Origin of the sequence: Pseudotabrizicola sp. 4114 (genome assembly GCF_031457365.1) — a bacterium.
Lineage (GTDB): Bacteria > Pseudomonadota > Alphaproteobacteria > Rhodobacterales > Rhodobacteraceae > Pseudotabrizicola.
Map to the genome: position 1 here is coordinate 1 of NZ_JAVDWP010000016.1, position 57,269 is coordinate 57,269.

The window sequence follows — 57,269 nt, forward strand, 5'->3', positions numbered from 1 at the left end:
CAAATTAAACCACCCCAAAGAAAGACCGAATACATAGAAGCAGGGTCAGCGGTGCATCGACAAATCACTTGCAGGGGAAGGCAGTTCATACATACCCCCCGAAAATCGGACAGTGACGGAAGCTACGATCTGACGTCTGCTGGTCTCCGGGAGTGACGGATAGTGTCCGCTATGGATAGTGGACACTCCGGGGCAGATTTTGGTTCGCAGAACGAAGCGACTTTGGACGGATGAGGAGAAGCGATCGATCTGCTTTCAGACGACTGCGCCGGGTGTGTCGGTTGCCCAAGTTGCTCGACGCTACGCTGTCAACGCGAACATGGTTTTCAAGTGGCTGTGCGATCCACGCTATGAGCCTTCCAATGAGGTGAGCCCGGCCAACGCTTACACCTCTCTGCCGGTCGAGATTATCGATCATCACCAGAACACAATCATGCCGCCGGTGTCCGAGCCTGTGCCATCGGCTGCCCAGTCTGGAGGCATATCATACCGCGCTTCTTCGCAATGCGGGCTATCAGACCCACATCAGGGCACTGACATGACGCCTTCAGTGTGGCTCTGATGATGTGTCCGCCTCCCCGGTCGGCATTGGTGTGCCAAGGTGGGTCTGTAAGGATCAACAAAGCCTTCGGCCGTTTGTATGCAGTCTATCGTCTTGTTATCATATCACACTAGGGAGGAGGTTCTTTTGTATCCCGGAGTCGTTTCCGGGAAGCCCGGATCAAGTTGGGGAAAAAGTGGCGTCGCCTTTGCCCAGTCCAGAAAATAGGTGGCCAGACCCCGGTCGATGTGAAGTCGCAGGCCATCGCCGTGTCGGCAAATGGCGCAGGTCACTCCGGCAAAGGAGAGGGCCGCGCAGGGGCTTTGGATCTTCGGATCGACAGCACTTCCCCGGGCAAAAAGCTCCATGTGACGGGGGCCGTCGATGCAGATCACTGCAAGAGCGCCCGACATCGGCGAAAGAGCAAACCCATCCTGCCAGCCTTGCCCGGCATGGGGCAAATCCCGCCCGGCGATCAGGATGCGGTTCCGCGCCAGACGCAAGGTATAGCTTTCACCATCTGCCAACCCCAGCAATCCCGCTGCTTCCCGAACACCAAAATGTCCGAGGGCTGCGGCGATATCGCCACTCGCCATGATCTGCGGCACGGTGGGCAGTAAGGTCACAGCGATGCCGTCACCGCGCAACGTTGTGCCAACCGGATGAGGGGGCGACCAGAACGGCGCGCGATCAAGCATGAAGACGGTCTCCGTCCGGATCAAAGGTGCAGGGGTGCGTGATACGGGCCATGCGTGTTTTCCCAAGGTGCTGAAGCATGATGATCTCGCCATGCCGCTCTGCGCCCCGCTTGATCAGCGCAAGTGCAACCGGACTTTCAGTCGAAACAGCCGGATAGCTGGAGGTGATATACCCGATGGAGTGCAGCGCCGGACCGTTTTGGTCGATGCCATGCGCGCCGACCGGCAGGGGCCCGGCACCATCGGCGGGCTGAAGCCCGACCAGACAGTTCCGGTCCGGCCGCTGCGCTTCGTCTTGCAGCAAAGACCGTTTACCAAGGAACTCGGCTTTCTTGTTCCTGAGCGGGCCGATGACGCCAAGATCCATCGGCCGGGTCATGCCATCACTGTCCTTGCCAATCACAATGAACCCCTTCTCGGCGCGCAGGATCATAACGGCCTCGATGCCGATAGGCCCACCGCCAGCTGCACGGGCGGCGTCTCGCAGTGCGTCCCACAGATCTGCGGCCAGATCCTGCCGGATCGAGATTTCATAAGAACGATCGCCTGTGAAGCTGACCCGCGTCAGGCGCAGGGGAATGCCACCCCAGGCTCCCCAGCGGGTTGTCATATGCGGGAAGGATAGATCGTCCAGCACGGCATCGACACCTGCCGCCTTTATGACATCGACCGCCAGCGGGCCACTGACGGCAATGGTCGCGGTTTCGGCCGTTGCGTTGTGGATATGAATGCGTTTGTCTGGAAAGCGGTCCTGCCGCCATTCCTCCAGCAGTGCATGAACGCCCGGCACATGCGAAGAGGAGCAGGAGACGATGAACCGGTTGTCATCCAACCGCACCAGAACACCGTCATCATAGACGATTCCGTTCTCGCTCAGGATAAACCCATAGCGGCAGCCGCCTGCTTTCAGGGTCGACACCGTATTGTAATAGATGAAATCCAGAAACCCGGCGGCATCCGGGCCGATGACTTCGATCTTGCCAAGCGGAGAGGCATCGTAAAGACCAACGGTCCTCCGCGCCATTCCCGCTTCTGCAACAATCGCGGCATCGTTCTGCCCGTAATGAGCCGGTCGCAGCCAGCCGCCGTATTCGCCAAAGATGGCACCCTCGGCGCGGTGCTGCACTTCCAGCGCCAGCCTGCGCACCGGGTTCATCAATTCGGCCCCGCGGGGGCCGCCAAAGCTGGTGATCGGAACCGGCACAAACGGGGGGCGGTAGGTCGTGGTGCCAACCTCGGGGATCGTGCGCCCGGTGATCTGCCCCATAAGTGCCAAGCCGTTCAGGTTTGATGTCTTGCCCTGATCGGTGGCCATCCCAAGTGTGGTGTACCGCTTCAGATGCTCGACCGAAATAAAATTTTCCCGGGCGGCAAGGCCGATGTCTTTGGTGGTCACGTCATGCTGATAGTCGACCCAGATGCGGCCTTTCTGGCCGGGGTCTGGCCAGGCGGGGGTGATCGCATAAGGTACGCCTGCGGTGATCGGAACGATTGCCTGCAGCTTCAGCGCCACAGGCAACGCGTGGAAGGCTTCGGCCAGCGCGAACTGGCCTGCTGCCCCGCCAACGACTGTCACACCCTCCACCGAGCTGCCGGGCACGAAGGCAAGCATCGCGTCGTCCCAACGCAGCTTGCCCTTTGCCTGCGCATAAAGGTGGATCGTCGGAGTGAACCCGCCGGACACCAGCACGCAATCTGCATCGATCCGCGTGCCATCGTCCAGAACGACGCCCGCCACTTCCCTGCGTCCCAAAGCGCCCTCTATGCGCCGCCCGGCGTGCAGGGCTATACCCGGTAACGGTTCCGCCTCGGCGCGCAGAGTGACGAGGGTCACCTTGGCCCCCGCAGCCGCCATGGCCTGCGCAACTTCGGCCCCGGTATTGTTGTTGGTCGCCACCACGATCCTCTGACCAGGCAGGACCGCGTAGCGGCGCAGATAGGTAAGCCCCGCCTGAGCCGACATGATCCCCGGCAGATCGTTCTTCGCGAAGGGCAACGGACGGTCGATGGCACCGGTGGCAAGCACACTCTGGTCAGGGCGCACACGCCAAAGCGTGTCGGGGCGACCACAGACGTGTTTCTGGTTGAGCCCAATCAAGCCGTGGTCATAGATGCCAAACGCCGTCGTGCGCGAAAGGATCTGCACACCGAGGTCGCGCAGCCGTTCGCTGGCCTGAGCCAGCCAGCCGGCAGCGGTCAGGTCGTCAATAACCGCCGTGCGATGCAGCAGGCTGCCACCGATGCGGCTGCCCTCATCCACCAGCAGAACCGACTGCCCGGCCTCGGCCAGCATAATGGCCGCGGCAATGCCGACCGGGCCGGCGCCGACCACGACTACATCGCAGAAATGATTGATCTGATCGCCAATGGGCCCGGATTTGGTGGTGTCCAGACGCCCAAGGCCTGCCATTTCGCGAATGCGCGGCTCGAACAGGTGCCAGTTCGGCCACATGAACGTCTTGTAGTAGAAGGCCGAGGGGATAAAGCGTGAGAAGGCGTCGATGAACCCCATCCGGTCGCCTGTCGCTGTCGGACTGGTGTTGGTGGATTGCAGCCTCAGGCCGTTTGCTGCGGCCTCGGTCGTGACGCGCTGGTTGACCCGGAACTGGTCGCCATCCGTGACATCAGCGTAGATGTTCGGCTCCTCAACCCCGGCACCGAACAGCCCGCGCGCCCGGCGATATTTGAAGCTGCGACCGAGCACTCGCTCCCCTGACGCCAACAGCGCCGAGGCAAGTGTGTCGCCATCGAACCCGTGAATCTCTCTGCCATCGAAGGAAAAGCGCAGCGGTCGTGATCTGTCGATCTCGCCCCCATGAGGCAGGCGGCGGGCGGTCATGGAGTCACCTTGGGTGGCAGGATCGGCTGGCCGGGTCCGGCGGCCATTGTCACCGTATTGCGGTCCATCACGAACAATTCGCCACAGGTCATGTGCAGCCACACCTCCTGAGTGTCGCCCTTGGGGTTGTTTCGGAAATGCAGGTATTCGGCCCAGACCGGGGCCGCGACCGTGGCAAAGCCTTCGGGTCGTTCGTTTCCGGCATCGCCGCCGAAGTGGAACTCATATTCCGGGCGGGAGCCGCAGAAAGGGCAGGAGAAAGTTTGCATATGTGCCTCAATGCGCGATGCCGGAGCCTGCGGCCTCGTCGATCAGACGGCCGCGTGCAAAGCGATCCAGATCGAAGGGGCGCGAAATGTCGTGATGCTGGCCCGTGGCCAGCAGATGCGCGAGCAAGGTGCCGCCCGCTGGTATGGCCTTGAACCCGCCTGTGCCCCAGCCGCAGTTCAGGAACAGGCCGGGGAGGGGGCTTTCACCGATGATGGGCGAGCTGTCGGGCACCACATCCACGATGCCGGCCCATTGCCGCATCAACTTCAGCTGCCGGAAGGCTGGGAACATCTCCAGAAGGCCGGAAAGCACCGTTTCCAGCACCGGCAGATTGCCACGCTGGCCATAGGATGGCATGCGGTCCAGACCGCCGCCGATGACGATTTCGCCCTTGTCCGACTGGCTGGCATAGGTTCCCGTGCCGGGTGACACGACGACAGTATTCAGAACCGGCTTTACCGGCTCTGACACGCAGGCCTGCAGGGCATAAGACAGGATTGGCAGGCGAAACCCCGCCTTCGCTGCCATGACCGAGGAATGCCCCGCGACCGCCAGCCCCACCCGGTCCGCACGTATGTCACCCCGATTGGTCCGGATACCCCGACACCGCCCGCCTTCGACAATGAAATCCGTGACCTCGCATTGCTGGATGATATCGACGCCAAGCTTCGACGCCGCACGCGCATACCCCCAGGCCACGGCATCATGGCGGGCCGTTCCGGCACGGCCCTGCCAGATACCGCCAAGCGCCGGATAGCGTGACCGTTGCCCGAAGTTATAGATTGGCAACACGCGGCGAACATCTTCAGGGCCGTAGAGTTCCGCATCGGTGCCGTTGATCTGCATTGCGTTGACCACACGCGCCGACATTTCCATCTCGGCGGGGGTATGCGCAAGACTGATCATGCCGCGCTGTGACAGCATGATGTTGTAGTTCAGCTCGCGCGAGAGGGTCTCGTACAGTTTCAAAGACAGATCGTAGAGCCGGACGCTTTCGGGGAAAAAGTAGTTTGAACGCACGATTGTCGTGTTGCGACCCGTGTTCCCACCGCCAAGCCAACCCTTTTCAATCACGGCGATATTTCGGATGCCGTGGTTTTTGGCCAGATAATAGGCCGTAGCAAGCCCATGCCCGCCGCCACCGACGACGACAATATCATAACGCGATTTCGGCTCGGGAGAGGTCCAGGCCTTGGCCCAGCCCTTTTGGCCATTGAAACCTTCTTTCAGCAAGGAAAGGGCGGAGTACGTCGTTGTCATGGAGGGCTTTGCATTAGGATGGGCGTTGGTTTGGATATGCACCCCCGCGTGTCCGCGGGGGCGGGATCAGTTCAGGCGCGGATGGCGAGGCCTGCAGGATCATAAGGCGAGGCTGCGATGACCTTGGCGGGCACCTCCTCCCCCACGATGTGCAGGCTGACCCTGGTCTCCGCCTCGGCAACGCTGCGGTCGATCATCGCAAGGGCAAGGCTTTTGCCAACCGTATGGCCGAACCCGCCCGAGGTGACGAAACCGACCAATGCCCCCTCGTGCCACACCGGCTCATATCCGGTGGCGTCAGCATTGGTGGCCTCTACTTCCAGCGTTACGATAACCTTTTTCGAGGGGGCGGCGCGTTCGGCCAATGCCGATTCGCGACCGATGAAGTCGCCCTTGTCCCATGCGATGAAGCGGTCCATGCCGGTTTCGCCCGGTGTGTAGCCTTGTGTGAACTCACGCGACCAAATGCCGAAGCTTTTCTCCAACCTCAGCGACAAGACCGCGTTGAAGCCAGTCTCGCGCAGACCAAGCTCCGCCCCGGCCTCCAGCAGCAGCTTGCGCAAAGTCGCGTGCTCAAGCGCCCCACAGTTGATCTCATACCCCAACTCGCCCGTTACCGACATGCGCGCAACCTTGGCGCGGATCAGTCCGATATCTACCGTCTGGCAGGCAAGGAACGGCATTGCCGCATGCGACAGATCCTGATGCGTCAGCTTTTGCAGAATGGCCCGGGCATTGGGGCCGAAGACCGCGAAACCGCTGACAGCATCGGAAATATCGCGGACGGAGACGCCATTCTCCGCATGATCCTCAAACCAACGCATGTGCCATTGCCTCAGGTAGTAGGACCCCATGATCCAGAACAGGCCATCGCCCCAGTTCAGAATCGTGAGGTCGCCCTTCAGCTTGCCAGACTCGCCCAGCATTGGCGCAAGGGCCGCACGGCCCGGCTTGGGCAGCCTGCCAGCAAAGATCCGGTCCAGCCATGCGGCGGCACCCGCGCCCGAAACTTCGTAGCGCGAGAAAGCGGTGATATCCAGCAGGCCGGCACTTTCACGTGCGGCGCGACATTCCTCACCGATCAGATCAAAAGCATTGGAGCGGCGCAGCGAGGGTTCTTCCTCAAACCCGTCGGGTGCAAAGTACAACGGCTGCTCCAGCCCCCATCCTTGACCCCAGCGGCAGCCGGCGGCCGTCATGCCCTCGAACGCGCCGGGGGTTTTCAGGACGCGGCCAGCAGGAAGCTGTTCGTTCGGATAGCTCATCACGAAACGGCGGGAATAGAACTGGCCAGTGGTTTGCCGAATGAATTCACGGTTTGACATGAAGTCGCCGTAGCGGGCGATATCCATACCGAAGATATCGGCCTCCGGCTCACCGTGGATCATCCATTCCGCCAACGACTTGCCCACGCCGCCGCCCTGGAGGAAGCCCGCCATCACGCCGCAAGCAACCCAATAGTTGCGCACACCGCGCACCGGGCCGACCAGCGGGTTGCCATCGGGTGAAAAGGTAAAGGCGCCATTCACCCAGCGCTTGACCCCGGCAGTTTCCAGGCAGGGGAAGCGCTGGAAGCCCATGCCAAGCTCGGCTGCGATCCGGTCGGTATCTTCCTGGATAAGCTCGATGCCGAAATCCCAGGGCGCACCATCCATGTTCCAGTGTTTGAATTCGCGCTCGTAAATTCCCATCAGCAGGCCCTTTTGTTCCTGCCGGGTGTAGGTGAACCCTTCCAGATCGACGATCAGCGGGATTTCCCGGCCCAACTCGACCAGTTCGGGGATTGAGTCCGTGACCAGATAGTGATGCTCCATCGGTGTCACGGGAAGGTCGATCCCCGCCATGCGCCCGACCTGTTTCGCCCAGAGACCCCCGGCGTTCACCACATGCTCCGCGATGATGGTGCCTTTGTCTGTGACGACATCCCACGATCCGTCCGCCCGCTGGTGCAGATCTTCGACCTTGGTGTGTTCGACAATATCGGCACCCCAGTTCTTTGCGGCACGGGCATAGGCATGGACCACTGCCGAAGGGTCTATATGCCCCTCACGGTCGCTCCACAGGCCACCAAGGATACCTTCGGTGTTGAGGATCGGGCAGCGGCGTTTGATTTCCTCTGGGCCAATGAGTTCCACATCATTGATCCCGAGCGACTGGAAGGTGCGGTATGACGATTGCAGCCATTCCCAACGGGCCGGGGCCGAGGCGACCGAAATGCCGCCCGTCATGTGCATGCCGATGTTGATGCCAGCCTCCGCGCCGACCTCGGTCAGAAGATCAATGGTGTAGGATTGAAGCGCCGCGATGTTCGGATCGGCATTCAACGCATGAAAACCGCCCGCAGCGTGCCAGCTGGAGCCGGCCGTCAGCACGTCGCGTTCCAGAATGGCAATATCCGTCCAGCCGAATTTGGCCAGATGATAGGCGACTGAGGCGCCGACCACGCCACCGCCGATGATCACCACGCGATACTGATTCTTCATGATGGCACTCCTGTTTCAGGAATCAATCACACAAGAGTACATATATGTCTAGTAAGAGCGCGCGACTTTCACGCGAAATATGTCACAACGCTTCTGGCGCTGGGGGATCGACCTCGCCGGATCAACGGCAGATCGCATAGGGAAACCTTAAGGAACTATCAGATGTCTGATGGTTTTTCGCAGGTCTCTCTGCGAAGGGCTCACCCAATCGCGTTTCCCATCATGCCCAATCGTTTTGCTTTATTGACACAAGTAAGTTCACTTATGTACTTGATGCATGATCAGCCGCCCCCGATTTGCATCTGGCCGCGCCCATCAGACAAGGCGAAGGGCCTTAGATCCTTCCCCAACGGAGCCACCGCATGACCCGATATTGCCTCACCGTCAGCTGCACCAGCCGCCGCGGCATTGTTGCCGCCATTGCAACCTACCTTGCCGACAACGGCTGCAACATTGTTGACAGCTCGCAGTTCGACGACAGTCAGACCGGGCATTTCTTCATGCGGGTCAGCTTCCTCTCCGAAGACGGCAGATCGCTGGCCGATTTGGCCAAAGGTTTCGCCGCGACCGCCACCACCTTCGGCATGGCCTCCCAATTCCATGATGAATCCGTCAAGATGAAGGTGATCTTGATGGTCAGCCGCTTCGGGCATTGTTTGAACGATCTGCTGTACCGTTGCCGTATCGGTGCGCTGCCGGTCAATATCGTGGCCGTCATCTCGAACCACATGGATTATCAGAAGGTTGTCGTGAACCACGATATCCCGTTCCATTGCATCAAGGTTACGAGGGAAAACAAACCGGAAGCAGAAGCCGCGCAGATGAGGATTGTGCGCGAGACCGGGGCCGATCTCATCGTGCTCGCCCGCTATATGCAGGTGCTGTCCGAAGAAATGTGCGCGGAAATGTCGGGGCGGATCATCAACATCCATCATTCCTTCTTGCCGTCATTCAAGGGCGCCAATCCCTACAAGCAGGCTTACGAGCGTGGCGTGAAGCTGATCGGTGCCACCGCCCATTATGTAACGGCCGACCTCGACGAAGGCCCGATCATCGAACAGGATACGGTTCGCGTCACCCATGCGCAAAGCGCAGACGATTACGTGTCGCTGGGTCGCGATGTGGAGGCCTCGGTGTTGTCCCGGGCGATCCATGCGCATGCGCATCACCGCGTTTTCCTCAACGGCAAGAAGACGATCGTTTTTGCCGCTTCGCCAGGCTCTCACTCGTCCGAAAGCATGGGATGACGTAAAGCGATACCTGCATCAGGCCCGCAGTCGGAATCGTGACCCTGCAACGGGCCCGACAGCGGAACTCAGACAGCAAATCCTTGACAAAGACAGAACTGTACATAATCTCGGGCAAATAATTCTCAATACGGAGTCAGACATGCAGGGCAGCCATCGTCAGAAATCCGAGGAGCTCATGGCACGAAGCCTGGTCTGGGATGCCCATTCCGGCTTCATGCCGCATCCGAAGGCGGACCTTAATAACCTCAGCATATGGCGGGATGCAGGAGTCAACTATCTGTCGATCGACGTCGGCTTTGACGTGCTGAAGTGGGAGGATTGCATCCGCACCATCGCCGCCTTCCGCAAGTGGATTGCTGACCATTCGGATGAGTACATTATTGTCCATAATGTGCATGACATTCACCAGGCACATCGCGACGGCAAGCTCGCCATCACCTTCGATCTGGAAGGCGCCAACGTGCTTGATGGCCGGGTAGAGATGGTCGAACTGTATCACAGCCTCGGCTGCCGTCAGATGCTGCTTGCCTATAACCGCAACAACCTTGCCGCCGGTGGCTGCCATGATGAGGACAGCGGCCTGACCTATTTCGGGCGCGAGGTGGTGGATGAGCTGAACCGTCTTGGCATGTTCGTCGACCTGACGCATTGCGGCCTGAAGACCACGATGGATATTCTGGAACATACGACGCGTCCCGTGATCTATTCACACTCCAACCCCCGCGCCCTCTGGGATCATGAGCGCAACATAGCGGATGAGCAGATCAAGGCTTGCGCCGAAACCGGCGGGCTGATCTCGGTTGTGGGGATCGGGCGCTTCATGGGGAATGACACGTCTTCGGCACGGCTTGCCGACGGGATCTGCCATATCGCCGATCTGGTCGGGACAGATCATGTCGGCATCGGCCTTGACTATGCCTTCAAGGTTGATGTCCCCGAAGCGCATGACATTCTGGCGCGGCACCCCGAATACTGGCCGCTGTCGCAAGGCTACGGTGGAGCCCCGTCAACCTATGTCGCACCCGGACAACTGGTCGAAGTGACCGAGGCACTGTTGACCCGCGGCATGTCCGAACGGGATGTGACGGGCATTCTTGGCGGCAACTTCCTGCGCCTTGCAGCCGAAATCTGGCGCTGAACCTTAACCCGCAAAGCGAAGCACCGTACATGACCAGCGATCACAACCCGGAAGATTTCGTCACCCATTCCGCGCATTGGGGTGTGTTCACCGCCGGGTGGCGGAATGGTCAGCTGGAAGTGCGGCCGCATCCCGGCGATCCCGATCCGAACCGGATCATAGAGAACGCAACGACGGGTCTGCGCCACACGGCGCGCATCGAGCGGCCAACGGTGCGCAAGGGCTGGCTCGACAATGGCCCCGGCCCGTCCTCGCGGCGCGGGAAGGAGCCTTTTGTGCCCGTCAGCTGGGAGGTTGCAACCGCCCTGGTCGCCGAAGAGGTGGGCCGCATCCGCGACACGCGCGGGCCGGGGGCGATTTTCGGAGGGTCTTACGGATGGGCCAGCGCGGGGCGGTTTCATCATGCGCAAAGCCAGGTTCACCGCTTTCTGAACATCACGGCCGGCGGTTATGTGCGGTCGGTCAACAGTTACAGCGCAGGCGCATCGACGGTGATCCTGCCGCATGTGCTGGCCGACATTCATACCATCGTGATGGACAGTATCTCGTGGCAGCAGATCGCGGACCATACCGAGGTTGTGCTCGCCTTCGGTGGCATGGCGCTGAAGAACAGTGCCGTCGCGGGCGGCGGGATCAGCCGCCATGTGGAGCGTGGTGCGATGCAGGCCGCCCAGGCGCGCGGTTGCCGCTTTCACCTGATCAGCCCGATCCGCGATGACCTGCCGGTCGAAGCCGGTGCCGCATGGCTGCCGATACGCCCCAATACCGACTGCGCACTGATGTTGGGCCTGATGGCCGAAATCGTTGCCAGCGGCAACCATGACCGCGCGTTTCTGGACCGCTTCACGGTCGGCTGGGACAAGTTCGAGGCCTATCTGACCGGCGTCAGAGATGGCGTTGCCAAAGATGCCGATTGGGCGGCGGCCCGCACCGGCGTTCCGGCGGATGTGATCCGGCGTCTCGCAGGCAGCTTGCCGGGCAAGCGTGTGGTGGTTGGCGTAGCGCATTCGCTGCAACGGGCCGATCATGGCGAGCAGCCGGTCTGGATGGGCATCGTGCTGGCGGCGATGCTGGGCCAGATCGGTCTGCCGGGCGGCGGATATTGCGATGCAGTCGGCTCACTGGGGTATTATGGGCGGCAGCGCAATGCGGTGCGCCTGCCCACACTTCCGCAGGGTGAGAACGGCGTCCGGGATTTCATTCCGGTGGCGCGGATTTCGGACATGCTGCTGAACCCCGGCGGTGCCTATCGCTACAACGGTCAGACCCGGCAGTATCCCGATATCCGGCTGGCGTTCTGGGCGGGTGGCAACCCGTTCCATCACCATCAGGATCTAAACCGCCTGCGCCGCGCCTTTGGCCAGTTGGATACCTTCATCGTCAACGACTATGCATGGACAGGAACGGCGCGGCATGCCGACATCGTTCTGCCCTGCACCATGTCTCTGGAGCGCGAGGATATCGGCGCAAGCTCGCACGATCCGCTGCTGGTGGCGATGAAGCCGGTGATCGGGCCGTATGGCGAGGCGCGTGACGACTACCGGATTTTCGCGGATATTTCCGAAATGATGGGCTTCGGGGACGCCTTCACCGAAGGCCGCACGGCGCGGGAGTGGCTGGAGCATCTGTATGATGTGACCCGCACCGACCTCGCGGCAAAGGGGCTTCCGACCCCGGAGTTTGCCGATTTCTGGCGCATGGGCACGCTTGATCTGCCGCAAAAGGATGATGATGGCGGCACAATTTCGGCCTTTCGCGCCAACCCCGGTACGGCACCACTGAAGACGCCAAGTGGCAAGGTCGAGATTTTTTCGAAAACCATCGCGGCGTTTGATGAGGCTGATTGCCTTGGCCACCCCGCATGGTTCGCGCCGGACCTAGGGCAAGGCCCCGATACGCCGCTGATCCTGATCGCCAACCAGCCGGCGCGGCGTCTGCACAGTCAGCTGGATTATGGCCGCTACAGCGCCGAAGGCAAGATCAACGGGCGCGAGGTTGCGACCATGCACCCCGATGATGCTGCCGCGCGTGGCGTTGCCGAGGGCGATATGATCCGTCTGCACAATGCGCGCGGTGCCTGTCTGGCTGCGGTCACGCTGTCGGACGGCATCATTCCCGGAGCGATCCGTTTGCCGACAGGGGCGTGGTTTGACCCAGATGATATCGAGGCGGACACCGCGACCTGCATGCATGGCAACCCGAATGTCCTGACGCGGGATGTCGGCACATCCTCGCTGGCCCAGGGCTGCACCGGGCAATTGACCAGTGTGCAGGTGGAACGTCACGACGTTCCGGTGCCGCCCATACGGGCCTATAACCCGCCGGAGACAACCTCTGGCTAGCGCTTACGTGCGGTTTTTGGTGGTCGCCATCGGTGAGACCGCCGCAAGGCGCGTGACTTCAGAGCAGGACTGCTCCGGCCCCCGAAGGGACTATGATTCCAAGGACTGGAGCCACCCGAAAAACGCGGTCTGTTGGCGTCCGCCATATGGAAAACCGTCAGATTGCACAATTTTTAAGCTGTCCCCCAGCCCTACCTCATCTTGACACGCCAAAACAAAGGACAGGAATGTACTTACTTCGGTTAAATTTCACCGCAGCAGATAATAAATTTGACATGAAAATATTGTGTACATTAATGTCCTTTTAAGCAAACAGATTGTAACAGGGACGGCACAGATGAAAACACTGTTAGGCGCGCTGCTTATCTCGGCCGCGATGGGTAATCCGGTTCTCGCGGAAACAATTCGCTGGGCGCGGATGGCTGACGCACTGTCCCTTGATCCCCATGCTACCAATCAGGGCATTACCGCAGGCTTCCTGCACCATGTTTACGAGACATTGGTGGACACGGACGCCGAGGGCAATCTTGTGCCCCGTCTTGCCACCGAATGGATGGTCAAGGACACAAGCCCGGACACATGGGTCTTCAAACTGCGCCCCGACGTGACCTTCCACGATGGCGCGGCTTTCACAGCCGAAGATGTGGTGTTCTCGATCAACCGGGCACGGTCAGAGGGATCTCTGATGCGCAGCCTGCATGGCGCTGTGGTCGATGTCGTGGCGGTGGATGATCTGACGGTTGAGGTCAAGATGGCCGCTCCGTCGCCGATTTATCCGCGCAACCTGACCAACACCTTCATGATGGATCTGACCTGGGCCGAGGCAAACAATGTCGTCAAGGTACAGGATTTCACCGCCGGTGAAGACAATTACGCCGTGCGCAATACCAACGGCACCGGCCCCTATGTTCTGACGTCGCGTGAGCCTGAAGTACGCTCCATGCTGACGCTGAACGAAAAACACTGGGCCGAAACCAGTCCCGGGATCACCGATATCGAATATCTGACCATCGCCGATCCGGCCACGCGGACGGCGGCGCTGCTGTCGGGAGAGGTTGATCTGATCCTCGACATGCCGGTGCAGGATATCGAGCGTATCTCGGCGGCGGACGGCGTGAAGGTCGTGACCGGGCCGGAAAACCGGGTGATCTATTTCAGCTACCGCATCGGGCAGTACCTGCACAACGAAGGTGCGGGAGAAATGTCGCCCTTCACCGACCTGAAGGTGCGCGAAGCCGTTGACCTCGCGGTTGACCGTGATGCGATCAGACAGATCATCATGCGTGGCCAGTCCATCCCGACCGACGTGGTGGCGCCGCCTTTCGTGAACGGCTGGACCGAAGAAATCGCGACCTATTCGAAACCCGATGTGGAACGCGCCAAGGCACTGCTGGCCGAGGCGGGCTATCCTGACGGATTCAGCATCACGCTGGACACGCCGAACAACCGCTATGTGAACGACGAAGCGATCAGCCAGGCCGTTGTCGGCATGCTGGCCCGTGTGGGCATCCGCGTGAGCCTGCAATCGCGCCCGATGGCGCAGCATTCGCAGTATTTTCAATCGGGTGAGAGCGATTTCTTCCTGATGGGATGGGGCGTGCCGACCTTCGATTCCGCCTATACGTTCAGCGGCTTGATGCACACACGCACCGACACGGCCGGTCTTTACAACCCGGTCGGCTACTCCAACCCCGAGCTCGACGCGATGATCGACGGCATCGAAACCGAGATGGACATTGAAAAGCGCAACGCGATGATCGCCGAAGCCTGGGCAATCATCGAGGTCGATCGCCCGGTGCTGGCGATCCACACGCAGTCGCTGGCTTACGGCATGCGCGAGAACGTGAATGTCGCGATCCATCCGGGCGACATGCCGCGGATGTATCAGGCCACGATCGACTGATCCAATCAAGGCCGCGTTGCGCCAGGGTTTCAACGCGGCCACCGTCGATCTTTTTCGGGGAAAGCAGCCATGCTCATTTTTGTACTGCGAAGGCTGATCCAGTCGGTTTTCGTCATGCTCGCGGTATCTCTGCTGGCCTTCGTGCTGTTCCAGTTCGCCGGCGATCCTATCGAGGCGATGGTGGGGCAGGATGCCACCATGGCCGACCGCGCGGCGCTGCGCGACCGGCTTGGGCTGGATGATCCGGTGGTGTTCCAGTTCGCCCGTTTCATCGGCAACGCGGTGCAGGGCGAGTTCGGCCTGTCCTACCGCCTGCAACAGCCCGTTCTGGGTCTGATCATGCAGCGTTTGCCCGCCACGGTCGAGCTTGCGGTGACATCGACCATCATCGCACTGGTGCTGGGCACGGCGCTGGGGGTGCTGACGGCACTGAAAAACCGCTCGTGGATCACTGGCATCATCATGGCCGTGTCACTTGTGGGCATCTCGCTGCCGACCTTCCTGATCGGGATCGGGCTGATTTATGTCTTCGCGGTGGAACTGCACTGGTTGCCATCATTCGGGCGCGGGCAGGTGGTCGAGCTTGGCGGCTGGTCCACCGGGTTTCTGACCTCTTCTGGCCTGCGGTCGCTGATCCTGCCATCCTTCACACTTGCGCTGTTCCAGACCGCACTGCTCATGCGCCTGATCCGGGCCGAAATGCTGGAGGTGTTGCGGCAGGATTACATCCGCTTTGCCCGCGCCCGCGGCCTGTCAGAGCGAGTGATCAACTTCCGCCATGCGTTGAAAAACACGCTGGTGCCGGTGATCACCGTGGCGGGTCTGATGCTGGGGTCGATCATCGCATTTTCGGTGGTGACGGAAAGCGTGTTCCAGTGGCCCGGCGTCGGATCGCTGTTCATCGCCTCGGTGCAGGCGGTCGATGTGCCGGTGATGTCGGTCTACCTGATGTTCATCGCGCTGCTGTTCGTGACGATCAACTTCGTGGTCGATATCCTTTATTTCATCGTTGACCCCCGGCTTCGCGCTGACAGTCAGAAAAGGGCCTGATGATGGCGCTGATATCCCCCCCTGAGAAAACCACATCCTCCCGCCGGTTTCGGGATTCTGACCTGTGGTACTCCTTCCGCCGTTCACCCACGGCGCTGATTGCGGCGGCCATGATCGTGCTGATCGTCGGTGCCGCCCTGCTGGCACCGCTGATTGCACCGCATGACCCGTTCGACCTGGCCACGGTCAACCTGATGGATGCGCAGACACCGCCGATGTCGGTCTCGTTGATGGGCAATTACTTTGCGCTTGGTAGTGATATTCAGGGGCGTGACGTGCTGTCGACCATCCTTTACGGCAGCCGGACGTCGCTGTTCGTCGCCGTGATGGCCACCGGATTTGCGCTGATCGTCGGGCTGACGCTGGGGATCGTTGCGGGCTATTTCGGCGGGGCTTGGGACAGCGCAATCATGCGGATCGTCGATGTGCAGCTCTCCTTCCCGGCGATCCTGATTGCGCTGCTGGTCTTTGGCGTGACGCGCGGTTTCCTTCCTGCCGCAACACAGGATGCGGCGGCGGTCTGGGTGCTGATCTTCAGCATCGGCCTGTCGAACTGGGCGCAATTCGCACGGACCGTGCGCGGCGCCACGCTGGTGGAGCGGCAGAAGGACTATGTCAGCGCCGCCCATATGATGGGGACCGGGCGGTTTCGCATCCTGTTCGGGCATATCCTGCCGAACGTGATCAGCCCGGTGATGGTGATCGCAACCCTTGGCCTTGCCGTCGCCGTGATCGAGGAGGCGACGCTGTCCTACCTCGGCGTCGGGGTGCCGCCCACGCAGGCCTCGCTCGGAACGCTGATCCGTATCGGGCAGCAGTTCCTGTTCTCTGGTGAGTGGTGGATCCTGTTCTTCCCCGCGCTTGTCCTTGTTTTGCTGACGCTGTCGGTCAACCTGCTTGGCGACTGGCTGCGCGACGCCCTGAACCCGAGGCTCAAATGACCGCCACTTCTGACGCATTGGTTTCGGTTCGCAATCTGACGGTGGATTTTCCCGGTCGTCACGGGAATTTCCGGGCGCTGGATGACGTGTCTTTCGACATCATGCCCGGAGAAATTCTGGGCGTGGTCGGGGAATCCGGTGCCGGGAAGTCCATGGCGGGCTCGGCTATCATCGGGTTGCTGGCCTCGCCGGGGCGGATCACCTCGGGTGAAATCTGGTTTCAGGGCCAGCGGATCGATAACCTGCCGCCCGAGGCGATGAACCTCATTCGCGGCAAGCGGATCGGGATGGTGTTTCAGGATCCGCTGACCAGCCTGAACCCGCTGTTCACCATCGGGGATCAGTTAATCGAGACGATCTGCCGCCATCTGCCGCTTGACCGGGTCAAAGCGCGGCTCCGGGCAATTGCCTTGCTGGAGGAAGCGGGAATTGAGAATGCGGCGGGCCGGCTTGCGGCCTATCCGCACCAGTTTTCCGGCGGCATGCGGCAGCGGGTGGTGATCGCCCTCGCGCTGGCTGCCGAACCTGCGCTGATTATCGCAGACGAGCCGACCTCGGCGCTGGATGTCTCGGTTCAGGCACAGATTCTGACGGTGCTGAAGGAGCTTTGCCCCAAGCGCGGTGCCTCAGTGATGATGATCACACATGACATGGGGGCCATCGCCGAAACCGCGCAGCGCATGATCGTGATGAACAAGGGTCACCTCGTCGAGGCTGGCCCCGTATCCGAGGTGATGTGGAAGCCGAAGGAAGACTATACCGCGCGGCTGATCGGGGCGATTCCCTCGATCCGCGACAAGACCCGCGACCGACCGGAGCCTCCGGTGGCCGAGCCGTTGGTGCGGGTCGAAGGTCTGTGCCGCAGCTTTGATCTGACCGGATCGTTGCTTGAGCGCGTGCTCAGCCGTGACCGCAAGGTCAATAAGGCGGTGCAGGATGTTTCGTTCCAGATCAAGCGGGGCGGCACTTTCGGGCTGGTCGGCGAATCTGGGTCCGGCAAATCCACCTGCGCGCGGATGATCGTCAATCTGATCCGTCCCACCTCTGGCCGGATAATGATCGACGGTAAGGACGTCTGGGAGAAGGGTCAGCCGCGCCGCAAGGGCGCGACGCAAATGATTTTCCAGGACCCTTACGCCAGCCTCAACCCGCGCTGGCGCATTGGCACCATCATTGCTGAACCCCTCGCAGCGCTGTCGCAGAACAGCAGCGAGATTGAGGATCGCGTGGCCGAATTGCTGCGACAGGTCCGCCTCGACCCGGCCGCGATACGCAAATTCCCGCATGAGTTCTCGGGCGGTCAGCGGCAACGGATCGCCATTGCCCGCGCACTGGCCAGCCAGCCCGAGTTCATCGTCTGCGACGAGCCAACCTCGGCACTGGATGTGTCAGTGCAGGCGCAGGTGCTGGAGTTGATGGCGCAGTTGCAGGATGAATTTGGCCTGACCTATCTGTTGATCAGCCATGATTTGGCCGTGGTCCGCAAAATGTGCGACCATGTCGGCGTGATGAGCAAAGGCCGCATGGTCGAACAGGGGCAAGTGGATGCGATTTTTGACGCGCCCCAAGCCGCCTATACCCGCATGTTGCTGGAAGCCGTGCCGGATGTGGCCAGGTTCCGGCCCGCGGCCTGACGCCAGATGAAGATGACCCGGCTTGCCCCCATTGCTGCGTTCCTCGGCGCATTGGACGACGTGCTTCTGAGAAGGGGCGACTATGAAGGGCGCCATATCGCTCAAAAGGTGCTGGGTGCTTTCCAGAACCATGTCGGCGAGGCATCGGCCACGCCCGGCAAAACCGATCTGTCCGCGCTGTCATACCTGCCGCCGGGACTGGCCACGGCGCGGGCCAACGCCGACCTTTGTGCTGTGGCCGATGCCATCGCGGCACTTGCCCCACAACTGCACTGGCGGCAGAGTAAAAGCACCGACGACACCGCGAGCGCCGGCTTTCTTGAGGGTCATGTGAATACCCTGGTCCTCGGTGCCGCCGGTTTGGAAATCCAGCATCGCTTTGCCATCGGCCTCAGCCTCGTGGCACCGCAGGTCGCCTACCCGATGCACAGCCACCCGCCGGAAGAGCTGTATCTGTTGCTGTCCCCCGGCGATTTTCGCCATGATGGCGATGGCTGGCTTGCACTTGGTACCGGAGAGACATTCTATAACACTCCCGGCATCTTGCACAGCATGCGGGCGGGGCAAATGCCGCTTGTGGCGATTTGGCTGATGGGTGACACTGCATGAAACCCCGCAATCTGCCACAGACCGGAGCCGTCATGGATCAAAATCAGGTGGACCACGCCCGCACGACCGATCCATCAGGTCTGGCCCCTGACGCGCAGGCGCCCCGCACCACGCGTGAAGACTGGCTAAGGTTGGCGCTGGAGTATCTGGTGGATGACGGGATCGACCGGGTGAAGATCCAGATCATCGCCAGCCGTCTTGGGGTATCGCGTTCAGGTTTCTACTGGTTTTTCAAAAGCAGTCAGGATCTGCATGATCAGATGCTGGAGTACTGGCTGCACCGCAATACGGGCCCGATCATCGAACGGGCGATGCGACCCTGTGCGACGATCAGCCTTGGCATCCTGGCGGTGTTTGAATGCTGGGTTGACGGCACACTGTTCGACTCGCGACTCGATATTGCCGTGCGGCTATGGGGGCGGCGGTCCAAGAAAGTCAGCGCCATTGTCGCCCATGCCGACCACCAGCGGCTTGAGGCGCTGAGCCACATGTTTCTGCGCCATGGCTATGCCGAGGAAGATGCCAAGATCCGGGCGCGAGTGCTGTATTTTACGCAGATCGGCCATTTCACTCTGGATTTCCCCGAGGATATGAAAACCCGGATAAGCCACGTACCGACCTATATCCATGCGTTCTGCGGGCGCGATGCGACGCATGAGGAGTTTGAGATGTTCAAGGCCTTCGCACGCAAACACCACGCCGAGGTTTGATAACGGGCAAGGCTTGCCGGGTGTTCGGCCCGGGCCGATACTGTCGGCAGAAGGCGGCGCTGCCATGACCGCATCTTCGCTGAAAAGCGCCACCACCTTCAGCCTATCATCGGGAAAACGCCACTTTTCTTGACAACCCCATACACAAAACTGCTGTCGATCGACGCGATGCCCCCAATCGGATGCAGGTGCTTTCGCACGAAGGTTTCGTAATCAGACAGGTCAGCAACGATGACCTTAAGCAGGTAATCTGAAACGCCCGTCATCATGTAGCACTCAAGCACGGCGTCGATCTTGCTCATCGCCTGTTCAAACTGTTTGACGTTGGCTTCCGTATGCCGGTCAAGACTGACACGGACGAAAACGGTAACTGGCAGACCATACATGTCAGAATCTATTTCAACGCCATAGCCTTTGATGACACCGCTCTGCTCAAGCAGCCTGATCCGACGCAGGCAGGGTGTCGGAGACAGATTAACCGCTGCGGCGAGGTCTTGATTTGTCATCCGTCCGTTGCGTTGAAGGGTGCGGATAATCTGGCGATCCTTCTCATCTATTTTCTGATTTTTTGACATTTTATGCTAATACACCCAACATTCCTAGCATACATAGCAATTTCAGGCCGCACTTTCCAATCTATTCTGCTCTGACACGACAGGAGCAGCAGATGCGTAACAGTCCCCCAAGCTTTTCAACCCTGGCCATCCACCACGGTTATGATCCGATGGCGAATGAGGGCGCGTTGACACCGCCTCTGCATCTGACCTCGACCTACGCGTTCGAGACTGCCGAAGCCGGCGGTGAGATGTTTGCGGGCGAACGTGCGGGCCATATCTATTCGCGCATCTCGAACCCGACCTGCGATCTGCTGGAACGGCGGATTGCTATGCTGGAAGGTGCGGAAGCCGGTCTTGCGCTTGCGTCAGGCATGGGCGCGATCACAGCCGCGATGTGGACGCTGCTTGCCCCCGGGGATGAGGTTATTCTGGACAAGACCCTGTATGGCTGCACCTTTTCTTTCATGCGCCACGGGCTGGCCAAATTCGGGGTGATCGTCACCCATGCCGATCTGACCGATCCGGACGCCCTGAGTGCGGCCATAAGCGCCAGAACCAAGGTGGTGTATTTTGAGACGCCCGCCAATCCCAACATGCGTTTGGTGGATGTTCGCGCGATCTCTGACATCGCGCACCATCACGGGGCGTTTGTAGTGGTGGATAACACCTATGCCACGCCCTACCTGACCCGGCCGATCACGCACGGTGCCGACATCGTTGTTCATTCGGCGACCAAATATCTTGGCGGGCATGGCGATCTTGTGGCGGGGCTGCTTGTGGGGTCCGCCGAACTGGTCAGTCAGATCCGCCTGTTCGGGATGAAGGATATGACGGGGGCGGTAATGGCCCCATTTAACGCGATGCTGATCCTGCGTGGCCTCAAAACGCTTGAACTGCGCATGGATCGTCACTGCAAAAGCGCCATGACCGTCGCTGCATTTCTGGAGCAGTCATACGCGGTGGAGAAGGTCTGGTATCCCGGTCTCGCCAGTTTTGAACAGCACGCGATGGCCAAACGACAGATGTCGCAGTTCGGCGGCATGATCGCATTCGAACTGGCAGGCGGCATGGATGCAGGGCGTGCCATGATGAACAAGCTGCAACTTGTGACCCGCGCGGTATCGCTTGGGGATGCTGAAACGCTGATCCAGCACCCTGCCAGTATGACCCATTCGACCTATACCCCGGAAGAACGTGCAGCCCATGGCATCAGCGAGGGGCTGGTGCGGCTGTCCATCGGTCTTGAAGGCATTGAAGATGTCATCGCAGATCTGGCACAGGCGCTGCCGGTGCCTCCTGTCCGCAACGCTGCCTAAGGAGGACACTATGTCAGAGCATCTGAAGTCCGTTGAACAGCGGCTGCTTTGGTTGTCCCATTGGATGATCCACAACGCAAATCATATCAGACCAAAGGCTGACGGGATCAAAGTCGGCGGCCACCAAGCATCGTCAGCCTCGATGGTATCGATCATGGCAGCGCTGTATTTCGAAACCCTGCGCCCCGAAGACCGGGTTGCAGTGAAGCCGCATGCGGCACCAATTTTCCATGCAATCCAATATCTTATGGGAAACCAGACCCGCCGGAATATGGAAAACTTTCGTGGATATAGTGGCGCGCAAAGCTATCCGTCGCGCACCAAGGACGTGGATGATGTGGATTTCTCAACAGGTTCGGTGGGCCTTGGGGCAGGGATAACCGCCTTTGCATCCATCGTGCAGGACTACATTCAGGCCAAATCCTGGGGCGGCAATCAACCGCAGGGCCGGATGATCGCGCTGGTCGGCGACGCCGAGCTTGACGAGGGCAATGTCTACGAGGCCCTGCAGGAAGGCTGGAAAAATGGCCTGCGAAACTGCTGGTGGATCATTGATTACAACCGCCAGTCTTTGGACGGCGTGGTTCGTGAAGGGTTGTTCAGGCGGATCGAGCAGATATTTGACGCCTTCGGCTGGGATATTGTCCGTGTCAAACATGGCCGGCTGCAACGCGCAGCCTTTCAGGAACCGGGCGGCGATAAGCTTCGCCAGTGGATCGACGCGTGCCCGAACCAGCTTTATTCTGCCCTGACGTTTATGGGGGGCGCTGTGTGGCGACAGCGTCTGATGGATGCGTTGGGCGATCAGGGTGATGTCACCGCATTGATTTCCCGGCGCAATGACGCTGAACTGGCGGCCCTGATGGAAAACCTCGGCGGCAATTGTGTGCATACGATGGCCGAAACCTTTGCGGCCATCGACCATGATCGCCCGGTCTGCTTTCTGGCTTACACCATAAAGGGATGGGGCACGCCGATTGCTGGCCATAAGGACAACCACGGCGGTCTGATGAACAAGACCCAGATGGCGGACTGGCAAAAATTTATGCGCGTGCCCGTCGGTGAGGAATGGGACAGGCTCTCGACCATCGTCGACACTGCCGGATTTGAGGCTTATCTCGCCCGCACGCCATTTTTCGCCAAAGGCCCACGGCGGTTCAGGGATGACGTGATCCCGGTGCCCCGGATCGCTCTGGCCTCGGATCGGGAAATCTCAACCCAGATGGCCTTTGGTAAAATTCTGGATGATCTGTCAAAGGGCGACAGCCTGCTGGCCGCGCGTATCGTCACGACATCACCTGATGTCACCGGCACGACCAGCCTTGGGCCGTGGGTCAACCGGCGCAAACTGTTTGCGCGGTCGCATCAGGCCGATACCTTCAAAGAGGAAAATATCCCCTCGACCGCAAAATGGGAATTCGCGCCAGAGGGTCAGCATATCGAACTCGGCATTGCGGAAATGAACCTGTTCCTGCTGTTGGCAGCAGCCGGGCTTTCGCATTCAGTGTTTGGCAAGCGGCTGATCCCGATCGGCACTGTCTATGATCCGTTTGTGTCGCGCGGTCTCGATGCCCTGAACTACGCCTGCTATCAGGATGCGCGTTTCATTATTGTCGGCACGCCGTCCGGCGTTACGCTTGCACCCGAGGGCGGCGCGCATCAATCCATCAGCTCACCGCTGATCGGGATGTCGCAAGATGGTCTGGCGGCATTTGAGCCTGCCTTTGTGGATGAGCTGGCCGTCATCATGGAATGGGCCTTCGCCTATATGCAAAAAGACGGTGAAGGCGACCCCGATGAGCGTACCTGGCTGCGGGATGAAACCGGGGGTTCAGTCTATTTGCGCCTGACCACGAACCCGATTGAACAGCCAGGACGGCGTGCCGACGACGCCTTTCGTCAAGGCGCGATAGACGGCGCATACTGGCTGCGCAAGCCAGGTCCAAACTGCGAGGTTGTCATTGCCTATCAAGGGGCTGTTGCGCCCGAAGCAATCAAGGCCGCCGGCCTCATAGCACAAGGCAGGCGCGATATCGGCGTTCTGGCCATCACCTCGGCAGATCGGCTCAACGCTGGCTGGACCGCGGCCCAACGCGCACGCTCGAACGGGATTGTGGGCGCGCAGTCGCATATCGAGGCCTTGCTCGCCCCTCTGCCGCGCAATTGCGTGCTGGTGACGGTAATTGATGGCCATCCCGCTACGTTGTCATGGCTCGGGGGCGTTCAAGGCCACAAGACCATTTCACACGGAGTCGAGCATTTCGGCCAGACCGGCACCATTGCCGATCTCTACCGGCATTTCGCTATTGATGCCAAAGCCCTGGTTCAATCGGCGAGTGAGTTGACACTCGGCCGGAAATGCTCTGCTCCATGAAACTGGGCAAGCACCTGTGCCTTCGTTTCTGAGGGGACGTCTGCGCGCTTTGAGGCGCCGAACCTCGTCATCATCCTCCGCCCTCCCGGTGCAGCCGGTTTTTAATTGGCCGCGATCATCGGCTTTCCGTGCTGGACTTCAACATCATGTCGGCCACGTTTTGCGCGATCATCATCGTCGGCGCATTCGTATTTCCCGCAATGATTGTCGGCATGATGGAGGCGTCAACGACCCGCAGGCCATTCACCCCCCGCACGCGAGCCTGCGGATCGACAACAGAGGCCGCGTCCTGACCCATGCGGCACGTGCCGACCGGGTGGTAGATGGACTCGGCCCGGGCCCTGATATCCGCCGTCAGGTCTGTGTCCGTTGTCAGGGCCTCGCCCGGCGCGAGCTCGGTCTTGAGGAGGTTGGCCAGGGCAGGTGCGGCCAAAACGCGACGGGCGATCCGCAGGCCCTTCAGCAGGACGGCGATGTCGTCAGGATGGGTCAGATAGTTCGCCTCGATCACCGCGTGGGCGAGTGGATCGTTGCTGTTCAACCGGATGCGGCCACGACTTTTCGGAAAGAGGTCGCAGACATGAAGGGTCACACCATACCCCCAGGTGATCTGCCTGCCGTGGTCCCGCAGCAAGGCCGGCAGGAAGTGGAATTGCAGGTTCGGGCGAACCTGCGACGGATCGGATTTTACGAACCCCCCGGCCTCGGCCACATTCGATGTCAACTCGCCCGTCTGGCTGGTCACGAAGTGCCAGGCGGCCTTGACCGCACGGGGAAGAAAGCTGGGGGCCATTCCCATTGGTTCGCGTCCCCGGGTAGATGACATGACCGTGATATCGAGGTGATCCGTCAGGTTCTCACCAACCTCCACCGCAGGGTGCAACAGCGGAATACCGTGACGCGCCAGCTCTGCCGCCGGGCCGATGCCTGACAGCATCAGGATCTGCGGTGAGTTGATGGCACCGCCCGACAGGATCACTTCACCCCCCGCATTCAACTGCAGCACGCGACCCTGTATCTGCACCCCGGCAGCGCGTCGTTCCTTAAAAATCACGCGTTCAACCTGTGCCCCGGTTTCGATCATCAGGTTGGGGCGATCCCGCGCCGGGCCGAGAAACGCGCGGGCCGCGCTGAAGCGTCTGCCGTCCCGCTGTGTGACCTGATAGATGCCGACTCCGTCCTGGCACTCGCCATTGAAATCGGGGTTCTCGGGAAAATGACACTCGACTCCGGCCTGTACAAAAGCGCGGCTCATGGGGTTCACGTGCCGCAAATTGCTGACCGACAGCGGGCCGGTCGTATTGTGGTGCGCATCCGACAGGGCCGTGTTGCCTTCCATTCGCAGAAACAGGGCGCGCACGCGGTCCCAACTCCACGCCGGACCGGCGGCAGCCGCCCAGCCGTCGTAGTCTGCAGGATGGCCGCGGGCATAGATCATGGCGTTGACCGAACTGGATCCGCCAAGTGTCCTGCCGCGCGGCCAATAGAGGCGCCGGCCATTCAGCGCAGCCTGTGGTGCTGTCTCATAGCCCCAGTTCAGCTTTTTGTTGTGGGCAAGCAACGCCAGTCCCAAGGGCAGGTGGATCAACGGGTTCCGGTCGCGCGTGCCTGCTTCGACAAGGCAGACCCGCGTGCCGGGGTCCGCTGACAGCCTGTTGGCGAGGACGCAACCGGCCGAACCGGCACCGACGATGATATAGTCGAACATATCTACCCCAGAATACCTTTGAAAAGGCCGATCAGTCGCTTCACCCGCGGCGTGTACGGCGGGAAAATCATCGGCAGCGGCGAATAGCGATTGATCATCACGGCGCGTTCATGGCTGAAGGTACGAAACCCGGCATGTCCATGCGCCGCGCCGATGCCAGAGGTATTCACGCCCCCGAACGGCAGCCCCGTATGCGTGAACTGGGCCATCGTCAGATTGACACCCACGCTGCCAGAGCTTGTGGCCGCGATGATCGCATTGATCCGCGCCCGCGATGTGTCAAATACATACAGCGCGAGAGGTTTTGTGCGGGCGTTGATCTGATGCGTCACTGCGTCGATGTCGTCATAAACGATGACTGGCAGGATGGGACCAAAGATCTCGTCGTGATCAATGTCCATCTCCGGCGTGATCGCCTCGATCAGCGTCGGGGACATATTGCAATCGTGCACCGCGCCCCCCAGCGTCACCCGGGCCCCCTTTGCAAGGGCATCGCGCAGCAGTCCTGACAGTCGCCGGGCCTGACGATCATTCACGATCCGAGCCAGGTCCGGGCTGGCAGCTCCGTCGCCGTAGGCCCTGCGGATACGTTCGCGCAGGGCTGCCAGAAACGCGTCCTTGACCGAGGCGTGAACAAAGACATGGTCCGGTGCGATGCAGGTCTGGCCGGCATTGGCAAACTTGCCGAATGCAATCCAGGCCGCTGCCTGCCGGATGTCTGCATCCGGCCCGACAATTGTGGGCGACTTGCCACCCAGTTCCAGCGTAACCGACGCCAGCGTCTTTGCCGCCGCGGCCATGACGATCCTCCCGACCGCAGGGCTGCCGGTGAAGAAGATGTGGTCGAATGGCAAAGCCAGCAGCGCCGTCGATGCCGCGACGCCGCCTTCGATGACGGTCACAAGTAATCGGGAGCAATCAGTAGTTCACCTGCTCGAAACCGTAATTGCCCTCGTGATCGCGCCATTCGACAAAGACGGCGCGTTGGTTGAGGCGCGGACAACTGGCTGAATCGTAGGCGTGCGATCCTCTCCAGCCCTGTAAGCCGTCAAATGCGGTCGGTACCGCTCCGACATCGGATCGTTGCCAGATGAAGTCGCCTTGCACGCCATAGCTGCCAAGCTGAACGCTCTGCGCCTGATGGCAGACGTCATTGTTTCCACCCCGCCAGTATTGGGTTGCCCGCTCGATGTGGAACACCCGGATCGAGCGGACGAAATCGAAGGCCGGGTCGGAAATGTCGACATCGGCCTGAGCATCGACAAGGATCGGCGAGGCCGGGACTACCGGCAGCGACAGTGCTGCCGGAGGCAAATCAGCTCGGAATACGATGTCGTAAAGGCGCTCAGTCGGCCGTTGCTCGCCGCGTAAACCCACCCGCATCGGACAATTCCAGATCTGTAGCGGCGGCTCGATCGGCCAGGGCGTGATGCGGCGGATGAAGACCGCGTGGGAATGACCGCATTCTGCAGACACGGGCCAGCCACCGGCAAGGCACAGAAGGATGGCGCAGTCCACCGGGTAGGCTGCTGCAGGAGTGGTGGTCGCGGTTGAGAGTCCAAGACCAAGGAACAGGGCAGGGAGGAGAGGTTTCACGGGAGGTCCCTTTCGGCTGGGGGGATGTTGAGGAAGGCTGAATAGGCCTTGGTGGCCGAGTGGGCTTCAGACAAAGCGCGGCTGCGCTCGGCGTCGAGACAGGCGATATGCTCGCTCAGATCTGCGAAATATGCCTCGAACTCGGCCGCTATCTCCGCGCGGTACTCGGTGAGCACCGCCGCTGGCAGCTCGGTGACCGGCACTTCTGGCGACGGACAGCGAATCACCTCTGGTTGTGCGAAGGATGCGGAACTCACCGCGACCCCAACGCAGATTGCGGGCAGAAGCCGGGCTTGCCGACGCAGTGGGTTCACCTTGCGCGACCAGGAAGCAGCGCTTGGTGGCGGATGATAACTCAATGTTTCTTGGGATTTTCTCAACTTTGCGGCCTCACATTCCGGTGCCATTGTTCCGACCAGGGGAGCCTCTGACCGCTGGCCTCGGCTGAACATCCGATCCCTCAACCGTTAGCGATTTCGGCACTCTTTGTCGTGTTTGTCATTTTTGTGTTGAATGTGCTATACTTTTTGATAGGCATCGTCTCAACAAAGAATCTGCGATACACCGTTCCCAGTTGATGATCCGAGGGGACCCCATGAATACCAAACGGCGTGCATTGCCTGTCTTGCTGGAACGCGATTTCCGCAAGCTTGCCGCAACTCCAGGAGCGACTGTTGAGATCGAGTGTGTTTCTGAGCCCAACCCCGAAAGCCGCTTCACGGGGGAATGGCTGTTTTACGTTGTCAGCCCAGCCGGCGAGCGCTTCCTGCTGGTTACGGCCTTGGCGCGGGAACGCATCGTCAACTCGCCGATCGGCATGTTCGGGCTCGCCTTCGGCAAGCTCAACCTCGACCATCTCGACGTGCCTGCTGTCGCTGGCGCTGTATGCACTGGCATGCGGAGTCGTCCGGGCGGAAGTGATCCGCTGGAATGAGCCTGCAGGGCAGGGGGGTGGAGTTCGGCTTGCGTCTCTCGACGCATCCGTCCTGCGCTATGATCGGCAGGGGCAACTGATTGTCCCCGTTCGCCCCGAACAGGTTGACGAAGAGAGCCGGGAGAGGGCGGGGGCTGAGGCTGCTGCCGATACGTCTTTCAGCACCAAAGCTGTTGCAGCCCCACCGGAGGTCCTGCCTCTCATCCGGCTGATTGCCACCCGGTATCAGGACCACCCGGCTTTGACGCGGCTGGAGCTTTCGCCCGCTGAGTGGGCGGCCTTCTTCCAGGCGATGATCAAGGTCGAAAGCAATTACACCCAAGGGGCTATCAGTCATGCTGGTGCCATTGGCCTCGCGCAACTGATGCCTGGCACAGCTGATTACCTCAACGTGGATCCTGCGGACCCCATTGAGAACCTCGACGGCGGTGCACGCTATCTTCTGGAACAGATGGCGACCTTTGGCAGCCTCGAGCTTGCCCTTGCCGCCTACAACGCCGGGCCTGAAGCGGTACGCAGGTACGATGGAGTGCCACCCTACGCCGAGACCAAATCCCACATCGTGAAGGTGTTGGCGGTCTATGACCGCATCCTCACCGAGCTCTGAACCAGGAAGGACATCTCCAATCATGCGGAACGAACACGTGGCTCTTCTGGGCCTGACCCTTTGCACACTATTGCTGGCCCAATCCGAGCCCGCAATGGCGCAGGTGGTCTTCACCAAGGCGGAGACGGTTGCGACCGGCATCCTCGCCTCTTTCCGGGGCACACTGGCAACCGCCTTCTTCGGCATCGCCTTCGTGGTGACCGGCTTCCTCGCGGCCTTCAACCGGATCAGCTGGGCCTGGGTGGCGCTGGTCGTGGTCGGGGCCTTCCTGGTCTTTGCCGGTCCCGCCATCGTCGCCAACCTGCGCTCGTCCTTCAGCTGAGGCAGGGTACGAGTCATGGAGAAAAGCGCGGTCATCCTCGGGCTCTCGCGGCAAGCCAGGTTTCTCGGCCTCCCGATGCCTTATGCCATGGCACTGGGGGCGATGACCGTGATGCCCTTCATCCTCTTCAAACCGGTCTGGTGGTTCCTGACCGCCCCGATCTGGTACGGGCTTGCGCGCCTGGCAACCAAGCTGAACCCGAACGGGCATCATGTCTTTGCGGTGATGATGCGGGTGACGCCGATGGCCATCCTTCGGAAAGGGCGGCGTCATGTTTCTTGAGAGGGAAGGTCTGCGGGGCAGGGCACGGGCGCTGATCCCGGCTGACCCGAAGATCTATACGCATCTGCCTTATGTCATCGACCTTGATGACGAGGTGGTGCGCACCCGTGACAACGGGTTGATGATCTCGCTCGAAGTGACCGGCATCGACGGGATCACATCCGGATCTTCGGCGATCACGGCCTTGCGGGCCGGGTTCGCGCATCTTCTCGACACGCTGGATGAGCGCTTCACCTTCTATCTGCACCGGATGATGCGCCCGGCCCAAGCCCAACTGAATCCGATCCACGGTCAAAGCTTTGCCGCCGATATCGACCGGGCCTGGACCGCCGAGCTTCAGCGCCGCAATCTGCAGGAATCCGTGCTGATCCTGACGGTCGTCCGGCGGCAGGGTGCTCCGTTGGCGGTGCCGCTCTTTGGCAAAGCGGCGGCCAAGGTCTGGGGCAAGGACACAGATAGACGGTTGGAAGAACTACATGAAGTGATCTCGATCCTCGAGACCGGACTCGGCGTCAGATCCCACCGCCTCAGGATCAGCGATGGCAGCCTGATCGGGTTCTACGCCTCGCTCCTGACCGGAGAACTTCGTGCCAAATCGCGCAGTCCGTTTGGCATCATCGCTGAGGATGCCAGCGATGCCGCCATCCACTTTGGCAAAAGCCAGTTCACGGTGGAGGAGGGGGCAGACACGCCCCGCGTCGGCGCTGTCCTCTACGTCAAATCCTACGCCACCTCGACCTGGCCCGGAATGCTGGATGCGCTTGGGGCGAGCCGCGACACCATCATCACCCACAGCTACACGCCCATCGAGCGCGGCAGCATCACCGAGCGCGTGAAACGTCGGGTCGCCCAAATGCGGGCCTCCGAGGACATCGCCGCCACGATCGAAGCCCAGCTCTTTGAGGCCGCCGACAAATCCGAAAGCGGGGAGCTCGGGTTCGGCGTCCATCAGATGACCATCACCGTCTTTGCCGATGATCAGGCTGCACTCGATACCGAGGTCGCCCGCATCCGCGGCATCGCCCACCAAAACGGCATGCGGCTGGTCCGCGAAGTCACAGCGCTTGAAGCCGCCTTTTTTGCCATGCATCCCGGCAACATGGATTACCGGGCGCGGGACATGACGGTCTCGTCCTTGAATTTCGCCGATATGGCGGCGCTTCATGCCGCCGATATTGGCACAGAGGCTGCACGCCTCCCATGGCAAACGCCGCTAACGCTATTCCAGACGCTGCAGGGCTCGCTACACCGGTTCAGCTTCCATGAGCCGGGTGACCCGAACGCCGAGCCCACCAATGGTCATACCCTGGTCCTGGGCAAGTCCGGCGGCGGCAAGACCACCACCGTCGCCTTCCTCGCAGCGCAAGCCCAAAGGGCAGGGGGTCGGACGATCATCTTCGACAAGGAGACGGGCCTCAAAATGGCCGTCCGCGCCCTTGGCGGCCGCTACGCGGAAATCCGGGCTGGACGTCCAACAGGGCTGAACCCGCTTGCGACGGAATCCGGGGAACGCGGTGAAGCGTGGTTCTTGGATTGGCTCGTGGCACTTCTGGAATCCCGCAGCGGGCCGATGACGCCGTTGCAATCCGAGGCCCTGAAATCCGCCATTTCCCAGAATGGCAAAGCCCGGGAAGGGTTGCGGAATTTCCAGAGCTTTCAGGAACTCTTCGGAGATGTCGGCGATGGTCTCGATCTGGCGCAGCGCTTACGCGAATGGGCGCCGGACGGCCGCTACGGTTGGGTATTCGGCGAGGCCGAGGATCCAGTGGTGGATTTCACCAGCCATGATGTGACGGCCGTGGACCTCACCGAAATCCTCGACCTTGGCACCGAGCGCACCGCGATCCTCGGCTACCTCTTCCGCCGTATTGAGATGCTGATCGAAGAAAAGCGCCCGACGCTGATCCTGATCGACGAGGCCTGGAAAGTGCTCGATGACGAGTATTTCGCGAAGAAACTCGCCGAATGGCTGGTCACCGCGCGCAAAAAGAACGTCGTTGTGGTGATGATGACGCAGTTCCCGAGCCAGATACGCGGATCCAAAGCCCGTTCGATCCTCGAGGCGCTGCCAAACCAGCTGCTATTTCCGAACGGCGAAGCGGCAAGTGCCGACTATGACGGGTGCCGGCTGACCGACGGCGAGTTGGACTTCGTCCTGAGCCCGATCCCGGGTCAGCGCATGGTGCTGTCACGCACCCCGCGCAGCTCAACGGTTCTGAATGTCGATCTCAAAGCCTTGGGGCCGCTTCTGACAGCGCTCGGCGGTGGTCAGGCCGGGCTGAACGCATTCGGAGCCGACTATGCCGCGCGGCCCAAATTCTGGAAAGAGTGATTATATAATGAAATCAATTTATTACATAACGCTTATTATAGGACTCGGCACCATGACCCTCTCCGGCTGCGCGGGAGTGCCCATTGCCAAGACCAATTGCTGGGCCAGTGCCGGTTCCACTTTGACCACTTCCACCATGGGCGCAAGCTCGGATGCGGGGCTTGTCTCTCGCGGCAACACCTCGAGCCTCCATGTCATCCCCTGCCGGTAAATCCCAACAATTTGTCGGAGCCCTTGCTCTGGCAATGGCGGTGCTGCCCTTCATGGCGGCGGCGCAAGGCGTGCCTATTGCTGATGGCAAGTCGATCATCCAGCACAGCCTCGAGCTTGCGCAGATGTCCTATCTGACCGGCGCGCGCGAACTTGAGGCGGAAAAGAAGCGCCGTATCGACGAGTTGCATCAGGACCAGCTCGGCGCGCTCGACGCCACGCTGGCGATGATGACGGGCAAGACCCCGTGGATCGGCGATCTGGAGGTCCTGCCCGGGGCTGAGGCGGAAGTCCTTTATGCCGTCGAGGACAACAACCCCTATGCCGCTCGCCTCTTCGGCGATGCCAGGACCAGCATCGAAGAGATGATCGTTGCCACCGCCCAGAAGTATGCCGGGCACCCCGGGCTGGCCCGCGCCGGGCTGAACCCGGTCGAGTTCCGCATCTGGTTTCAGAGCCTGGTGAAGCAGGAATCCGGGTTTTCCATCGGAGCGCGCAGCCCGGTTGGTGCCTTTGGCCTGACGCAGGTCATGCCGGACACCGCCGAGGACCTTGGCATCTACCCAGACTACTATGATGACCCGATGCTGCAGCTCGACGGAGGCGCGCGGTACTTCCTGATACAGCTGAACAAGTTCGGCTCAGTGCCACTGGCACTTGCGGCCTATAACGCCGGTCCCGGCAATGTCACCAAATACGGTGGCATACCGCCCTTTAAGGAGACGCAGGATTACGTCGTCCGCATCACCGGGTTCTTCAACGCCTATGCCGGCAAGATCACCGGCGTGGCTCAGGTCGGCACCTTTGACCCGCGCGACATGGCGATTGCCGAGGCCAGCAACACCTCCGACGCGGGGCTGCACTACGGCATGCATGCGAGTGTCGAGATCGAGGCAGCCTTGCTGCGCCTTCGCGCTATCATCGAGCGCATCCCGACGACCAAATCCACCAAGGAGGCGCTGGATCTCAACTGCTACGCCCGCGCGGAAGCGGTGCGGATCGGGCTCATGGTCGAGCGGGTCAAGGCGGCGCGGGTCAAAGTGGATCAGGCGCGCTATGCCCTCTGGCTGCAGGCCTATGCCGTCGACGCAACATTCATCAAGGTAAAGGCAGGTTCCGAATGATCGCCCCACATCTCCGGGGCCTGCGCCCCCTTCTCGTCTCAGCCGCGCTTGTCATGCCGCTCTCGGCTGAGGCCCAAGGTGTGCCGACCATCGATCTGACCAGCATTGCCAAGATCGGGCAGGTTCTGACCGAGGCCAAGTTACAGGTGAAAGAGATGATTGCCTCCAACCTGAAGCTGGATGAGCAGATCCTGAAGCAGATTGAACAGATCGCCACGCTGAAGGCGCAGCTCGATGCCTTGAAGAACGGCCTGACACTTCAGGCCCTCGGATTACCGGACCCGGATACGTTCTTCGACGACATTCTGCCTGATGTGGCGGATCTGACCGGCGGGTTGATTGCCGCAAAGGGTGGCAGCTATTCGTTAATGACCACCTCCGGCAAGGTCGGGAGCAAGCCTGCGGGGCAATACGTCTCCGAATTCTTCGGCTCGGCGGGCCTTGATGTCGCAACTGTCGACAGCCTTGCGAAAAGCGATAATGCTGGCGCCGCCCGGATCGGCACGCAGGCCAACACGGCCGCATTCTTGTCGGCTGCGGCTGAAACCTCTTCGGTCAAAGCCTCAGAAAGTCTCGGACGCGTGCATGAGCTGGTCCAGAAGATTCCCGATACCGAGGGTCTGAAAGAAGCCATAGACCTCAACACCCGTGTGACGGCGGAATTGTCGATCGCACTTGCCAATATCTGGACCATGGAATCCGCCCAGCTGATGGGCATGGGCGAGGCCGGCGTCATGGACGCCGCCACCGCCGCTGAAGAGCAGAAGTTCATCAAAGTACGGGGAAGAGAATGACGATGCAGAATAGGATGATGATGCGGGTAGTTGGCTCGATGTTGACGACAGCGCTTCTGTTTTCCGGTGTGGCATTGGCCGAACCCCCCATTCCAACAGACCTCACGCAAGAAGAGGCCTTTCTCAGCGTCTTGCCAAAAGTTGAGGTCCCGGACGACGTCAAAGCGATCCCGGGCGCGGTGAATGAAGAATTCCGGAACTGTGAAGCCTTCTGGCCCGCAGGCTACGCATTGGCTCGGTCTGGCCCCGAAGCGCGGGCGCTGCGCGACATTTACGGCCTGGTCCGCGTGCGAAACGTGATTGAAACGCGGGACTGCACATGCGCAGGCAAAGTCGCAAATTGGGAGGACGTTGATATCGTTGCTGCAGCTCTTCGTGATCAGCACGAAGGAAAAAGACTCGGCTGGCAGCAGACAAAAGGCATTGCTGAGGAAGCTGCCAAGCTGACGACTGTCGCAGAGACCATGTGCGGTGGCAGCTTCTGATGGACAGTGTCTCGGCCATCTTGTCGACGTTGGACGCGGCAATCACCTCAGCGGGACGTGAGTTTTTCGAGGCGACGGCGGCTGCAATAGGGCCGATCTACACCAGCTTTCTTAGCCTCCTTCTTGTCATGGTCGGAATTAACGCCGCATTGAACGTTTACCGGATTGCCATGCGCGATGCTGTTCAACTTGCCTTTCGCATCGTCATGGTACTGATGTTTGGCCTGACATGGTCAAACTTCGTCCAGATCTATGAAGCTGCCAGTAACGGCCTCAGCGACCTTGCACTTGAGTACTTTCGATTGGGCGGTGACGGAATGGCAACTTCCGCTACCGCAGCAATGGACACAATGGCGAACATGATGGCCGAAAACGTCGACTCGGTGTCATCCGCGGTGTCGTCGATCATGCGAGGCTTTGTGGCAGCCGTCCTCTATGTAGTACTTGGCCTGTTGATGGCCGTCTATGTCTTCATCGTCGGTTTTGCGAAACTGATGATTGCTTTCCTGTTGGGTGTCGCACCGATCGTCATTGGCGCCACCATCTTTGAGAAGACAAAAGGTCTGTTTGAGGCCTGGCTCTCGGCGATGATCGGCTACATGATGTACCCTGTGGCCTCTGCCGGCATCATCGTAGCAGTCGTCACCGTCGCCCATGATGTCTTCCGCGGGACGAAAGACGTCACCGATCTCGGCTCGATCCTCGGCTTTTTCGTCATAGTTTTTGTTGGCATCTTTGCCCTGATGGCGATCCCGAATGCCGTGACGCACATCACCGGCCAGATCAGCCTCGCGAGCATTGCGCCGCAAGCGCTGCGGGTTGCGGGCAAGCCCTTAGAGAAAAGCACCGAGGTCGCGGCGCGGCGGATGAATGAATTTCGTTCGGGCTTCATGCACGGAAAGACAACTCATCACCATTTGCGCGATGAGGCGAGGTCTGACGCTGAACGTGGCCATGCCGCAAGGCAGCGTCTGAGTCAATTCATACGCGACACCTGACGCACGCTCAGCACTTCGCAGTTTTCCCCATTTCCGGAGCAAGACGATGACAGGCTCACACCCTGAATTGAGAAGTTTTCTCGAAGCCGAGATGTTCTACGGCGTCAAAAAGCGCGAGCGGATCGCCTATGCCGTGGCCGGTGGCGGGCTGGCCATCGGCCTGATGGGCATGATCGCCGTCGTCAGCCTCCTGCCCCTGAAACAGACCGAGGCCTTCCTCGCCATCGTCGACAAGGACACGGGCGTAGCTGAACGGGTGGTCGCGGTGGAAAAGGCAGGGATCGAACAGGCCGAGGCGATCCGGCAAAGCCTGCTCTTTGCCTATGTCACCGACCGCGAAACCTATGACCAGTACGACAATGAAAAACGCATCCTGCGTGCCTATACCTGGTCCGAAGGCAATGCCCGCCAGGGGCTGGTGAGCCTCTGGACGGAAGGCCATGCCAACTTTCCCCCGAAGCTCTACGGCCAGAACTCCAAGGTGATTATAGATGTCCTGTCGATCACACCGGTGACCGACACCACCGCCCAGGTGCGCTTTACCAAGACCTGGGTGTCGGATGGAGAGGGCGTGCCTGACCGCGTCGGCAAGTTCACCGCCACCGTCACCTATCGGTTTGAGCCATCAAAGCAGACTGCGCTTGATCTCGTCTGGCAGAACCCGACCGGGTTTCTGGTGACGGACTACCGTATCACCGCAGAAACCCTTGCCTCACAGGAGGGCTGACATGAATACCCGCATTGCTCTTGCTGCCCTTGGGATGCTGACCCTGACTGCCCTGCCCGCTTTGTCCGAGACCGCACCCCGGCCCGGCAGCCATGATGCCCGTGTGACCTACGCCACCTGGCAGGAGGGGCAGGTCTACCGGATCAACACCCGGCTCCGGAATGTAACCCTTGTAGAACTCGGCACCGGTGAGCAGATCCAGTCCATCGCGATAGGCGATCTCGAAAGCTTCAAGATCGACAAGTTGGAGCGGGCAAACCTTTTCATCATCAAGCCCGTGGTCGCCGGTGCTACGACCAACCTGACTGTGGAAACGCAGCGCAACATCTATTTTCTGCAGGTGGCCGAAGGCGAACGCGGCACCCCGAACTATTCGGTGAAGTTCACTGTGCCGGGCAGCACACGTGCGGCAGTTACAGGCGCGGGTACTGATATCCCAGCCTCCTTGCCGATGTCCTACAGGATCATGAAGAAGGGCAAGACCCTGCCCACCTTCGCTCCGGTCTCAATCTCGGATGACGGGCGGAAGACCACCTTTGTGATCCCGCCGGACGCGCCGATGCCGACGATCTTCCGGGCTGATGCCAAGGGTCAGGAGTATTCGGCCAACTCCTCCGTACGAGGAACCACCATCACTGTCAGCACCCGGTCTGAGCGTTGGGTGCTGCGCTATGGCGAGGAGTACGTCTGCGTCACGGCCGAGCCGGGAGTCAGCCGATGAACGACGCGTCCCAGGCCGAGAAACTCACTGCCCGCATGGAGCGGATGAAACCCTCGGAGGCCCCGAAGCGCCGTCGGGGTATAAACCCTTACGTGCTCTCCGCCGTTACGGCCGCCGCCGGTGCCGGCGTCGGTGCCTGGCTGGTCATCGCCGCTCCCGATGCCCCTGCCCCGGCACCCGCCATCGATACGGCTTCCGTCAGCGATTTTCAGCATGGTGGCGCAGGCACCGATGGGTTCAGCCTCACACGGCCAAAGCCGCAGATCGCACCAGCCGTACCCGACACCTCCGAGGCCGAACGGCTGCAGGCCGAAATCGAAGCGCTGAATGCCCAGATCGCCGATCTGAAGGCCAATCCGGTGACGGTCACCGACGCCGCGGAGCTGGACACTTTAAGGGCACAGGTTGCTGCACTCGATGCCGACGCAAAGGCCCGAGAGGCAGCTCGGTCCGATCTCGAGCGGGAAAACATCAGGCTGCAGACCGAGCTCGAGACCAAGGCGCTGATGTTTGGCGACAGCGAGGCCGAAGCTGCCCGCGCACGCGAGGCGGAACTGGCCCGACGCAGGCAAGAGGCCGAGATGCTGAAGCAGGCGCAAATCCACTCCGACATGGTGGCCTTGCGCTCAAGCACCGACATGAGCGGCACAGGCGCGATCGGTACATCAGGTACAGGCACCCCTGCCCCAGATGCGCGCGGCCGGGCCGCAAGCGGCGACGACGCGTTCCGCAGGGCCGGGGCCAAAGCAGCAGAGGTCCGGCAGGCGGAGGTCATCGCCGATCCTGCCCATACCGTCATGCAAGGCACCCTGATCGAGGCAGCGCTTGAGACCGCGATCAGCACCGATCTGGCCGGCAATGTCTCGGCTATTGTCAGTCACGATGTCTGGTCGTTCGATATGTCCCGCGTGCTGATCCCGCGCGGCTCGCGCCTGTTCGGGCGCTACGATTCAGACGTCGATGCCGGGCAGCGGCGGGTGCTGATCGCCTGGGACCGGCTGGTGACAACCGACGGCCAGTCCGTCGCCCTTGCCGCCTATGGTACGGATCGCGTCGGGCGGTCCGGCCTGCCTGGCAAAGTCAGAAACCACTTCTTCCAGCGCTTTGGGACGGCCGCGCTGATTTCCGTGATCGGCGCCGTGCCCGCCATCGCATCGGCGCGGTATGCCGATGACGAAGTGGCTTCTGAAACCGCCGAAAACGTCAGCACTGATTTGGGCGAGGCGGTCAACACCGTGATGGCCGATTATCTCAGCATCCCGCCAACGATCAGCGTCAATCAGGGTGCGGTCGTGATGATCCGCGTCGATACCGATCTGGCGTTTTACTGATGAGCTATCTCGACACCTATCTCGGGCAGCTTGACCCTGCCCTGTCGGACCCGGCTGTCATGGAACTGGCGATAAATGCCGATGGATCGATCTGGCTCGAACGCGCGGGGCAATTCCACATGACCCCAAGTGACCTTGCCGCCCTGCCCGCCCGGTCGGTGCGCGATCTGGCGTCCCAGATTGCCAATTCAACCTCGAACACCTTCACGGAAACCGCACCCTTGGTCTCAGCCGCAGTGCGCTACCGCGATCTGATGCTGCGTTGTCAGGTGGTGGGCTCCCCTGCTGTCTCAGGCGGCACGGTGATCGGCATCCGGGTGTTTCGATCCCGGCAGGGGGATATCCGGCGAACGGCAAAATCCTTCAGCTTCCTGCGCGGACAGGAAAACTCCCTGGAAGAAGAACGGCGCGCGATGGTGGCCGAGATCCGCGCAGGTTCTGAAGGAGCGGATGTCGAGGTCTTCCTCGGCAAGCTGGTCACTGAACGGTTGAACGTGATCGTCTCAGGTGGCACGTCTACCGGCAAGACCGAGCTTGGCCGCAAGCTTCTGGAAATGATCGCTTCCGATGAGCGGATCGTCACCATCGAGGATTCCCTCGAACTTTTGCCTGGTCAGCCCAACACCGTGAGTCTCATCGCACAGCGCGACGAGGGATCACCCCGGTCAGCTGACAAACTTTTGCAGGCCACGCTGCGCCTGCGCCCCGACCGGATCATCCTGGGCGAATTGCGCGGGGCCGAGGCCGCGACATTCCTCGATGCGATCAATACCGGGCATTCCGGCTCCTTCACCACGCTGCACGCCCATTCCGCCCGCAAGGCGATGGACCGGTTGGCGCTCTTGGTGATGGCGCAGGGCACCAGACTCAGTTTCGGCGAGGTCATCCGATACCTGCAGACCTCGATCGACGTGATCCTGCAGATGGGCCGCATCGGCGATCAGCGCGGGATCATGGAGATGTATTTCCCCGGTCTCGACGACTGACGCAGTCCTGACACCCTCCCCTTCCCCACTTCCGGCCCTTTGTCTCGCAGGTACCCCATGGAAAACGACATCAACGCAGGCTTGGCGCGGCCGGGAACACAGCGCAACGATGCGGAGCGCCCGGCCTCCGAACGTCCGAAGGAATACTTCTCGGTCCGCCTGACACTATCGGGGGCCGCGCAAGAATTCGAAGGCCCGCGCCAAGCGGGCGAAGCCTTCTTCCGCGCTGATCCCGCCGAGCGACCCTCGGTGGCGCATATCGATGGCAACACCGCGCGCACCATGGCCCGGACGGAAATACACGGAGCCCATGAGACGGGCGAGACGCGGTATTTCAAATCACTGCCGGACTCGCATGCGCCGGACGCTGAGTTCCGCGCAGGGTTCCTGAACGCGATGGAGGCCTCGCTCACAGAACGTTTGGGCAAGGTTGAATGGGGCAAGGACGGCCCCGCAGTGACCGAGCGGCTTGATACGGGGCTGAGGGAAGATCTCGAGGCCTTCGCGCGGCGGGCACCTGAAAAGGCAGCGACGCTTTGGGCCGATCACAGTGATGCGGTCCCCCCCGGGCCGACATTGCGCGCAGCGGTGCAAGCCCGGGAGGACGTGGCTGATCGCGACGTCACGGCTTACAAGGATGCCATTGCCGAAAAACCACCCGTTATCGCCACCGGCGACTGGGTCACGACTGATGCAAATGTCGAGTTGCGGCCCGTGGCGGTTGCAACCGACCGGGGCATTCACACAGGCTACGAGGCAAACCTGCCGGGAGGGGAGAATGAGCTCACCGTCTCGGAGCGCACCTTCCCGAACTCCCGCGAGGCCCTGCGCCATGCCTATGACTTCTATGAAGGTGGCGAGGAAGGACTTGAGCTGTCAGTAAAGCGCGCGGTGGAGATGGACCGCGCGTTGGTGGAAGAACCCGACCGCAGCCCTGAAGGGCTTGTGCTTGAGCATCTGCCACAGCCCAAGTTCGCCCGCCCCGAGACAGCGATCTATGCGGGCGACAATGCGCTGCTTGTGCTGACCCTTGGCAAAGACAATGAAGTCACCCGCGATCTGGCCGAGCGGCTCGTCGCTGACCCGGGCTTTCGCAAGGTGGTGGCAGAGCACATCCCCGATGCTGAAAGCACGCTTGGCACCGGTCGGTTTGTCGACGGCGAGGGCTCCGGCGGCTTTCTGCCCGATGAGCTTCTGGCCGTTACCTCCTATGGCCGCGACGGTGGGGCCGAGGTTCTGGCGAAGTTTCCCGATGAAGGGCCGCTCAGTGAAGCCCTGGCAAAGCATCTGGCGCAAAGTTCGGTTCTGGCGGCCTATGCCGAGGCCGAGCGACAACGCAGCGATTTTGCCTCCGACCCGGCGCGGGCAATTTCCGTATGGGTGGCGCAATCAACTGCCCGGATCGACAGATTGCCGTCGGACCGACAGGACGACTTGCGATCGGAAATGCGAAGTATCGCCAACGAAGCTGCTGCAGCCTTTGGGCTGGATCGGGGGCAGGCGGAAATCGGAGCGCCGCCCCGTTCGACACTCTACAGCACCGCGATCAGTGCAAACACGTTGATGATTGCCGGGGCCGAGAAAGACCTCGACGAGAGCAGTGCAAAAATGCTGAGCGCTACCTTGAGCCTGCACGCGCACTTCGCCGGGATCGACTTCAAAAAGCTTGAGACGCGTCTCGAAACTGGGGCCGCCGACGCCCGCGAAGAAGAGGCGTGGGTCAAATCCGATATTGCCGATGTTGCCAAGCGGCATGGTTTTGATCTTGGCAGCGCGCAGGGGCGGAGCTCAGCGCCCGAACGGGTGGATCGTTTCTACGAGCGCGCCGCCGAACTGATTCAGTCCGCCCGCAGCAACGAACTGACCCGCGGCCCTGACCCTCTGGTCGAGGCATTGGGCTCTCTGGCGCGGGTCCATGCCAGCCAAGGCTCTGTGGCCTTCCGAAATGAAAATCAGGCGAGGGATTTCGCGGAAGAGATGAAGGAGCGCTACGGGGCTTCAGTTCTCAAGGATATCGCCGCAGGCCGAACCGAGGCATTGGCCAAGGACGTGCCCGACCCCACCGCTCGGGCGGCCGTGGCGATGGCCGTCGTCTCGGCAGCCAAGGAACATCCTTCACTTGGCCGCAGCACGCATGAAGCGGAGGCGGCGGAACGCAGAATGGTGGCGCAAGCGGCGTCGCGACCACCTGAGCACGCTCGGGCGCATGCCCATGACCGCAACCGCGACCGGGAGTTCTGATCATGCAACGCATAGCCTTTCTGCTGCCGCTTGGGCTCACGGCAGGTTTGCTCGTCGGCGTGATCGCCGGTGGCCTTGTCCTCAACCTGATCCTCGGCCGCGATCCGAACGCGACTGGCATCTTTGTCCTGATCACCGAGTTTCCCGGCTTTGCCCGGCTGACCTCGGTGCCTTGGGTCTTGCCCTGGCAGATCGTGGGCGGATCAACCATGCTATTCACAATTGCGGCCGTCGCTCTGACCTTCCGCCAGCAGCTGACAGAATATGGTCAGGCCAGGTTCCAGGCGAAGGCGGAGATGAAAGCGAACGGCCTGCTCCAGCCTCTGGGTGCCGGGATGGTCTTCGGCAAGTTGGGCGCTCCTTCAAAGACCGCACCATATGTCAGCGCCACCTTCCAGAAATTCCCGCATTGCCTTGTTGTGGCTCCCACCCGCGCCGGTAAGGGCGTGGGCTATGTCATCCCGAACACGCTCCTCTTCAACGGCAGCATCGTCGTTCTCGACGTGAAGGGCGAAATATTCGAGGCCACCTCCCGGCACCGACAGGCCGAGGGTGATGCGGTCTATCGCTTCTCGCCGTTCGATTTTGAACATCCGACCCATCGCTACAACCCGCTTGAGCGCGTCGCCCGCATTGAAAATCTCGAACAGCGCTACACCGAACTGGCCAAGATCTCCGACTATTTCTTGACGGTTTCCGACAAAGGAACAGCTGGCGACTTCCTGACCGAGGGGCGCGAACTCTTCGTCGCGGCAGGCCTGCTTGCGATTGAAAGGTGCAAGCCCACCATCGGAGAAATCAGCCGCATCCTCTTTGGACGGGGCGCGACCCAGGAGGTTTACGGCGAGCATGCCAAGGAGGTGAAACACCCCAACGCCGCCCAGACCTTCCGCAAGTTCGCAGGTTATTCGGACAGGACGTTGTCGTCCCACGCCTCGGTCTTGGGCGGCGCGGGTATGACGCTCTGGAACAACCCGGCGGTGGACAGGGCGACCTCCGGCAACGACTTCTCCTTCACGGATCTCCGCAAGCGGCCAATGTCGATCTATGTCGTGGTCAACGCCGATGACATCCGCACCCTGTCACCCCTGGTGCGGCTCTTCTTCGGCGAATTGATCGCCACCATGCGATCCACCCTCCCCGACCCGCAATCCGAGCCCTGGCCGGTCATGGTCATGCTCGATGAGTTCGACCAGTTGGGACCGATGCCCATCGTCGAACAGGCCCTGAAGCAGCTGGCTGGCCATGGCGCACGGGTGTCGATCATCACCCAGTCGATCCCCGGCCTCGACAATATCTATGGCGAGAACGTCCGCCTGTCGCTCGAGTCCGCCGCCGGCATGAAGCTCTATCTCGCCGCCAACGACAAGAAGACAGCGGGGGAGATCTCGGATGCCCTGGGCAAGACGACCAAGCTATCGGTCTCCGACAGCGTGTCACGGGATCGGGACTTCATGCAGCGGCGGTCGGTCAGTCGGCGCATGGAAGAGCGGCCGCTGCTGACGCCCGATGAAGTGCGGCGGTTGAACCCGGACCAAGCGATCCTGATCCCGGAACGGCAGAACCCTCTCTTGGTGGATCGAATTGTGTATTTCCAGGATCCAACCTTCAAGATGCTGTTCGACGCCCAGAAGGGTGCCCTGCCCTATCCGCCCAAAGAAGCTGCGGACGTGCAGGTCCTGACCCAACGGATGGAGGCGCTGGAGCGAAAGCTGGCCGACCGGGTGGTGGTGGATTATGTGCGGCCGGAGAAGGCAAAGGCTGAAGCGCCGGTTGAACCAGAGCCGAAGCTGGCGGCGGATATCGTGGCGCAACAGGACATTTTGCAGGAGGCAGAGCAGACAGGTGCCGATATCGCAGAGCCCGTCACAGTGGGACCGCTCGAAGCCGTCGCCGAGTCCGAGGTTAGTCTGGATGCCTTGAAGCCGCCGATCACGATCGCGGTCTCTAAGATGAGCAAGTTTTCTCAGAAACTCGTAGGTTTGGAGCTTTGACGACATCCGGAAGAGGTAGCGGCCCATTGCCGCCACTTTCGGCGTCGTCTCTCCGCATTGCGGCTTTACCCAGACCCGCCACACCTTCTTGCCGCAGCGAACACGACCGGGCAATGTCTCTGATGCGGGACATTGCTGCCGTTGCGCGACTTCGAATGGGTGACTATCGTTTGAGAAGTAAGCATGGGAAGATTTCGTGAAGTTCACCATAGTTTCGTGCAGCCTCTCTGAGGAAAGTCGAAGCCGAACGATTGCGCGGCGAGCCGAACAGATGCTTGCCGACGCGGGTAATGCGGTTAGCTTTGTGGATTTGAGACAGGAGCCGTTGCCTCAGTTTGACAACGGATCATCATTCAAGAACCCGATTTTTTCTAAAATTCACAGTCTGATCGACGAATGCGATGGTGTGGTTTTGGCCTCTCCCATTTATAACTGGGGCCTGAGCAGCGCGGTTAAAAACTTGATTGAGCTAACCGGTGCGACGGGAGAGGATGGCAGGCAGGCCGCCTGGTTCGACAAGGTTGTGACCTTCCTATGTAGTGGCGGGCTCCCCCACTCCTATATGGCATATGGTCCCCTTGCACTCTCGCTCATGCTTGATTTCAAGTGTGTCATCAACCCTTACACTGTATATGCAACAGATCGCGATTTTACCGAAATGGGGCATATGGGCGACCGGATTTTATCCCGTTTGGGAAAAACAATGACAGTCCATATCGAACTTTGCGGCTCATTACAGCAGAGAACCTACCGCTCCACTTGGGAGGTTTAGGGCCTTCGTCGGAATACTGTGTGTGAAGAGATTCGGGTTGTCCGCAGTGGGCTCGAATCGTCGTTCCGCAACGCGGCGATTCCACTGCGATCGCCGGTCGCCACACGAACGACATGTGCGGCCCGTAGCAGACGGTCAGGCCTTAATCATGCCGCCTCGCGGCATTCTTGGAAGCAGCCGCTCATGCGGGGTGCAGCGAAAGCCGAGCCGGCATATTAACGAAGCCGGTCAGTGCCGTCATACTGCCGAAGAGAGTCGGCACGCCATGCATCATTCACAAGTCCGGTTCGAGCGAGTGAAGCTGAGGAAAAGTTTCGGCGATGGCATTGATCGATGCCACCGCGTCTGAGGCAGAGGACAGAACCTATTGGATCAATCCGAAGGCGACAATCTTCTCGGCCAGTTCCTCAATCCCGTCGATGGTGCGCATTGACGGATTCATCGCCTCGGCGCGCATCACGAAGTAATGCCCGGCCTGCACGGCAGGGATCTGACTGGCGACCGCATCGCTCGTCAAAAACGCGATCTTGCTGGCCGGATCGTCGCCTTGGTTGAAGCGACGGTCCATGCCTGCCAGAACAATCACCGCAGGCCCGGATCTGGCGATGCTCTCCCAGCTGACCCATGGCCATTCATCATCGGAACGGATGACATTGCGCGCATTCAGACTGCTCAGCATATATGCGGGTGCCCCGTTGCTGCCGGCAACGGAAGCGTCCATGTCGATCTCGGGGCTGGTGAACCAGAACAACACCGGCACATCCTTTGCCTCGGCGGCATGGGCAATTGCAGCGGCTTCGCGTGCCTTCAGTCCGGCGATCAGAGCCTCTCCCCGATCCTGCACATCAAAGATCGCGGCAAGGTCTGTGATCGCGTGATAGACCTGATCCATTGTGAACGGCTCCACCCTCTGGCCGTTGCCGCCCGAGGAATTGTCTTTGCCCGTGCAATCCATCGGCGCCTGCCAGGTTTGTATTCCCAGATCCGCGAACTGTTCGGGCGTGCCGACCGCACCCTGAGGGCCGACATGCCATTCGAATTCGGTCAGCACCAAAGAGGGTTTGACACTGACGACGGATTCGAAGCTTGGAGCCTCGTCCGCAAGGCGGGGAATGCCAGCATTCGCAGCCTGAAGCGCTTCGGGCAGCGGTCCTAGCCAGACTGCGGTTCCGGCAATCCTGTCACCCAGATCCAACGCAAACAGAATTTCATGCACCGCCTGCCCCAGGGAAACCACCTTTTCCGGAGGTTCTTCAAAGACAAGCGTTCTGCCGCAATTCCCGATCGAAAGCGGGTAGACCGTCGGCTCGGCCTGTGCAGCGACGGGCTTCAGAAAAGGTGACAGCAGCAGGGCTGCGAGAATTGCACAGATTTTCATGGATACTCCCTTCAATGTGGTTTCTGCGCGCTGAGGATGAAGCGACGGTAGACCCTTGTGCGCAGGCGGTTGCGCCACCCCTGGTTGACCCGTTGGGCCCTGGCGATGGGGTCGTGCGGGATCTCCCGGACATCTGCAAAGCCTCCATGCTGCAGCATGGGCGCAAGCCGGGCAAAGGTGAGACCTTGCGAGAACGGCAACCGGCGCATGATGTCGGCATGGCGCAGGCTCATGGCACCATCGTAATACGGGTCGGGCGCGATCTGCTCCCACCGGGCCAGAATCCACGCAGCCCAGTGACCGGAGGGACGCGGCCGTGTCCAGTCGCCATCAAAGACCAGCAACCGCCCGCCGGGACGCAGAATCCGGAGCCATTCGGCAAACGCGGCTTGAGGGTCGGTCAAGGTCCAGACCAGATGGCGGCATAGGATTGCATCATAAGCCGCCTCCGGCTCCATCGTGTTCTGGGCATCGGCCAGGATGAAGCGAAGGCGCGGTTTGCCCGCATGCTTTGCCCGCGCCACAGCCAGCATTGCTTCCGAAAAATCCAGCGCTGTCACCTCATGGCCAAGACCATGAACAAGCTGCGTCACCTCTCCCGTTCCGCAGGCCAGTTCCAGCACACGCGCAGGCGCGGTCCCCAGATGTGACATCGGTGCCGCCCATGCAGCGGCCTCTGGCCCCGGCGGGATATGATGACCGAAGGCCAGATCAAAGGTCTGCGCCCGCCGCGACCAGTAGTCACGGATGTCTTCGACCAGATGATGATTTGCTGTCACGGTGCTGCTTTCAGGATTGCCTCGAACCGGTCACGGGCGCGTTTTGGCAGATCCTCGGGCAGCGTGAGTGCAGCCGCTTTGCCAACCTCGATCACCATCACCATTCCCATGGCGTAATGCGGGGTGCATTTGATGCCATAGAGGCCGGGCTCCGTCAGGGTGACGGTGAAATCTTCGTTGATCCTGCTTCTGAAGGGGGCCGCGCCTGCAGGGATCATGCTGGCAATCGTTTCGGCATTATGCCCGGACTGCGTCGGAATGAACCGCACGCTGTCGCCCGGTTCGATGCTCAGGAACTCGGGTTCATAGATCATAGGCCCATGTTCGTTTCGCGAATACATCCTGACCTTGTGCGTTTCGGCAAACACGGGGCTGACGGCCAGCCAGCCGAGAAAAAAGGCTGCATGCTTCATCAGGACTCCTCCAGATTGTGAAAACGGAAAATCGTCGTATCGTCAGCGGGATCGCGGAGCAGTGTTGCGCGGACGCGGAAAATGGCAGCCATCCGTTCCGGTGTCAGAACCTGCTGCGGGGGGCCGCAGGCGACCAGTTCACCCGCCTGCATCACGCCCAGACGGTCGCAGGCCATGGCCTGATTCAGGTCATGCAGGGCCATCACCACAGTGACGGGAAGGCGGCTGATCAGGCGCAACAGGGAAAGCTGATGATGAATGTCCAGATGGTTCGTCGGCTCATCCAGCATCATCAGGCGCGGCCGCTGCGCCAGCGCGCGGGCAATATGCACACGCTGGCGCTCACCGCCTGACAGCGTTGACCATGCGTGATCCGCCATATCGCGCATGCCGACAGCACACAGGGCTTGATCCACGATCGCCGTATCTGCCGCGCCAAAAGGCGCGAGTGCCGAAAGCCAGGGCGTGCGGCCAAGCTCGACCGCATCCCGGACGCTCAGGGCTTCAGACGTGTCGGCCATTTGTTCGACTAAGGCGATCCGTTGCGCCACGTCCCGCCGGGTGAACGCCGTGATCGGCTGGCCATCCAGCAGCACCGAGCCTTGGGCGCGCGGAATCAGGCCTGCCATCAGACGCAGCAACGTGGACTTGCCCGAGCCGTTCGGGCCGACAAGGCCAAATGTTTCGCCGGGCCGGATGGCAAGTGTCACAGCACTGACGATCTGGCGCCCGCCCGCTCCCCACCCCAAGGCAACTGCTTCAAGTTTCAAAGCCGCCTCCGGTTCCGGATCAGGATCATTGCAAAGCCGGGCGCACCCACCAGCGCGGTCACGACACCGATGGGCACCACCTGCCCGGCTATCAAGATACGGGAGACGATATCGGCGGCGATCAGGAACAAGGCCCCTGCCAGTGCCGAAGCCGGGACCAAACGGCCATGCCGTGACCCGACCACAAATCGCATTGCATGCGGTATCACCAGCCCGACGAAGCCGATAGAGCCGACAAGGCTGACCATCGTGGCGGTCATCAGCGTGACGGCACCGATCAACACGATCTGCACCTGACGCACCGAAATTCCCAGCGAAGCCGCCGAAGACGCGCCGAATGAAAAGGCATCCATCGCGCGGGTGAACCACAGGCAGGCCAGAAACCCAAACCCCACAGCGGGGGTGGCAAGCCAGACATCCGGCCACCGCACACCGGACAGGTTGCCCAGAAGCCAAAACATGATGCCGCGTGCCTGTTCCGCATTGGCAGATTTCGCGATGAAAAAAGCAGTCAGCGCATTGAACAGTTGTGATCCGGCAATGCCCGCCAGCACCAGCTGCGCCGATCCGCCACCCGCCGCGCGCGCCAGCGCCGCAACAAGCGCAAAGGCCAGCGTTGCCCCGCCAAACGCCCCGGCGGATATGCCGATGGCACCACCGCCGAGGCCTAGGATGGTGACCGCGACAGCACCGGTTCCGGCCCCCGCCGAGACGCCCAGAAGATAGGGATCGGCCAGCGCATTGCGCACCAAAGCCTGAAGCACGACCCCCGAAAGCGCAAGCCCGGCTCCGCAAGCCGCAGCTATCAGGGTGCGCGGCAAGCGGTAGCTCCAGACAATGCCCGCATCGATCGGATCGACGATGAACTCTGCGCTCAACAGATTGTTCATCACGACGGCACCAACCGTGGCCAATGGCAGCGGCGTCTCGCCAATAACCACACCGGCAACGATCGCCACCAGAAGAACGGCCACTCCCGACAGCCCCCAGAACGCAACCGGACGCAGGGTGGAACGGACGGGAGCGGTCTCGACCGTCATTTCAGGTCAGACTCTGCCAAAGCGTCGGCCAGTGTTTCCAGCGCCGCTATGTTGCGGATCGACGGGTCCATGCTATGCGCATCAAGAATGACAACCCGGTCCTTCGTGACCGCATCCATCAGGCTGACGACCGGATCACTGCGCAGGAATTCCAGCTTTTTATCGATATCATCCGCCTCGAAACGGCGACGCTCCATCCGGGCGGCCACGATGATAGTGGGGTTGGCCCGCGAGATGGTTTCCCAGCTTACGACGGGCCATTCCTCATCGCTGCTGACCACATTTTCAAGGCCAAGTGCCTGCATCATATTGGCTGGCGCGCCACCCTGCCCCGCGACATAGGGATCAATGTCCATTTCTGCAGACGAGAACCAGAATACTGCGGTCGCGTTGCCCAGAGTCAGCGCTTGCGCTTTCTCAATGGCGGCCGCCTCGCGCGCCCTCAGGTCAGCAACCAGCGCGTCCCCGCGATCCCCGACATCGAAAATCTGCGCAAGCTCCGTGATCCCCTGATAGAGGCTGTCCATCTCATACTGTTCAAGCCGGGTGCCATCGGACCCGGCAGTGTTGTCCTTGCCAATGCAATCGGCAGGCAGCGTATATGTCGGGATACCGAGATCCGCGAACTGTTCGCGCGTGGCGACAATGCCCTGCGCCCCGACATGCCATTCATACTGCACGGCCACCAGCCCGGGGCGCTTGGCCACCACGCTTTCAAAACTCGGGTCATTGTCGGCGATTCGCTCGATACCGGCGTTCAACACCTCGAATTCCGGCAGGACATCCGTAAACCAAACGGATGTTCCCTGAACCTTGTCGCCAAGCCCAAGGGAATACAGGATTTCCGTTGCGGCCTGTCCGACAGTCACCACGCTTTCCGGCGCGGCCTCAAAGGTCACGTCTACCCCGCAATTGGTCAGAGTCAAGGGATAGGCCGTTTCGGCATGCACAGGAACTGCTAGCCAGAGGACAGCACTTCCGGCTGCCGTGAAGGATCGTCTGAACATGGGTCGTCTCCAAAGGATATTACGACCGGAGACAGGGAAAGATTGCCGACCCATGGGCTGAATGCCGCGACAGCCGACCGGCGTGACGCATGTGTTCTGGCTGTGACGGCCACGAAAGGCCGCCTTTGGGAATTATTCATTCGACACCTCTCCGGACACCCCGCCCGGTTCGCGTTGCTGACACTGTCGGCAGGTCTCCTGACTGACGGGTCATCACGAACAGCGACCTTCCCATGGCACTGGCCACAGTGGTATTTCGCTGCACGCTCGCCGCCTACAGTTGCGGGGGCAGTTCCGTTTCACCGAAGAACCGGTGACGGATTCCCTTTTGATTCCTTGCGGAAACCGACGCAAAACCGATATGCCCAAAATCCACGGGCTGCAAGCGCCTTGCTTAGAAGCTGTATCTCTCCGGCCGTCGGGGCGGTTCACTTCTGACGGCTATTGCACAGAGCGTTCCCAATGATAACGAGCTTTCTGGCGACGGCGGTGATGATGGCCGTGTGCGGATTTCCATCCTTGCGGAGGCGATCTGCGAAAGTTTTCATGCTTGCTTTGTGATGTGCCGCGACTGGGGCTGTCTGGAACATCACATGTCGCAGAGCACGGGGATCTCCAGTGATGGCCCGTTTTCTGCGAAGTGTTCCGCTGGCATGCACGACCAAGGCCAATCCAGTAAGTGCGGCAACCTGTTCCCTGGTGATGGTGTGAACCTCGGTGGTCTGGCGATCGGGATCACGCAACATGATCCTCTCGCCGAAGGATTTGATGCGGTTCATCTGTGCTTCGACGCGGCTTCGGATATGGTGGCGGTGATCTGACCCCTTTTCAAGTTGCGCCGGGTCCGGCGGCGTGATCCTGGCGAAATGTCCGCTTCTACATGCTGGCAAGGTTGCGTTTGCGCGTGCGGAGAACGTCCGGAAACCGCCCACTTCGTCGATCAACGCTCCCAGTCTCGCTCCTCTGATTTCACAGGCTCCAATGCCAGCCGCCGCTCAGCTTTGCGCGCTTCTCGCAAGGTCAACCCAAACGCCACATGTGACTTCGCGGCCGAAACAACCGCACGCGCGATCCACTTCCGCTGATCCGCATCCTCGAAATCAACAGCCAACGCATCGGTCCGACCGCTGGCGAGTTCCGCTACAACCTCTTTGCCATACCGCTGACGCAGTTCATCAGCGAACCGCTCAGCATGGGCATCGCCCCGGAACTCTACCTTTCCATCCGCCTGCATGATGCGGCCCATCGACCCGAGGGCCCGCAGCAGCCGATCATTCTCAGGGACGACCTCATGCGCCCGGGCATGATCGATTAGCTTGGCCGCAGCTTCATAGAACCCTTCGATATCATCGACGACCTTCCGGCTTTGATCCGGATTCCTTAAGTCAGCACGCCGCCTCCCGGACAGGGTTGCCAAGTCACTGCGCACCCAATCGCGTTCTTCCCAGGCATTGGCGGCACCGGTTTCCAGCCGCTCAGCCATGCGATCACCGCTGAGACCCAGGGCCACTGCCTTGCCGACGATGTCCGTTTTCAGCCGATCTGAGGCACCTGGCTGCAGATCAATGGCCTCCCTGCCCTGTGTCAGGCGGTCACCCTCAAGACCCGTTGCATAGAGTTTGGTCTGCGGCACCATCTGCAAGAGCTGTACGCCACGGGCATCACCCAACCCCTTGGCGACGTCGATGGCATAGCCATAGAGCTCGTCCCGCATGTCCTTGCGCTCGGCGACAGGCATCTTCCGGATCTTACCTTCAGCCTCAGCCATCCAGCCGCTGAAATGCCGGTCCAGATCAGCGCGCTCTGCTGTGGCCACATCACCCGGAAACGGCTGCAGCACCCCACCCCTTCGCAGCGCCTCTTCCGCTTTGGCGATCTTCTCGCCAATTTCTGGCAGACCCGTCAGCGCCGCTAGGTGCTGGAGACTCCGAAACGCATCCGCCGTGCGCGCCATCGTGGCCAGGGCATCTTCCAGCGCCTTACCCTCGCGCGGCCGTTCTTCCGGCGCACGCCCCTCAGCCCGCGCACGCTCGATCTCTGCCCGGGACGGGCCATAGGTCAGCAACCCGCGCTCGGCGCGCGAGGTGGCATCCAAAAACACGCCCTCCTCGGCCGCAATCGCCACCATCCGCTGCTTCATGACCTCCAGATTGAAGACATGCTCCTTGGCCATGAAGAACCAGCTGTCATTCACTGTGCCTCGGTTGTTGATCACCATGTGGACATGCGGGTGCGACTTGTCGGTGTGCAGGGCCGCAACGTAGGACCAGACATCGTCCTGATGCTCACCCGACTGGAACATCTCGAAGGCCCAGGCCTCGGCAATCAGCTTTGCCTTCTCTGGCCGGACATGGGACGGTAAGCTCATCAGCAGATGAGTGGTATGACCGTTCTTCGGCGAGCCACGCCAGTCCTCCGCCCAGTCACCGACGATCTCGTTGCGCTCGTCCTTGGTCAGACCCTTTGCGTCAGCGTCCAGCACGACCCCGTTGCCGAAGATCGAGGCTGATTTTGAGAACAGATAGTTCATCTGCGCCGCCAGCTCCTTGGCGTTCGCTGTTCCACCCTTGCCGATCTTCTTCAGCACCGCCGCGTTCGAGCCCAGCGAAAACCGCCACAGCTGGCTGGCCCGGGTCGAGAAACTGAACCCCCGCTTGGACGACGAATTGCCCGCCTTCACCCGACCCTGCTGCGGCCGCAGGAAGTTGATCTCGCCCAGAACGGCCTCTGCCAGCCCGATGGGCCGCGACCCAAACTTAACCATGGCGTGCCCCCTCCTGGCTTTCCGCAAACTTCCGGAACAGCGCCACACCCTGCCGCCGGCGTTCGGCGATGACCTGGCTCAGCGCTTTCGCCACCATCGGCAATGACCGGCGCAACTCATCCACGGACGCCCACTGCGCCTTGACCATCGGGGCACGACCCCGGTTCGCAGCCAGGGCGATCTGGTTCACATTGGTGCCGATCTTGCCCAACTCATAGCGGATTTCCTCCAGACGCGGGCTGTCTTCCCGGCTGAACTCGAGGAAACCGGAGGCCATCCGCACGATAGAGCGCACCCCGTCCGAGCGGGATTTCGCGCCAAGTTGGGTGCAGAGCGCGTCGAAGGCATGCAGTTCTTCGGCAGGCAGGCGGCAACTCACAACCTGACCGGAGCCATCTGCAGTAGGGCGACCGCGCCGGATGCCCCCGATCGGCCTTGATGGCAAAGAGTTGGGCGGAACCGCATTTGACGGCTTTGTCTTCGATTTGGATCGAACGTCACCAGAAGGAGATTTTACCATCGCAACCAACCATCGAATTATTGTAGACACATCGCATTTCCTGCCACTCTTCCTACCCCCTCCTTCACCTCCCTTTCAAGCACAATCTAAGCGCGACTTTTGTACTTGAAGATTGTGGCGGCCTTGGTTAATCCCGAGCCACCCAATGCGTTTCACTGATCGCTGAACGCACAAGGCAAGACAGGGATTTGCACCCCTTGCCATGCCGCGAGAGGTGGATTTTCCCCTCATATTGTGGGCTTAAAGCTCTGTTTTATTTATCTTTCTGAAGCTTTCGCTTGGCGTTCAGGAACCGGAGAAAGGATATATGGGATGCGTATTGTGGCATCAGTGATGTGTGTTCGGGGTTGCGCCCTGTGGCACACGCATTGCGCGATCAGATAAAAGACATACGCATCCGGTAATCAGACAAACGATTAAAGTGATACGCCTTGTGCAATAAGACTTGCGCGAGACGATTTCTGATATCCGCAATGCGCGTTCAGATTAAAGCGATGTGAATTAAGATAAAAGATTTACGCGATCCGCATTGTGGGAAATGCAATTCGATAAGTGAGGAAAGTGGTATGGGTTACGGGATACGTGTTGTGCTGGTAATGAACCGCAAGGGGGGATCGGGCAAGAGCACCCTCTGCCGCGCCTTGGCTTCTGCTGCGGCTGCACGAGGCGAGACGGTGACGATCTTCGACACCGATGCCTCAAAATCCTGCCTCAAGTGGATGCAGGCGGGAAAGGAGGCAGGCAACTGGTCTCCTTTGGTTGAAGTGATCCATACGCTGGATGCGCACCGGGTGGCAGAAGCCATCGGGCAGATCTATGAGCAGCCCGATCAAGAGCACCTGATCCTGATCGACACCTTCGGCGGCGGATCTGAAGCGCAAGACGTTCTGGCGGTCGCAGCACACCGGATCATCTGCCCGATGATGCTGTCGCGCGGCGATCTGAGCGAGACGCTGGAAACGGCCAACTGGTACCTGAAGCTTCGTGGCCGAGTGGAAAATCCGGGCGAACTTGCGGGATTTTCTGTGTTGCTCAACCGGGTGCCTGTGCGGGTGTCAGAGACAGAGCGAGCGATGGCTGAACAGCTGTTCCAGTCCTTGCCTGCCCTTGAGACCTATCTTGGTAGCCGCGCCGCTTATGTTCGGATGGACAGAGAAGGGCTTCTCGGGGTGATCGCGGACAAGACGCCAAATCGGGCGCTTGCTGCGCATGTCCAGAGTGCCGTGAAGGAGGCAGGGGACCTTCTGGAGGAAATTGACCAGCTGATCTTGACACCGGTGGAGATCACATGATGGCGCAGCGCAAGGACATGATGCGGATCATCCGCCAGGACGCGGGGTTTTCGGCCAAGCTGGGCTTCGGCGGGAACGCGGGAGCTAGTAATCTGGCCGATCGGGAAATCTCGGTACCGTCGAAGTCGGTTGACGCAGCGGCCGAGACCAATCCTTCGTCACGACGGATTGCGCCTGCGGCCACGCCAAGTGGCAACGGAGGCGAAGTCAGCGCCAGACCCATCGGGCACAAAGAAGAGTCCCGGGACGAGGTAAAGGTCTTCGGCGCCCAAAAGGCTTGGGATGTGAAGGCGACTGGCATTGCCAGCGGGTCCGCTGCCCGCGGGCATGTTGTCCATGTCGCATTGTCGCTGACCACCCGGCAGGCGCGACTGGCGGAAGCTTGGGCCACCGCTGCGCGTTGCACCGTCCAGTTTCTGATCCGCCGCGTTGCCCAAGGTCTGCGCGATCAAGTCTTTGACGACTGGGAACGTGATGGGATGCCGGAAGTTCAGGAATCCCGCGGCGCACGGGGCAAGCATCCGACCAGCGTGACCTTGACCTTGCGGCCACAGTTTGCGGCAGATCTCGCGAAAATCCATGACCCGCTTGGCATTCTTGGATTGGCGCGCGCCATGGGCCCCGCCTACCGCGCGCGGTTCCAGGAGGCGTTCGACGAAGCCTTGGCCAAGGCGAAAATTCAGACAACAAACGAGGGAGACGAACGATGACCAGCACAAAAGCCCCTGCCCTCGAGCGCACCATCCCGCCGTCTGAACTCGACATCGGCACGCCCGTCGAATGGATGGTCGATCCAGATCGGCGCGAGACGATCCTCGGGGTGACGTATGAGTTCAGTCAAACCGGCGAGCGCAAGACCGTTTGGTACACGCCCAACAAGCGGCGGGCGAAACGGTTCGTGGTTGTGACCGATCTGCAAGCGTCGTGATGTTAGCCCTGCCGTTTAAGCCGAAGCCCACCCATTCGCACACAGCAGGCTTGATAACTATTATCAAGCCTGCCATCTTCAAGGTCTAGCATTTCGGAGGTCATTATGATCAGCGCAGACCTTGGATCGCAGCTTGAAGGCTTCGTCACGAAGCTTGTCGAGACCGGCCGCTATAATTCCAAGAGTGAGGTGCTACGCGAAGGCATTCGCCTGATACAGGAGCGCGAGGCAAGACTCGCCGTATTGGATCAGGCGCTTGCCAAAGGCATCTCAGATGCCGAGTCCGGACTCACGAAACCGGCCGAAGAGGTGTTTGCGCGACTGGGAGCCAAGTATCAGGCTATGGGTCGCCCTGCGGAATGATCGTCGAACTTACCGCTGCAGCAGAAGCTGACCTAGAAGCGATCGGCGACTACATCGCTCAAGACAATCCGGTTCGAGCCCTGAGTTTCGTGCGAGAGCTTTCTCGCAGCTGCTTGGAACTCGCAGACATGCCGGAGGCTTGGCCGATCGTCCCACGATATGAACATTATGGCGTTCGCCGTCGGGTGTATGGGCGGTATCTGATTTTCTGTCGCGTTGCAGAGGGTAGGATCACTATCCTGCATGTCATGAATGGCGCGATGGATGTCGAGGTGATCCTGTTTCCTAGCGGCTGAGGGTTTGCCTGCCAAGTTTGGGAACCGATGCGACCCGGCGGCTTGCGCCACCGGGCCTGATCTGCGGGGTCTTAGCCGGCGAACTGATCCTCGCGGTCGACCAGTTCAGGGTCTTCGCCTTCACCTGCCTTCGGGCGGCTCAGGAAATCGACCTTCTCGGCGATGATCTCGCAGCCGTAGCGGTCGACCCCGGCGGCATCGGTCCACTTGGTGTAGTGGATGCGGCCGTGAACCATCACCTTCATGCCCTTTTCGCAGGTATCGGCGACCGTCTTGCCGAGACCGTTGAAGCAGGTGATGCGGTGCCATTCAGTGTCCATCACGCGGTAGCCGTTCTCGTCGCGCTGGATCCGACCTTCGGACAGGCGAGGGCGCGAAGTGGCGAGGGTGAAGTTGGTGATCTTGGTCCCGCCCTGCGTGGTGCGGACTTCCGGGGACTGACCGATGTTGCCGGCGAGGATGACGATGTTCTGCATGTGAAGCTCCTGTATCTGGCTGAAGGGACCATCCCTTCGACAAGACCCGAATGAAGCCTGTCGGTTGAGGCTTGCACGGTGGCCCTTTCGCCACCGGAAACCCCCCAAGGCCGGGGTGGTGCGGGCAGGGAGCGGCACGCGACCAACACGGCCCGGCCCTGAGCGGGGTTTCGAGCCAGAGGCCGAACAGGCTTAGGGGATTGTCCGTCGAAGGGAGGTGCCTGAGCCGGGATCACGGGAAGCGGCAAGGCAGAACCGCTCAAACGAGCAAATGGCAGTGTCAGGCCCGGGGAGAAAGAACCCGGAAAGAGGGAGGGCCATATCAACGACAGCGCGCGACTTGCAACGCCAGGAATGCCGATGGGGCCAGCCCGACAAAGGAGGCGAGTTGAAGCGACAAACCGAATGTAAAGTCGGCAAATGCGGGTCACTGGCCAGTGTCGCGATCTGCGATCCATGGGCATGAGTTTGATGGTTCGTGCCGCCCTGAACGCGCCAGTCCGATGTCGCGGCGGGGTTGCCGAGAGGATGCAAGGAAATAGCGGCAAGGTCGGTTGTGGGCGCGACTCCAGCGGCTGTTACGTGCGCAGACCAAACTGTCGCTGCGCAAGGACTAGTTAAGAGGATAAGACCCGCATGACAGAGCCTTGCACAAGCCGATAGTCAATGCCGTGCCGCGCTTAGTCGAACAGGCTGGGTTTGGCCGCGGCTTACGCTTTCATGCAATTGCCCATTGGTGCCGACGCCAATGGACCCGCGCCAGCCAGCATTGCCTGGGTGAACAATCCTAGCTGGAATGGCTGTCAAAACAAGGAATTGCTGACGCTGACCAAGGTCTGGGTACAATCGTTACTTCAGATATCGCACCTCTGGAAGCGCAGTCGCATAAGGGAGGGCATAGCCCCGTTTGCGTTTGACTGCGGCCAGTTTCATCAACGAAGTGATCGCCTTGCCTTCGTCATCATGGGTTTCAATCAAGACCTGGCCACGATACCCGATGCGGCCCCACTCGCGAATGAGACATGCGCCGCCAAAAAGGTCACGCTGAACGCTAAGCCGGTAGAACCGACGCATGTTGCAGGCGGGGTCAATCCGCCTCAAGTGGAGGTCGGTTGGGAAGACTTCAAGCTGGACAGGCTGATCAAACATATAGTGATCCAGATG

General features: G+C 60.6%; 54 protein-coding genes, 1 pseudogene and 1 riboswitch. Of the genes and pseudogenes, 33 read left to right on the forward strand and 22 right to left on the reverse strand.

What is annotated here, in order from left to right; translation table 11 throughout:
* Positions 1 to 178 precede the first annotated feature (178 nt).
* Positions 179 to 562 (forward strand): transposase, encoded by a 384-nt coding sequence (locus J2X53_RS20205; RefSeq protein ID WP_349039302.1) that lies wholly within the window; start codon positions 179 to 181, stop codon positions 560 to 562.
* Between the two features lie 104 nt (positions 563 to 666).
* Here the strand turns inward: J2X53_RS20205 and J2X53_RS20210 are convergent, their stop codons facing one another.
* The 5 genes from J2X53_RS20210 to J2X53_RS20230 all read right to left on the reverse strand — a co-directional run bounded on the left by J2X53_RS20210 (position 667) and on the right by J2X53_RS20230 (position 8,091).
* A complete protein-coding gene (locus J2X53_RS20210) occupies positions 667 to 1,239 on the reverse strand; it encodes a hypothetical protein (protein WP_349039303.1) in 573 nt (190 codons plus the stop codon).
* The gene (locus tag J2X53_RS20215; RefSeq protein WP_349039304.1) at positions 1,232 to 4,078 is read right to left on the reverse strand and encodes an FAD-dependent oxidoreductase; all 2,847 of its coding nucleotides are present in this window, start codon (positions 4,076 to 4,078) and stop codon (positions 1,232 to 1,234) included. The genes J2X53_RS20210 and J2X53_RS20215 overlap by 8 nt, the downstream gene beginning before the upstream one ends.
* Positions 4,075 to 4,347 (reverse strand): sarcosine oxidase subunit delta, encoded by a 273-nt coding sequence (locus J2X53_RS20220; protein ID WP_349039305.1) that lies wholly within the window; start codon positions 4,345 to 4,347, stop codon positions 4,075 to 4,077. The genes J2X53_RS20215 and J2X53_RS20220 overlap by 4 nt, the downstream gene beginning before the upstream one ends.
* 7 nt (positions 4,348 to 4,354) lie before the next feature.
* Positions 4,355 to 5,608: a sarcosine oxidase subunit beta family protein gene (locus J2X53_RS20225; protein ID WP_349039306.1), complete on the reverse strand. Its 1,254-nt coding sequence runs from the start codon at positions 5,606 to 5,608 to the stop codon at positions 4,355 to 4,357.
* 71 nt (positions 5,609 to 5,679) lie between these two features.
* Positions 5,680 to 8,091: an FAD-dependent oxidoreductase gene (locus J2X53_RS20230; protein ID WP_349039307.1), complete on the reverse strand. Its 2,412-nt coding sequence runs from the start codon at positions 8,089 to 8,091 to the stop codon at positions 5,680 to 5,682.
* A gap of 362 nt (positions 8,092 to 8,453) precedes the next feature.
* Here J2X53_RS20230 and purU point away from each other — a divergent pair, with 362 nt between their 5' ends.
* The 9 genes from purU (at position 8,454) to J2X53_RS20275 (ending at position 19,668) form a co-directional block, all read left to right on the forward strand.
* Positions 8,454 to 9,338 carry a formyltetrahydrofolate deformylase gene (gene purU / locus J2X53_RS20235; RefSeq protein ID WP_349039308.1) on the forward strand — a complete coding sequence of 295 codons (885 nt, stop codon included), beginning with the start codon at positions 8,454 to 8,456 and terminating at the stop codon, positions 9,336 to 9,338.
* Between the two features lie 142 nt (positions 9,339 to 9,480).
* The gene (locus tag J2X53_RS20240; protein WP_349039309.1) at positions 9,481 to 10,479 is read left to right on the forward strand and encodes a membrane dipeptidase; all 999 of its coding nucleotides are present in this window, start codon (positions 9,481 to 9,483) and stop codon (positions 10,477 to 10,479) included.
* 29 nt (positions 10,480 to 10,508) lie between these two features.
* Positions 10,509 to 12,821 carry a molybdopterin-dependent oxidoreductase gene (locus tag J2X53_RS20245; protein ID WP_349039310.1) on the forward strand — a complete coding sequence of 771 codons (2,313 nt, stop codon included), beginning with the start codon at positions 10,509 to 10,511 and terminating at the stop codon, positions 12,819 to 12,821.
* A gap of 337 nt (positions 12,822 to 13,158) precedes the next feature.
* Complete coding sequence (locus J2X53_RS20250) at positions 13,159 to 14,724, forward strand: ABC transporter substrate-binding protein (RefSeq protein WP_349039311.1); 1,566 nt, start codon at positions 13,159 to 13,161, stop codon at positions 14,722 to 14,724.
* A 69-nt stretch (positions 14,725 to 14,793) separates the two neighbouring features.
* Positions 14,794 to 15,774: an ABC transporter permease gene (locus J2X53_RS20255; protein ID WP_349039312.1), complete on the forward strand. Its 981-nt coding sequence runs from the start codon at positions 14,794 to 14,796 to the stop codon at positions 15,772 to 15,774.
* Between the two features lie 2 nt (positions 15,775 to 15,776).
* On the forward strand, positions 15,777 to 16,715 hold the full coding sequence (locus tag J2X53_RS20260; RefSeq protein WP_349039313.1) for an ABC transporter permease: 939 nt from the start codon (positions 15,777 to 15,779) through the stop codon (positions 16,713 to 16,715).
* On the forward strand, positions 16,712 to 18,349 hold the full coding sequence (locus tag J2X53_RS20265) for an ABC transporter ATP-binding protein (RefSeq protein ID WP_349039314.1): 1,638 nt from the start codon (positions 16,712 to 16,714) through the stop codon (positions 18,347 to 18,349). The genes J2X53_RS20260 and J2X53_RS20265 overlap by 4 nt, the downstream gene beginning before the upstream one ends.
* Before the next feature lie 12 nt (positions 18,350 to 18,361).
* Positions 18,362 to 18,958: a dimethylsulfonioproprionate lyase family protein gene (locus tag J2X53_RS20270; protein WP_349039315.1), complete on the forward strand. Its 597-nt coding sequence runs from the start codon at positions 18,362 to 18,364 to the stop codon at positions 18,956 to 18,958.
* A 32-nt stretch (positions 18,959 to 18,990) separates the two neighbouring features.
* Entirely contained in the window at positions 18,991 to 19,668 is a 678-nt protein-coding gene (locus J2X53_RS20275) for a TetR/AcrR family transcriptional regulator (RefSeq protein ID WP_349039316.1), read from the forward strand.
* A gap of 98 nt (positions 19,669 to 19,766) precedes the next feature.
* On the opposite strand, the gene J2X53_RS20280 is transcribed toward J2X53_RS20275, so the two are convergent.
* Complete coding sequence (locus J2X53_RS20280; RefSeq protein WP_349039317.1) at positions 19,767 to 20,243, reverse strand: Lrp/AsnC family transcriptional regulator; 477 nt, start codon at positions 20,241 to 20,243, stop codon at positions 19,767 to 19,769.
* A 92-nt stretch (positions 20,244 to 20,335) separates the two neighbouring features.
* Here J2X53_RS20280 and J2X53_RS20285 point away from each other — a divergent pair, with 92 nt between their 5' ends.
* Positions 20,336 to 21,541 carry a methionine gamma-lyase gene (locus J2X53_RS20285; protein ID WP_349039318.1) on the forward strand — a complete coding sequence of 402 codons (1,206 nt, stop codon included), beginning with the start codon at positions 20,336 to 20,338 and terminating at the stop codon, positions 21,539 to 21,541.
* Between the two features lie 10 nt (positions 21,542 to 21,551).
* Positions 21,552 to 23,915, forward strand: coding sequence for a transketolase (locus J2X53_RS20290; protein WP_349039358.1), 2,364 nt, complete (start codon positions 21,552 to 21,554; stop codon positions 23,913 to 23,915).
* A 115-nt stretch (positions 23,916 to 24,030) separates the two neighbouring features.
* Here J2X53_RS20290 and J2X53_RS20295 read toward each other — a convergent pair whose 3' ends face one another.
* From J2X53_RS20295 to J2X53_RS20310, 4 genes are read right to left on the reverse strand one after another with little or no spacing between them, the layout of a single operon-like run.
* Complete coding sequence (locus J2X53_RS20295) at positions 24,031 to 25,623, reverse strand: GMC family oxidoreductase N-terminal domain-containing protein (protein WP_349039319.1); 1,593 nt, start codon at positions 25,621 to 25,623, stop codon at positions 24,031 to 24,033.
* Between the two features lie 2 nt (positions 25,624 to 25,625).
* Positions 25,626 to 26,525, reverse strand: a complete 900-nt coding sequence (locus J2X53_RS20300) for an aldehyde dehydrogenase family protein (protein WP_349039320.1) — start codon at positions 26,523 to 26,525, stop codon at positions 25,626 to 25,628.
* Between the two features lie 16 nt (positions 26,526 to 26,541).
* The gene (locus J2X53_RS20305) at positions 26,542 to 27,219 is read right to left on the reverse strand and encodes a hypothetical protein (RefSeq protein WP_349039321.1); all 678 of its coding nucleotides are present in this window, start codon (positions 27,217 to 27,219) and stop codon (positions 26,542 to 26,544) included.
* Positions 27,216 to 27,626 carry a hypothetical protein gene (locus J2X53_RS20310; protein WP_349039322.1) on the reverse strand — a complete coding sequence of 137 codons (411 nt, stop codon included), beginning with the start codon at positions 27,624 to 27,626 and terminating at the stop codon, positions 27,216 to 27,218. The genes J2X53_RS20305 and J2X53_RS20310 overlap by 4 nt, the downstream gene beginning before the upstream one ends.
* A 188-nt stretch (positions 27,627 to 27,814) precedes the next feature.
* Here J2X53_RS20310 and J2X53_RS20315 point away from each other — a divergent pair, with 188 nt between their 5' ends.
* From J2X53_RS20315 to J2X53_RS20390, 16 genes are all read left to right on the forward strand, one after another.
* Entirely contained in the window at positions 27,815 to 28,153 is a 339-nt protein-coding gene (locus J2X53_RS20315; protein WP_349039323.1) for a hypothetical protein, read from the forward strand.
* Positions 28,137 to 28,760, forward strand: coding sequence for a lytic transglycosylase domain-containing protein (locus J2X53_RS20320; RefSeq protein ID WP_349039324.1), 624 nt, complete (start codon positions 28,137 to 28,139; stop codon positions 28,758 to 28,760). The genes J2X53_RS20315 and J2X53_RS20320 overlap by 17 nt, the downstream gene beginning before the upstream one ends.
* 22 nt (positions 28,761 to 28,782) lie before the next feature.
* Positions 28,783 to 29,082, forward strand: coding sequence for a TrbC/VirB2 family protein (locus J2X53_RS20325; protein WP_349039325.1), 300 nt, complete (start codon positions 28,783 to 28,785; stop codon positions 29,080 to 29,082).
* A gap of 15 nt (positions 29,083 to 29,097) precedes the next feature.
* Positions 29,098 to 29,364, forward strand: coding sequence for a VirB3 family type IV secretion system protein (locus J2X53_RS20330; protein ID WP_349039326.1), 267 nt, complete (start codon positions 29,098 to 29,100; stop codon positions 29,362 to 29,364).
* Positions 29,354 to 31,696 (forward strand): type IV secretion system protein B4, encoded by a 2,343-nt coding sequence (locus tag J2X53_RS20335; protein ID WP_349039327.1) that lies wholly within the window; start codon positions 29,354 to 29,356, stop codon positions 31,694 to 31,696. Before J2X53_RS20330 ends, J2X53_RS20335 begins: the two co-directional genes overlap by 11 nt.
* A gap of 191 nt (positions 31,697 to 31,887) precedes the next feature.
* Entirely contained in the window at positions 31,888 to 33,030 is a 1,143-nt protein-coding gene (locus J2X53_RS20340; protein ID WP_349039328.1) for a transglycosylase SLT domain-containing protein, read from the forward strand.
* Complete coding sequence (locus tag J2X53_RS20345) at positions 33,027 to 33,824, forward strand: type IV secretion system protein (RefSeq protein WP_349039329.1); 798 nt, start codon at positions 33,027 to 33,029, stop codon at positions 33,822 to 33,824. The genes J2X53_RS20340 and J2X53_RS20345 overlap by 4 nt, the downstream gene beginning before the upstream one ends.
* The gene (locus J2X53_RS20350) at positions 33,821 to 34,309 is read left to right on the forward strand and encodes a hypothetical protein (protein ID WP_349039330.1); all 489 of its coding nucleotides are present in this window, start codon (positions 33,821 to 33,823) and stop codon (positions 34,307 to 34,309) included. Before J2X53_RS20345 ends, J2X53_RS20350 begins: the two co-directional genes overlap by 4 nt.
* On the forward strand, positions 34,309 to 35,307 hold the full coding sequence (locus J2X53_RS20355) for a type IV secretion system protein (RefSeq protein WP_349039331.1): 999 nt from the start codon (positions 34,309 to 34,311) through the stop codon (positions 35,305 to 35,307). The genes J2X53_RS20350 and J2X53_RS20355 overlap by 1 nt, the downstream gene beginning before the upstream one ends.
* Positions 35,308 to 35,353: 46 nt before the next feature.
* Complete coding sequence (locus J2X53_RS20360) at positions 35,354 to 36,034, forward strand: type IV secretion system protein (protein WP_349039332.1); 681 nt, start codon at positions 35,354 to 35,356, stop codon at positions 36,032 to 36,034.
* A gap of 1 nt (position 36,035) precedes the next feature.
* Positions 36,036 to 36,755 (forward strand): TrbG/VirB9 family P-type conjugative transfer protein, encoded by a 720-nt coding sequence (locus J2X53_RS20365; RefSeq protein WP_349039333.1) that lies wholly within the window; start codon positions 36,036 to 36,038, stop codon positions 36,753 to 36,755.
* On the forward strand, positions 36,752 to 38,086 hold the full coding sequence (locus J2X53_RS20370) for a TrbI/VirB10 family protein (protein ID WP_349039334.1): 1,335 nt from the start codon (positions 36,752 to 36,754) through the stop codon (positions 38,084 to 38,086). The genes J2X53_RS20365 and J2X53_RS20370 overlap by 4 nt, the downstream gene beginning before the upstream one ends.
* Positions 38,086 to 39,072, forward strand: coding sequence for an ATPase, T2SS/T4P/T4SS family (locus J2X53_RS20375; protein WP_349039335.1), 987 nt, complete (start codon positions 38,086 to 38,088; stop codon positions 39,070 to 39,072). The genes J2X53_RS20370 and J2X53_RS20375 overlap by 1 nt, the downstream gene beginning before the upstream one ends.
* A 57-nt stretch (positions 39,073 to 39,129) precedes the next feature.
* Entirely contained in the window at positions 39,130 to 41,313 is a 2,184-nt protein-coding gene (locus tag J2X53_RS20380) for a hypothetical protein (protein WP_349039336.1), read from the forward strand.
* A 2-nt stretch (positions 41,314 to 41,315) separates the two neighbouring features.
* A complete protein-coding gene (locus J2X53_RS20385) occupies positions 41,316 to 43,307 on the forward strand; it encodes a type IV secretory system conjugative DNA transfer family protein (protein ID WP_349039337.1) in 1,992 nt (663 codons plus the stop codon).
* A 196-nt stretch (positions 43,308 to 43,503) separates the two neighbouring features.
* Positions 43,504 to 44,079: an NADPH-dependent FMN reductase gene (locus J2X53_RS20390; protein WP_349039338.1), complete on the forward strand. Its 576-nt coding sequence runs from the start codon at positions 43,504 to 43,506 to the stop codon at positions 44,077 to 44,079.
* 364 nt (positions 44,080 to 44,443) lie between these two features.
* Here J2X53_RS20390 and J2X53_RS20395 read toward each other — a convergent pair whose 3' ends face one another.
* From J2X53_RS20395 to mobC, 10 genes and pseudogenes are all read right to left on the reverse strand, one after another.
* Positions 44,444 to 45,457, reverse strand: coding sequence for an ABC transporter substrate-binding protein (locus tag J2X53_RS20395; RefSeq protein WP_349039339.1), 1,014 nt, complete (start codon positions 45,455 to 45,457; stop codon positions 44,444 to 44,446).
* Positions 45,458 to 45,468: 11 nt separating this feature from the next.
* Complete coding sequence (locus J2X53_RS20400; RefSeq protein WP_349039340.1) at positions 45,469 to 46,236, reverse strand: class I SAM-dependent methyltransferase; 768 nt, start codon at positions 46,234 to 46,236, stop codon at positions 45,469 to 45,471.
* Entirely contained in the window at positions 46,233 to 46,649 is a 417-nt protein-coding gene (locus J2X53_RS20405) for a pseudoazurin (RefSeq protein WP_349039341.1), read from the reverse strand. The genes J2X53_RS20400 and J2X53_RS20405 overlap by 4 nt, the downstream gene beginning before the upstream one ends.
* Positions 46,649 to 47,419 carry an ABC transporter ATP-binding protein gene (locus J2X53_RS20410; protein ID WP_349039342.1) on the reverse strand — a complete coding sequence of 257 codons (771 nt, stop codon included), beginning with the start codon at positions 47,417 to 47,419 and terminating at the stop codon, positions 46,649 to 46,651. The genes J2X53_RS20405 and J2X53_RS20410 overlap by 1 nt, the downstream gene beginning before the upstream one ends.
* Positions 47,416 to 48,459 carry an iron ABC transporter permease gene (locus tag J2X53_RS20415; RefSeq protein ID WP_349039343.1) on the reverse strand — a complete coding sequence of 348 codons (1,044 nt, stop codon included), beginning with the start codon at positions 48,457 to 48,459 and terminating at the stop codon, positions 47,416 to 47,418. The genes J2X53_RS20410 and J2X53_RS20415 overlap by 4 nt, the downstream gene beginning before the upstream one ends.
* Positions 48,456 to 49,466: an ABC transporter substrate-binding protein gene (locus tag J2X53_RS20420; RefSeq protein ID WP_349039344.1), complete on the reverse strand. Its 1,011-nt coding sequence runs from the start codon at positions 49,464 to 49,466 to the stop codon at positions 48,456 to 48,458. The genes J2X53_RS20415 and J2X53_RS20420 overlap by 4 nt, the downstream gene beginning before the upstream one ends.
* Positions 49,467 to 49,636: 170 nt before the next feature.
* Positions 49,637 to 49,831, reverse strand: a riboswitch (cobalamin riboswitch).
* 63 nt (positions 49,832 to 49,894) lie between these two features.
* Positions 49,895 to 50,170, reverse strand: a complete 276-nt coding sequence (locus tag J2X53_RS20425; protein WP_349039359.1) for a transposase — start codon at positions 50,168 to 50,170, stop codon at positions 49,895 to 49,897.
* Between the two features lie 3 nt (positions 50,171 to 50,173).
* Positions 50,174 to 50,275: pseudogene (locus J2X53_RS20430) on the reverse strand (IS5/IS1182 family transposase); the annotation flags it as partial.
* Between the two features lie 131 nt (positions 50,276 to 50,406).
* Positions 50,407 to 52,146, reverse strand: a complete 1,740-nt coding sequence (locus J2X53_RS20435; RefSeq protein WP_349039345.1) for a relaxase/mobilization nuclease domain-containing protein — start codon at positions 52,144 to 52,146, stop codon at positions 50,407 to 50,409.
* Between the two features lie 76 nt (positions 52,147 to 52,222).
* Positions 52,223 to 52,609, reverse strand: a complete 387-nt coding sequence (gene mobC, locus J2X53_RS20440; protein WP_349039346.1) for a plasmid mobilization relaxosome protein MobC — start codon at positions 52,607 to 52,609, stop codon at positions 52,223 to 52,225.
* 707 nt (positions 52,610 to 53,316) lie between these two features.
* On the opposite strand from mobC, the gene J2X53_RS20445 reads away from it, so the two are divergent.
* The 5 genes from J2X53_RS20445 to J2X53_RS20465 all read left to right on the forward strand — a co-directional run bounded on the left by J2X53_RS20445 (position 53,317) and on the right by J2X53_RS20465 (position 55,629).
* Positions 53,317 to 54,042 (forward strand): division plane positioning ATPase MipZ, encoded by a 726-nt coding sequence (locus J2X53_RS20445; RefSeq protein WP_349039347.1) that lies wholly within the window; start codon positions 53,317 to 53,319, stop codon positions 54,040 to 54,042.
* Entirely contained in the window at positions 54,039 to 54,752 is a 714-nt protein-coding gene (locus J2X53_RS20450) for a hypothetical protein (RefSeq protein WP_349039348.1), read from the forward strand. Before J2X53_RS20445 ends, J2X53_RS20450 begins: the two co-directional genes overlap by 4 nt.
* A complete protein-coding gene (locus J2X53_RS20455; protein WP_349039349.1) occupies positions 54,749 to 54,970 on the forward strand; it encodes a hypothetical protein in 222 nt (73 codons plus the stop codon). Before J2X53_RS20450 ends, J2X53_RS20455 begins: the two co-directional genes overlap by 4 nt.
* Before the next feature lie 105 nt (positions 54,971 to 55,075).
* Positions 55,076 to 55,333 carry a type II toxin-antitoxin system ParD family antitoxin gene (locus J2X53_RS20460; protein ID WP_349039350.1) on the forward strand — a complete coding sequence of 86 codons (258 nt, stop codon included), beginning with the start codon at positions 55,076 to 55,078 and terminating at the stop codon, positions 55,331 to 55,333.
* Positions 55,330 to 55,629, forward strand: coding sequence for a type II toxin-antitoxin system RelE/ParE family toxin (locus J2X53_RS20465; protein WP_349039351.1), 300 nt, complete (start codon positions 55,330 to 55,332; stop codon positions 55,627 to 55,629). Before J2X53_RS20460 ends, J2X53_RS20465 begins: the two co-directional genes overlap by 4 nt.
* Positions 55,630 to 55,700: 71 nt before the next feature.
* Here the strand turns inward: J2X53_RS20465 and J2X53_RS20470 are convergent, their stop codons facing one another.
* Both J2X53_RS20470 and J2X53_RS20475 read right to left on the reverse strand, forming a co-directional pair.
* The gene (locus tag J2X53_RS20470; protein ID WP_349039352.1) at positions 55,701 to 56,105 is read right to left on the reverse strand and encodes a single-stranded DNA-binding protein; all 405 of its coding nucleotides are present in this window, start codon (positions 56,103 to 56,105) and stop codon (positions 55,701 to 55,703) included.
* A gap of 849 nt (positions 56,106 to 56,954) precedes the next feature.
* Positions 56,955 to 57,254, reverse strand: a complete 300-nt coding sequence (locus J2X53_RS20475) for a WGR domain-containing protein (protein ID WP_349039353.1) — start codon at positions 57,252 to 57,254, stop codon at positions 56,955 to 56,957.
* Positions 57,255 to 57,269 lie beyond the last annotated feature (15 nt).

Excerpts from the sequence above, each read along its gene's own strand:
- J2X53_RS20210 (WP_349039303.1), bottom strand. The coding sequence starts at position 1,239 with ATGCTTGATCGCGCGCCGTTCTGGTCGCCCCCTCATCCGGTTGGCACA.
- J2X53_RS20455 (WP_349039349.1), top strand. The coding sequence starts at position 54,749 with ATGACCAGCACAAAAGCCCCTGCCCTCGAGCGCACCATCCCGCCGTCT.
- J2X53_RS20365 (WP_349039333.1), top strand. The coding sequence starts at position 36,036 with ATGAATACCCGCATTGCTCTTGCTGCCCTTGGGATGCTGACCCTGACT.
- J2X53_RS20350 (WP_349039330.1), top strand. The coding sequence starts at position 33,821 with ATGACGATGCAGAATAGGATGATGATGCGGGTAGTTGGCTCGATGTTG.
- J2X53_RS20245 (WP_349039310.1), top strand. The coding sequence starts at position 10,509 with ATGACCAGCGATCACAACCCGGAAGATTTCGTCACCCATTCCGCGCAT.
- J2X53_RS20295 (WP_349039319.1), bottom strand. The coding sequence starts at position 25,623 with ATGTTCGACTATATCATCGTCGGTGCCGGTTCGGCCGGTTGCGTCCTC.
- J2X53_RS20220 (WP_349039305.1), bottom strand. The coding sequence starts at position 4,347 with ATGCAAACTTTCTCCTGCCCTTTCTGCGGCTCCCGCCCGGAATATGAG.
- J2X53_RS20330 (WP_349039326.1), top strand. The coding sequence starts at position 29,098 with ATGGAGAAAAGCGCGGTCATCCTCGGGCTCTCGCGGCAAGCCAGGTTT.
- J2X53_RS20250 (WP_349039311.1), top strand. The coding sequence starts at position 13,159 with ATGAAAACACTGTTAGGCGCGCTGCTTATCTCGGCCGCGATGGGTAAT.
- J2X53_RS20345 (WP_349039329.1), top strand. The coding sequence starts at position 33,027 with ATGATCGCCCCACATCTCCGGGGCCTGCGCCCCCTTCTCGTCTCAGCC.
- J2X53_RS20270 (WP_349039315.1), top strand. The coding sequence starts at position 18,362 with ATGACCCGGCTTGCCCCCATTGCTGCGTTCCTCGGCGCATTGGACGAC.
- J2X53_RS20395 (WP_349039339.1), bottom strand. The coding sequence starts at position 45,457 with ATGAAAATCTGTGCAATTCTCGCAGCCCTGCTGCTGTCACCTTTTCTG.
- J2X53_RS20380 (WP_349039336.1), top strand. The coding sequence starts at position 39,130 with ATGGAAAACGACATCAACGCAGGCTTGGCGCGGCCGGGAACACAGCGC.
- J2X53_RS20420 (WP_349039344.1), bottom strand. The coding sequence starts at position 49,466 with ATGTTCAGACGATCCTTCACGGCAGCCGGAAGTGCTGTCCTCTGGCTA.
- J2X53_RS20370 (WP_349039334.1), top strand. The coding sequence starts at position 36,752 with ATGAACGACGCGTCCCAGGCCGAGAAACTCACTGCCCGCATGGAGCGG.
- J2X53_RS20290 (WP_349039358.1), top strand. The coding sequence starts at position 21,552 with ATGTCAGAGCATCTGAAGTCCGTTGAACAGCGGCTGCTTTGGTTGTCC.
- J2X53_RS20450 (WP_349039348.1), top strand. The coding sequence starts at position 54,039 with ATGATGGCGCAGCGCAAGGACATGATGCGGATCATCCGCCAGGACGCG.
- J2X53_RS20265 (WP_349039314.1), top strand. The coding sequence starts at position 16,712 with ATGACCGCCACTTCTGACGCATTGGTTTCGGTTCGCAATCTGACGGTG.
- J2X53_RS20225 (WP_349039306.1), bottom strand. The coding sequence starts at position 5,608 with ATGACAACGACGTACTCCGCCCTTTCCTTGCTGAAAGAAGGTTTCAAT.
- J2X53_RS20315 (WP_349039323.1), top strand. The coding sequence starts at position 27,815 with ATGAATACCAAACGGCGTGCATTGCCTGTCTTGCTGGAACGCGATTTC.
- J2X53_RS20325 (WP_349039325.1), top strand. The coding sequence starts at position 28,783 with ATGCGGAACGAACACGTGGCTCTTCTGGGCCTGACCCTTTGCACACTA.
- J2X53_RS20415 (WP_349039343.1), bottom strand. The coding sequence starts at position 48,459 with ATGACGGTCGAGACCGCTCCCGTCCGTTCCACCCTGCGTCCGGTTGCG.
- J2X53_RS20445 (WP_349039347.1), top strand. The coding sequence starts at position 53,317 with ATGGGTTACGGGATACGTGTTGTGCTGGTAATGAACCGCAAGGGGGGA.
- J2X53_RS20255 (WP_349039312.1), top strand. The coding sequence starts at position 14,794 with ATGCTCATTTTTGTACTGCGAAGGCTGATCCAGTCGGTTTTCGTCATG.
- J2X53_RS20475 (WP_349039353.1), bottom strand. The coding sequence starts at position 57,254 with ATGTTTGATCAGCCTGTCCAGCTTGAAGTCTTCCCAACCGACCTCCAC.
- J2X53_RS20215 (WP_349039304.1), bottom strand. The coding sequence starts at position 4,078 with ATGACCGCCCGCCGCCTGCCTCATGGGGGCGAGATCGACAGATCACGA.
- J2X53_RS20470 (WP_349039352.1), bottom strand. The coding sequence starts at position 56,105 with ATGCAGAACATCGTCATCCTCGCCGGCAACATCGGTCAGTCCCCGGAA.
- J2X53_RS20285 (WP_349039318.1), top strand. The coding sequence starts at position 20,336 with ATGCGTAACAGTCCCCCAAGCTTTTCAACCCTGGCCATCCACCACGGT.
- J2X53_RS20375 (WP_349039335.1), top strand. The coding sequence starts at position 38,086 with ATGAGCTATCTCGACACCTATCTCGGGCAGCTTGACCCTGCCCTGTCG.
- J2X53_RS20465 (WP_349039351.1), top strand. The coding sequence starts at position 55,330 with ATGATCGTCGAACTTACCGCTGCAGCAGAAGCTGACCTAGAAGCGATC.
- J2X53_RS20385 (WP_349039337.1), top strand. The coding sequence starts at position 41,316 with ATGCAACGCATAGCCTTTCTGCTGCCGCTTGGGCTCACGGCAGGTTTG.
- J2X53_RS20275 (WP_349039316.1), top strand. The coding sequence starts at position 18,991 with ATGGATCAAAATCAGGTGGACCACGCCCGCACGACCGATCCATCAGGT.
- J2X53_RS20355 (WP_349039331.1), top strand. The coding sequence starts at position 34,309 with ATGGACAGTGTCTCGGCCATCTTGTCGACGTTGGACGCGGCAATCACC.
- J2X53_RS20310 (WP_349039322.1), bottom strand. The coding sequence starts at position 27,626 with ATGGCACCGGAATGTGAGGCCGCAAAGTTGAGAAAATCCCAAGAAACA.
- J2X53_RS20405 (WP_349039341.1), bottom strand. The coding sequence starts at position 46,649 with ATGAAGCATGCAGCCTTTTTTCTCGGCTGGCTGGCCGTCAGCCCCGTG.
- J2X53_RS20360 (WP_349039332.1), top strand. The coding sequence starts at position 35,354 with ATGACAGGCTCACACCCTGAATTGAGAAGTTTTCTCGAAGCCGAGATG.
- J2X53_RS20340 (WP_349039328.1), top strand. The coding sequence starts at position 31,888 with ATGTCATCCCCTGCCGGTAAATCCCAACAATTTGTCGGAGCCCTTGCT.
- J2X53_RS20460 (WP_349039350.1), top strand. The coding sequence starts at position 55,076 with ATGATCAGCGCAGACCTTGGATCGCAGCTTGAAGGCTTCGTCACGAAG.
- J2X53_RS20335 (WP_349039327.1), top strand. The coding sequence starts at position 29,354 with ATGTTTCTTGAGAGGGAAGGTCTGCGGGGCAGGGCACGGGCGCTGATC.
- J2X53_RS20280 (WP_349039317.1), bottom strand. The coding sequence starts at position 20,243 with ATGTCAAAAAATCAGAAAATAGATGAGAAGGATCGCCAGATTATCCGC.
- J2X53_RS20230 (WP_349039307.1), bottom strand. The coding sequence starts at position 8,091 with ATGAAGAATCAGTATCGCGTGGTGATCATCGGCGGTGGCGTGGTCGGC.
- J2X53_RS20260 (WP_349039313.1), top strand. The coding sequence starts at position 15,777 with ATGGCGCTGATATCCCCCCCTGAGAAAACCACATCCTCCCGCCGGTTT.
- J2X53_RS20240 (WP_349039309.1), top strand. The coding sequence starts at position 9,481 with ATGCAGGGCAGCCATCGTCAGAAATCCGAGGAGCTCATGGCACGAAGC.
- purU (WP_349039308.1), top strand. The coding sequence starts at position 8,454 with ATGACCCGATATTGCCTCACCGTCAGCTGCACCAGCCGCCGCGGCATT.